A 56,613-nucleotide genomic window follows, 5' to 3' on the forward strand; every position below is an offset into this window, starting at 1 on the left:
TCGAACCCGCCGCTTGGCTCAAGGATACGCTGGAAAAACTACCCAGCTGGCCCAACAGCCGGATCGATGAGCTATTACCCCTCGCGCCTCAACCTGAGTAAAGGTGGGGCGGCTGGACGCTTACGCTTGACCCGATTCGGCACCTTGCTGTGGATGAGAATGGGTGAGAGGTCTTCATGCTTTTTGTAGAGTTCAAACAGGGCTTCAGCACGTTTTTGCGATCGTGCACGTACCATCAGTAGGTGGTTAAAGCCTTGCTCTCGATCGCCTCGCAACAACTCTACCGCCTTATCAGCAACCACTTGGTCAGCCAACTCGAGGTTGTATTCGCGCACTGGGTGAAATTCGATCGACTTGAAGTAGCCATCGATCTGCGCATCCTTCAACGGGTAGTTGTAGATAATTTTGCCTTCAAGAGGCTGGTTGTCCTCCCTGAAAGGCGTAGCAGTGAACTGCAGGCAGGGCTTTTCTTTGAACGCGGTCTTCACCCTGCCCCACGTCATGGCGGCCACATGATGCGTTTCATCGATGATCAGGTGGCTGCAGAGCTCAGCCAAGGCTTGGAGGGCCTCTGTGTCGAATCGCTGCAACGCTTGCGGGGTAGCGACAATTACATTCGCCTCGGCAAGTTGTTGTACATCTTCAGCCGACATTCCTGAGCCGATCGCTCTCACCACAGGGTTAAGTGCAGTGGCAGAAACAGCACCGATCTCCCGAAGTTTTTTCAGCCCGAGGCATTTTTCGACAAGTTGGGAGCGCAAGGCATCTGACGGGACTAGCACCAATGTCCTTGCCAACCGCCCTGCGATAAGCAAACCCAACATGGTATCAGTCTTGCCGGTACCCGTTGGCATCACGATCGTTGCGGTCGTGGCCGGAGACATCACTAAGTGGCCCAGTGAAGCGTAGAGGGCGGCAAGCTGAGGCTTACGCAAGCCTGGCGTATTGGTTTCCCGGATTGCCAAGTTGAAATTGAAGAGGTGTTGCTGCCAGCTTTGATAGACGTCTAAGTACTTCCCTGTAGCATCGGCCATTGCATTCACCAAATTGAATGTGAAAATCAGCGCTGATTAGTCAGTGGCCACATGCTATCAGTGAACATCATCTTAGGTGTACCCTGAAAAGCAGCGTTCAAACCCGCCACCCTCTCTGCCTTCATCAACCGAATATCGAGGCCAAATAGTCCAATCTGCGATGGAGGTACACCCAAAGCCATCCGAATCCGTCCTGGTCTCTGTCATAAATCGCCATTCGCGATCGCTCCCAACACCCGGTGCGAATGGGGGAAAAAATGGGGGCATAACTCGTTTTTTTTCCATCATCAGGAAGTTCATGCCGCCAAAAATACGAACTCCGCCGCTGGCACCATGTGATATCCGATGACTCTACCGGAGTCTGAGCGAATGCCCGACCCACCTCACCAGCAACAGAGAACTCCGCACTATTTATCGCCTTCGCCCGAAGCTTGCCTCGCAGACTCTCCAAATCGGCAACCCTTTAACAAGCAACTTCGCGCCTTCAGGCTCTTGCACTGATACGAGCTGCCTGGGGAAACGAGAGTCGAACGCCTCTCAAGTGGCATATCTACCGAGATCCAAGATATCCGTGGGAGTAAATGTGGGAGTATTTTTTGAGACATGAAAAAGCCCAACCTTTTCAGATTGGGCTAAGTCATTGAAATATATGGTCGGGACGGAGTGATTCGAACACTCGACCCCTAGCACCCCATGCTAGTGCGCTACCGGACTGCGCTACGCCCCGACTAGGCGTGTTACTGGGTTCGCTTCGCAATGAAGCGATCAGGAATATACCGCAAGCTTTTGAAATGTGGAAGTATTTTAAAAGCCTGAATCATTTTTTCAGAACCACCAGCACATCTTCGAGTTCGGAGATCATTTGGCGGATCAGTTGCTTGTATTGGGTGGTGTCGTCTTTGGCTTCATCACCGGACATGCGCTGGCGCGCGCCGCTGATGGTGAACCCCTGGTCGTACAGCAATGCACGGATCTGTCGGATCATCAGCACATCCTGGCGCTGATAATACCGACGGTTCCCGGTGCGTTTGACGGGGTTGAGTTGAGGAAACTCCTGCTCCCAATAGCGCAGCACATGCGGTTTTACCGCACAGAGCTCGCTGACTTCACCGATGGTGAAGTAGCGTTTGCCTGGGATGACGGGTAGCTCGTCGTTATGACTTGGTTCCAGCATAAGCCTCAACTCGGGCCTTCAACTTCTGCCCTGGACGAAAGGTGACCACACGGCGAGCCGTGATCGGGATTTCTTCTCCCGTTTTTGGATTGCGGCCAGGCCGCTGGCGTTTGTCTCGCAGGTCAAAATTGCCGAAACCGGACAATTTGACCTGTTCGTTGTCTTCCAGAGCGTGTCTGATTTCTTCAAAGAACAACTCGACCAATTCCTTGGCCTCGCGTTTGTTCAGACCCAACTCTTCGTACAGACGTTCCGCCATCTCAGCTTTCGTCAAAGCCCCCATACGTCACTTCCTTAACGTGGCGTTCAACCTTTGTTCGAGCGAGGTGAGGATATTTTGTGTCGTGGTATTCACCTCATCGTCATTAAGAGTGCGCGATGGATGCTGCCAGGTCAAGCCAACTGCAAGGCTTTTTCTATGCGGATCAATGCCTTTACCCTGATAGACGTCAAATAGCCTGAGGTCCGTCAGCCATTCGCCTGCATTTTCACGGATGACATCCAGAACGGCCGTGGCGGACACTTCACGATCGGCGATCAGCGCCAGGTCGCGACGCACTTCCGGGAAGCGCGACAGCTCGCTGAATTTCGGCATCTTGCCCAAAGCGACTTCGGCCAGGACCAGTTCAAAAACGAAGACCGGACGGTCGAGACCGAGGGTTTTCGACAGTTCCGGGTGAAGGGCACCGACGAAGCCCACCAGTCGACCTTCGCGCTCGATGCGCGCAGTCTGGCCCGGGTGCAACGCTGGGTGGCTGCCTGGCACGAACGAGAAGTCGTTCAGTGCTCCGGCAAACCCCAATACGGCTTCCACGTCCGCTTTAACGTCGAAGAAGTCCACTGCATCACGGCCTTGGGCCCAGCCTTCCGGCAAGCGGCTACCGCAAACAACACCGGCAAGCATCGGCTCTTGCTTCAAGCCATCCAGCTGGCCGACGAAACGCAGGCCGCTTTCGAACATACGCACGCGGTCTTGCTGGCGGTTCAGGTTGTGGGAAAGTGCCTTCACCAGGCCTGGCCACAACGACGAACGCATGGCGGCCATGTCGTTGGAGATCGGGTTGGCCAACAACAGCGGCTCGACGCCTGGGTTGAACAGTTCGAACTGCTTAGGATCGATGAAGCTGTAGGTCACCGCTTCCTGATAGCCACGGGCAACCAGCAGACGGCGCAGCTCAGGCAGGTGCGCGCGCGCTTCGGCCTTGGGTTGCGGCGCCAGGCGCGCTTGCGGGTAGCGAACCGGCAGACGGTTGTAGCCGTAGAGACGGGCCAGTTCTTCGATCAGGTCGACTTCGAGGCTGATATCGAAGCGATGGCTTGGCACCTCAACGCGCCACTGTCCGGCTTCACCGGCGGCAATGCCCAGGCCGAGGGCCGAAAGCAGACGCTCGATTTCCGCTGGCTCGATCACCAGGCCGAGCATTTGCTCAACGCTTTTGGCGCGCAGGGTGATCGGTGCAATCGACGGCAGGTATTGTTCGCTGACGGTTTCAGTGATCGGGCCCGCTTCGCCACCGGTGATTTCCAGCAGCAGGCCAGTGGCGCGCTCCATGGCTTCACGCGCCAGTTTCCAGTCCACGCCACGCTCGTAACGGTGCGACGCATCGGTGTGCAGGCCGTAGGAACGGGCCTTGCCGGCGATGGCGATCTGGTCGAAGAATGCGCTCTCAAGAAAGATGTCACGCGTGGTTGCGGACACACCGCTGTGTTCGCCACCCATCACACCGGCAATCGCCAGGGCGCGGGAATGGTCGGCGATCACCAGGGTGTCGGCACGCAGGCTGACTTCCTGGCCGTCGAGCAGAACCAGCTTCTCGCCTTCTTCCGCCATCCGCACACGGATGCCGCCATTGATTTCGGCGAGATCGAACGCGTGCAACGGCTGGCCGAGTTCAATCATCACATAGTTGGTGATATCGACGGCGGCGTCGATGCTGCGCACGTCAGCGCGACGCAGGCGCTCAACCATCCACAGCGGCGTTGGTTTGGACAGGTCGACGTTGCGGATCACACGCCCCAGGTAACGCGGGCACGCGTTGGGTGCCAGTACTTCGATCGAGCGCACTTCATCATGCACCGCAGCAACTGCGGCAACCACCGGCCGGGTGACGGGCGCGTCGTACAGCGCGCCTACTTCACGCGCCAGGCCCGCCAGGGACAGGCAGTCGCCGCGGTTCGGGGTCAGGTCGACCTCGATGCTGGCGTCTTCCAGTTCCAGGTAGACACGAATGTCCTGGCCCACGGGCGCGTCGGCCGGCAGCTCCATCAGGCCATCATTGCCCTCGCCCACCTGCAGTTCCGCCTGGGAGCACAGCATGCCGTTGGACTCAACGCCACGCAGCTTGGCTTTCTTGATCTTGAAGTCGCCCGGCAGTTCGGCGCCGATCATGGCGAACGGGATCTTCAGGCCCGGGCGCACGTTAGGCGCTCCGCACACGACCTGGAACGTCTGCGCGCCATTGCTGACCTGACACACACGCAATTTGTCGGCATCGGGGTGCTGCTCGGTGCTCAGCACCTCACCCACGACCACACCGCTGAATACGCCGGCGGCCGGAGTAACGCTATCGACCTCAAGACCGGCCATCGACAGACGAGCAACCAGCTCGTCGCGGCTTACCTGCGGGCTTACCCAGCCACGCAGCCATTGTTCACTGAATTTCATCCTGCTCTCCTAAAGATTCGTTACGACTAGCGAAATTGCGCGAGGAACCGCAAGTCGTTGTCGAAGAACAGACGCAAGTCGTTCACGCCGTAACGCAGCATGGCCAGACGCTCAACGCCCATGCCGAAGGCAAAGCCCGAGAACTCTTCCGGGTCGATCCCGGACATGCGCAGCACGTTGGGGTGAACCATGCCGCAGCCCATCACTTCCAGCCAGCCGGTCTGCTTGCAGACGCGGCAGCCTTTACCGCTGCACATCACGCATTCCATGTCGACTTCGGCGGAAGGCTCGGTGAACGGGAAGAACGATGGACGGAAACGCACCGCCAGCTCTTTCTCGAAGAACACCCGCAGGAACTCTTCGATGGTGCCTTTGAGGTCGGCGAAATTGATATCGCGATCGACCAGCAGGCCTTCGACCTGGTGGAACATCGGCGAGTGGGTAATATCGGAGTCGCTGCGGTACACACGGCCTGGGCAGACGATGCGGATCGGCGGCTTGTTCGCTTCCATGGTGCGGACCTGTACCGGCGAGGTATGGGTGCGCAACAACATGTTCGCGTTGAAATAGAAGGTGTCGTGCATCGACCGGGCCGGGTGATGGCCTGGGATGTTGAGCGCCTCGAAGTTGTGATAGTCGTCTTCGACCTCAGGGCCTTCGGCGATGCCGTAGCCGATATGGGTGAAGAACTGCTCGATACGTTCCAGAGTCCGGGTGATCGGATGCAGACCGCCCGAGGCCTGGCCACGGCCAGGCAAGGTTACGTCAATGGACTCGGCGGCGAGCTTGGCCGAAAGTTCGGCCTCCTCGAGCGACGCCTTGCGCGCATTGAGAACCTCTGTGACACGCTCCTTGGCGACGTTGATCAGCGCACCGACTTGCGGACGCTCTTCAGCCGGCAAATTTCCCAGGGTCTTCATCACCTGAGTCAATTCACCCTTTTTACCAAGGTAGTGAACCCGGATTTGCTCCAGGGCATTGATATCTTCAGCGCTTTGCACAGCCTCAAGAGCTTGAGCGACGAGCGCGTCCAGGTTTTCCATGTACAGACTCCAGATACAAAATAGGGGAAGAGCTTGAAGGCTCTTCCCCTATTTATGACGTTTAACACCTTGGGCCACAGGAGTAGCCCAGGGTGACTGTCGGGGGTACTTAAGCCAAGGTGGCTTTAGCTTTCTCGACAATCGCAGCAAACGCCGCTTTTTCGTTCACTGCCAGATCAGCCAGAACCTTACGGTCGATCTCGATGGACGCTTTTTTCAGGCCAGCGATGAAACGGCTGTAGGACAGACCGTTAACACGAGCACCAGCGTTGATACGAGCGATCCACAGAGCGCGGAACTGACGTTTTTTCTGACGACGGTCACGGTAGGCGTATTGGCCTGCCTTGATTACCGCTTGCTTGGCGACACGGAATACGCGTGAACGCGCGCCGTAGTAGCCTTTAGCAAGTTTCAGAATTTTTTTGTGACGTTTACGGGCAATGACGCCACGCTTTACACGAGCCATGAGTTACTTCCTCTATTCTTGATCCAAAAATTAACGAAGGCGCAGCATGCGCTCGACTTTTGCCACGTCAGACGGATGCAGCAAGCTGCTACCGCGCAGTTGACGCTTACGCTTGGTCGACATTTTGGTCAGGATGTGGCTCTTGAAAGCGTGCTTGTGCTTGATACCGTTAGCAGTTTTCAGAAACCGCTTAGCAGCACCACTTTTAGTCTTCATCTTTGGCATGTTCGGATACTCCGCATTCAGTTGATAAACATAATCAGAAGGCCTGCCGTGCCCTATTGATTACTTCTTCTTTTTCGGGGCGATGACCATGATCAGTTGGCGTCCTTCCATCTTAGGATGCTGTTCGACCGAACCGTACTCGAGCAGGTCAGCTTCAACCCGCTTGAGGAGTTCCATCCCCAGCTCCTGGTGGGCCATCTCACGGCCGCGGAATCGCAAGGATACCTTGGCCCTGTCCCCATCACTCAGGAAACGTACCAGGTTGCGCAGTTTTACCTGGTAATCCCCTTCCTCCGTCCCTGGACGAAACTTGATTTCTTTTACTTGAATCTGCTTCTGGTTCTTCTTCGCCGCAGCAATCTGCTTCTTCTTTTCGAAGATCGACTTGCCGTAGTCCATCACCCGGCAAACAGGTGGGACTGCGTCGGCGGAAATTTCCACCAGGTCCAGTTTGGACTCTTCAGCGATACGAAGCGCTTCATCAATCGAGACGATGCCAATCTGCTCGCCGTCAGCGCCAATTAACCGAACCTCGCGTGCCGAGATATTCTCGTTGATCGGGGCTTTCGGTGCAGCTCGTTTATCTTGTCTCATTTCACGCTTAATAATAATTACTCCGAATCTGGGCGACCACGCCGGGAAACCGCTTGCGCGAGGAACTCAGCGAACTGGGCGACGGGCATCGAGCCCAGGTCAGCACCTTCACGAGTACGCACAGCGACAGTCTGCATCTCGACTTCCCGATCTCCGATAACCAAAAGATAGGGAACCTTGAGCAAAGTATGCTCGCGGATTTTAAAGCCGATCTTTTCATTTCTCAAGTCGGACTTGGCACGAAATCCGCTTTCGTTGAGAGTTTTTTCAACTTCAGCAGCAAAATCGGCCTGTTTATCAGTGATATTCATGATCACTGCCTGGGTCGGAGCCAACCACGCGGGGAATGCGCCCTCGTAGTGCTCGATCAGGATACCGACGAACCGTTCGAACGAGCCGAGGATCGCCCGGTGCAGCATAACCGGGTGTTTACGGCTGTTGTCTTCGGAGACGTATTCGGCTCCCAGACGGATCGGCAGGTTAAAATCGAGCTGCAAAGTACCACATTGCCAGACACGACCAAGACAATCTTTCAGCGAAAACTCGATTTTCGGACCGTAGAAGGCGCCCTCACCCGGCTGCAGATCATACGCAAGGCCCGCGCTGTCTAGCGCAGCCGCCAGTGCGGCTTCGGCGCGATCCCACAATTCATCGGAACCGACGCGTTTTTCCGGACGAGTGGACAGCTTCATTTCGACTTCGGTAAAGCCGAAATCGCGATAAACGTCCATGGTCAGCTTGATGAACGCAGCGGATTCGGCCTGCATCTGCTCTTCGGTGCAGAAGATGTGGGCGTCGTCCTGAGTGAAGCCGCGCACGCGCATGATGCCGTGCAGCGCACCCGACGGCTCGTTACGGTGGCAGGCACCGAACTCGGCCAGGCGCATCGGCAACTCGCGGTAGCTCTTCAGGCCTTGGTTGAACACCTGCACGTGGCAAGGGCAGTTCATCGGCTTGATGGCGTAGTCGCGGTTTTCCGACTGGGTAGTGAACATGTTGTCGGCGTAGTTGGCCCAGTGCCCGGATTTCTCCCACAGGCTGCGGTCAACAACCTGAGGAGTCTTGATCTCCAGGTAGCCGTTTTCGCGCTGAACCTTGCGCATGTACTGCTCGAGCACCTGATACAGGGTCCAGCCGTTCGGGTGCCAGAACACCATGCCCGGCGCTTCTTCCTGGAGGTGGAACAGGTTCAGGCGCTTGCCGATCTTGCGGTGGTCGCGCTTCTCGGCTTCTTCGATGCGCTGGACGTAGGCGGCCAGCTGCTTCTTGTCAGCCCAGGCCGTGCCGTAGATCCGCTGCAGTTGCTCGTTCTTCGCGTCGCCGCGCCAGTAGGCACCGGACAGTTTGGTCAACTTGAACGATTTGAGGAAACGCGTGTTCGGCACGTGCGGGCCACGGCACATGTCGACGTATTCTTCGTGGTAGTACAGGCCCATGGCCTGCTCGTCCGGCATGTCTTCCACCAGACGCAGCTTGTAGTCTTCGCCACGGGCAGTGAACACGTCGATCACTTCGGCGCGCGGCGTGACTTTCTTGATCACGTCGTAATCTTTTTCGATCAGCGCGTGCATGCGCTGTTCGATTGCGGCCAGATCGTCCGGAGTAAAAGGACGCTCGTAGGCGATGTCGTAATAGAAGCCATCGTCGATGACCGGGCCGATCACCATTTTCGCCGTCGGGTACAGCTGCTTGACCGCGTGGCCAATCAGGTGTGCGCAAGAGTGGCGAATGATCTCCAGCCCCTCTTGATCCTTGGGCGTGATGATTTGCAGGCTGGCATCGGCGGTGATCAGGTCGCTGGCGTCAACCAGCTTGCCGTCGACCTTGCCGGCCACGGTGGCCTTGGCCAAGCCAGCACCAATGGATGCGGCGACCTCGGCTACGGAAACCGAATGATCGAATGAACGTTGACTGCCATCGGGAAGAGTAATAGTTGGCATGGCGCCTCCTCTCCTAGTGGTGACCCCTACCAAAGGTCACGTGGGTTGGGATGAGCCAGTACAAGATCCAATACCAGGCCGTTCAGTGATGAACGCCTGCCTTACAGCGGCAGGAGCCTTTCGGCCAACCGGTGATCGAACCAGAGTGACTGGAGTGGACGAAAAAGAAACATGGCAAGGCGGCATTTGGCGCGCCCGGAAATAGCCAAGCACACGATGCTAGCACAGATGAACGGTCATCGCGCCCACGGCGCCACAGCCAATAACAAATTCCCGCTTTTATAGCCGCAAAAGTGAACTTGAGCTGTACGTCCCCCGTCAAATCCGCCGAGAATCGCCATTCGTCCTCACGACTTTAGGAGCATTTAATGATGCGTTTTTCCTCGACCTTCGCGCTTGCAGCATCCCTTACCCTTCTCTCCCTCGGCGCACAGGCCGCCGCCCCTTCGAACTGGCCTGCGGGCGCCAGGGACGCATTCGTCAAAGACTGCAGCTCAGCCGCCAGCCAGAACGTGGACATCAAAACCGCCAAAGATCACTGCGAATGCGGCGCCGACAAGATCAATGCTGAATTGAGCACCGCGGAAATCAAGGAACTCATGACCAACCAGAACGCGAGCCAGGCGCTTAAAAACAAAGCAGTCTCGGCTATTTCGTCCTGCAAAGTCGTGAAGAAAAAGTAAGAATCGCTGCAATTCGGATGGCAGTTTTTCGGTAAAAGCCCTCTTAAAACTGCCATTTCGCACAAAATACGCAGCTTTTACGGCTTTTTTTACCAGCTGATATTTCGTGCGAAAGCCCCGTAGATCGGGGCTTTCAGCCAACCGAAGGACTAAACCCGGGGCTATTGATTAGCAAACAGTGCCTTGGGGGGGCTCCCAAGCCGAACATTTCGACTATGATAGCCCTGTGTGCCCAGTTGGCCTGAGCAGCACAGCACTACTGAAAATATATGTTTCTTGGAGATACACCATGTCTAATCGCCAAACCGGCACCGTTAAATGGTTCAACGATGAAAAAGGCTTCGGCTTCATCACTCCTCAAGGTGGCGGTGACGACCTGTTCGTACACTTCAAAGCTATCGAAAGCGACGGTTTCAAAAGCCTGAAAGAAGGCCAAACCGTTTCCTTCGTGGCTGAGAAAGGCCAAAAGGGTATGCAAGCTGCACAGGTTCGCGGCGAGTAATTCTCCGCTGAGCTAAAAAAACCCCGTCCATGTGACGGGGTTTTTTATGGGCGCTGCAAAAGCCTGTGGCTATCAGCCGCAATTGACCCGGGTGATCACCAGGTTGTCGTCGGTGTTGAGGTTAAGGCGGTCGGAGCGGTATTCCAGGGTGATCATATCGTTAGGCTTGAGAATTCGGGCGTTCTGCGCACCGGCACGGGTACGCGCTTGCTCCAGCAACTGGGGCGAGGCTTTCTGGCCGATCGTGAACTCGGCGGCCTTCGCCTCACAGCGGCTATGACCGGCATCGGTCACGGCGGCATCTTTGGCTGGCTCAGAGGTACCCGGGGTGCTGCAACCCGCCAACGCGAGTGCCGCCAACAAAGTACCGAATGATGCGAGCTTCCAAGGCATGAAGCCTCCTATGATAAAAAATGGACAGAGATCGTGCGACAGCGATCAGGCGGATTGGTTTCAAGACGTAAATCGCCTGCTGGCAAGTCTGCCTGACTCAGGGCAGGCATTCGCCCGATCAATCGTCACCAGATATGAACGAATTCAGTAAATGTCGATGTAGTCAAACGGTGGCTTAGGCCAGTTCTGTTTCAAGGCATTGAAAATCTGTGTGACCCAGACCTCATCGCTGGCGGCCACGTTTCCGACGTAACCGGAGCCCTTGGCCCAGGTTTCCAGGCGAAACAGCAACCCATCGATATCGACGCCGCCGACGGCCTTGCCGGAGGAGATGTAGGCAATACCTGCCCTGGTGACTCGCAATTGAGTGTGTTCATCGTCACTGGCACTGGCAAGCAGTTGGCGCACGGCGGCCAGTGTCAGGTTCTCGGGGTTGTTCAAGTCGATCTGCACGCGGTGTTCCCCGGTCATTAAAACAGGCTGACAGTGTCGCACACTGCTTGCCTCATTTCGAAATACCTCATGCGTAAGTAGCAGTGCCAAACGCCGTACAAAATGCTTAACTGCCGACGTAAGAACCGCGTTTCAGCGCATCACCCCGTACTTCCAGCTCGTGAGACACCCATGACCACCGTAACGCTCCAAGCCGACATCAAAGCCAAGTGGCCCCAAGGGCAGAGTTCCTACAGCCCCGGAAGCCCGGAAGAATTGGCGATCATCGGTATCGACCTGCTGGTCAAGGAGTTGGGCACCCAGGCCGCGCAAGCGTTCATTGGCCAGGTTTTCGAGAAATACCCGGCCGATCACATGGGCGCACACAACCCCGGGCGCGATTAAGCACCGGCCGGCGAGCGCCGACCGGCAATCACCTTACTTCAGGCGCGCCAGGCGCTCGGTCAACAGATCGAAAAAGCCCTGGGCGTCGCCATTCTCAACCCAGAACACATTCTTTTCCTGCTTCAGGCCGTCATACCAATCGACGATGGTCTGGCCAAAGGTCGGCCCTTCGCGGCTGTCCACCACCATATTGGCCTGACGCCCGCTGAACAACGAAGGCTTGAGCAGATACGCGATGACTGTGGCGTCATGCACCGGGCCGCCAGGAATGCCGTAGTGCTCCATATCGCCTTTGACGTATTCATTGAGAATATCGCCGACGACTTTGCTCGCGTTGTTGTTGATGTCGGCGATCTTCTTCAGGCGCGCTTCACTGGTCAGCACCTTGTGGGTCACGTCCAACGGCAGATAGGTCAGCTTGACGCCACTCTTGAGCACAATCTCGGCCGCGACCGGGTCGGCGAACAGGTTGAACTCGGCCACCGGCGTGATATTGCCGCCGTTGAAGTGCGCGCCGCCCATCACCACCACTTCCTTGATGCCCTGGGTGATCTCTGGCGCCTGGGTCAGCGCCAACGCCAGGTTGGTCTGCGGGCCAAGCATGGCGATGGTGATGCTGTGCGGCTTGGCGGTGCTCAGGGTCTTGATCAGGTAATCAACGGCATTGCCTTCGGCCAGGGCCTTTTTCGGCTCATGTACGGCGACACCGGAGATGCCTTCCTTGCCATGGATATTTTCGGCGTAGATCGGCGTGCGCAGCAGCGGTTTCGGCGCGCCCGCGTACACCGGGATGTCCTCTCGCCCTGCCCACTCACGAGCCAGGCGCGCGTTACGCGAGGTCTTGTCCAGGCGCACATTGCCGGCGACGGTGGTCAGCGCCCGAATGTTCAACTCCTCCGGGGAGGCCATGGCAAACAGCAAGGCCACTACATCGTCGGCACCTGGGTCGGTGTCGATGATCAGGTCGATTTTTTCCGCCGCTTGGGCGCTCACTGCGGTGAGTACGGACAAAAGCAAAACACTCCGGAACAGATTTCTCAGGGTTGGAAGATTACGCGGCATGAAACACTCCTTGTCGTTGGGGAACTCTAGAACGTGACGCCGGACACCAGTGCGATATTGCAATAAGGCTGGCACTCGCCCGTGCGGACAATGGCACGCGCGCTGCGGCTCAGTTGCTTGAATGCGTCATGACTGAGCAGACGCCGCTCGCCGAGCGCCGCCTGGTCGGTCAGGGCATTGAGCGCGCTGAGCGCCGGCGGTTGCTTGAGCAGGATTTCTTCGGCCAGCACGTGGCTTTCCACCTGCATTTCGCTGAGCACAATGCGCAAGGTGCTGATGAAGTCGGGAATGCCCTGGGTCAGGGCCAAGTCGATCAACTCGACGCCCGGCGGCACGGGCAGGCCCGCATCACCGATAACCAGGATGTCGCTATGCCCGAGGGAGGCGATCAGGCGTGACAGGGCGATATTGAGCAGCGGTGTCTTTTTCATGAGGGCACAAAACCTTGAACGTCGTGCAGCGTAGGAATAGAGGGTTGCGCGCCGGCGCGGGTGACTGACAGCGCGGCCGCCACCTGACCAAAACGAATCGCCTCGGCTTCGCTTTTGCCATGGGCCAGCGCTGCGGCAAAACCGCCGACGAACGTGTCGCCGGCAGCCGTGGTGTCCACCGCCTTGACGTTGGGCGCCGCCAGGTGCTCAACACGGTTGCCATCGCTGAACAGCGCGCCCTGAGCGCCGAGGGTGATGATCACTTTAGCGGCGCCGGCCTTGATCAACTGCGCCGCGGCGAGCTTGGCGCTGTCCAGGGAGTCCACCGTCACGCCGCTCAGGGCGGTGGCTTCGCTTTCGTTGGGGATCAGGTAATCGATCGAGGCATACCACTGCGCCGGCAAAGGACTGCTGGCCGGGGCCGGATTGAGGATCACCGTCTTGCCCAGTTCACGCCCGCGCTTGAGCGCATACCCGACGGTCTCCAGCGGCACTTCAAGCTGACAGACGATTACGTCGGCGGCCTGCAACACCGCATCAGCCGCCTGCAACGAAGCGGGCGTCAGCTCACCGTTACTGCCGGCAACGATCACGATCGCGTTCTGGCTGCTGTCGTCCACCACAATCAACGCCACACCGCTGGAACCGTCGACACGGCTCACAGCCTGGCAATCGATGCCTTCGACCAGCAACGCATCGCGCAATTGGACGCCGTAGGCGTCAGAGCCGACGCAGCCGATCATCGCCACCTCAGCCCCCAGCCGCGCCGATGCGACGGCCTGGTTCGCGCCCTTGCCACCGGGGACGGTGGAAAACGATTGGCCGATCAGGGTTTCACCGGCGCGCGGCAACCGGCTGGCGCGGGTGACCAGGTCCATGTTCAAGCTGCCTACTACCACTACTTTTGCTGGCATACATCAGTACTCATCAATTCGGTTCAGCGGTATTGGGCGAACACACCGGCAAGTGGCGCCGTCGACTCACGCAAGACAATACTCGGCGTCACGATGCGTTGATCGATCGGCAGTTGGGGGGTCGCAATTCGTCGCAGTAACAACTCGGCCGCCGTCTCGCCCAATTGCACGATCGACTGCCCGACCGTGGTCAGCGCCGGGTACACGTAGCGGCTCATTTGGATGTCATCGAAGCCGATCACCGACAATTCGCTCGGCACGCGGATGTTGCGCTCGGCTGCCGCACGCAACACGCCGAAACCGATCATGTCGTTACTGGCGAAAATCGCGCTCGGCGGGTTTTCCGACAGCAACTTCACTGCCGCGGCATAACCGCCGGTGCTGGTGAAGTCGCTTTCCAGGGTGCGATTGGCGGCAACGTCGATACCCGCCTCGCGCAAAGCGCGGTGATACCCCGCCAGACGCATTTGTGCCACACGGGTATGGCCAGGGCCGCCGATGCAGGCGATGTCCCGATGGCCCAGTTCAAGTAAATGCCGGGTCGCCAGGTAGGCGCCCTGCTCGTGATCTATACGCACCAGGTCGACATCAATACCGTCCAACGCCCGGTCGACAATCACCATGGGCGTGCGGACCGCGCTCAAGCCCGCGGCCAGGCCGCTGTCGTCGCCGCCCACCGAGGTCACGATCAAGCCATCGACGCGCTTCTCCAGCAACACTCGCAAATAGCTGCGTTGCTTTTCGGCGTTGTCGTCGGAGTTGCAGAGGATCACGCAATAGCCATTACGCTCGCAGTAATCCTCGATCCCCCGGGCCAGCTCGGCGAAATACGGGTTGAGGCTGTTGGGCACAAGCAGGCCGATGGTGGCGGTGGTCTTGGCCTTGAGCGAACGCGCCACGGCGCTGGGCACATAGTCCAGTTGCTTGATCGCCGCTTCCACCTTGAGGCGCACCGGCTCGCTGACCGGGCGCGTCTTGTTCACCACATGCGACACGGTGGTGTAGGAAATACCTGCAAGTGCTGCCACATCCTTAATCGTCGCCATGGTTCAGCCCCGCCGACTGGCGCGTTGACTGCGGTAGGTATCGAGGACCACGGCAATCACAATCACGGCCCCGGTGATGATGCGCTTGGTGGGTTCGGTGGCACCGATCTGCGCCAGGCCAGCCGCCAATACCGAAATAATCAACACACCGAAGAACGTACTGATCACCGAGCCGCGCCCGCCCATCAGGCTGGTGCCGCCGATCACCACGGCCGCGATCACTTGCAGTTCCAGGCCGGACCCGGCGTTCGGGTCCGCCGCCTCCAGGCGCGAGATCTGGAACAGCGCCGCAACACCCGCCAGCAGGCCCATCAGGCTGAACACCAGGATCTTGTAAGGTTTGGGATTGATCCCAGCCAGACGCACGGCTTCTTCATTGGTACCGATACCGATCAAGTAACGGCCGAATACCGTGCGAGTCAACACCAGTTGGGCGACGACGATCACCAGCAAAGCGATGATGAACGAAGGCGAAATCCCGAAGGCGATCGGATTGGACAGCCAGGCAAAGGAGTCACCGATATAAGCCGTGCGCGAGCCGGTCATCTGGTACGCCACGCCGCGTGCCATTTCCAGTACGCCAAGGGACACGATAAACGACGGAATCCGCCAGGCCACGGTGATCGAGCCGGTGATGGTGCCGGCCAGCGCGGCGCAGCCCATGCCGAGCACGGCGGCCGGCAACACGCTCCAACCCCAGCCGAGAATCGCCACGCTGACCGCCGACGCCGCCAGGGCCAGCACCGAGCCCACCGACAGGTCGATACCGCCGATGATCAGGATGAAGGTCATGCCCACCGCCAGCACCATCAGGTCCGGGATCTGGTTGGCCAGGGTGCTGAAGGTGTCGTAGGACAAGAAGTGATCGCTGAGCACCGAAAACAGCGCAATCATCGCCAGCAACGCACCCGCCAGCCCCAGGTAGGTGCCCAGGCCGTAAAAATTGCCGCCCGCTTTACCGGGGGAAGTTGTTGTTTTCATTGGGCATTCCTAAGCACTGTATCGTTGAGCAGCGCGTCACGTTTCTGATAGCCGGCGAAGGCGGCGGCAAGCAATTCATCCTGGGTCCAGCGGTCGCGCTCGAAGGTCTCGATCAACCGCCCGGCAGACAGCACGCCGATGCGGTCACAGATCAACATCAGCTCGCGCAGGTCGCTGGACACCACCACCAGCGCTTTGCCCTGGCGGGTCAACTCGCCGAGCAAGGCGTAAATGTCGAACTTGGCCCCCACGTCGATGCCACGGGTCGGCTCATCGAACAGCATCACCGAGCAGTCGCGCTCCAGCCAGCGGCCAATCACGACTTTCTGCTGATTACCGCCGGACAATTCGGACACCAACTGCGCCGGACTGGAACTGCGGATACGCATGGCATCGATCTGACGCTTGGCCAGGGCGGTTTCGTCGCGACTATTTACCACACCGCCGCCGGAAATTTCCGGCATGTTGCCCAAGGCGATATTCGCGCTGATGGATTGCGTCAGCAGCAGGCCTTCGCCCTTGCGGTCTTCGGTGATCAGGGCGATGCCGTGGCCCACTGCGTCGACCGGCGAGCGAATGCTCACCACTTGGGCCGGCGACCCCAGGGCAATGGTGCCGCTGTCGGCCAGGTCGGCACCGAAGATCAGGCGCAGCAATTCCGTGCGGCCGGCGCCGATCAGGCCGGAGATGCCATAGATCTCGCCGGCACGCACTTCAAAGGAGACGTCGCGGACCTTGTCCGCACGGGTCAGCCCTTTCACCGTCAAGGCCGGGCCGCCGATGGTACGGGGCCCCAGGTCAATGTGCTCGCCCAGCTCGCGGCCGACCATCAAGGTCACCAGTTGCTCGCTGTTGTAATTGGCCATCGGCTCGACGCAGACCAGTTTGCCGTCACGCAGTACTGCAATGCGTTGGGCGACACGGGCCAACTCTTCGAGCCGGTGTGAAATATAAATGATCGCCACGCCCCGGGCCTGCAGGCGGGTGATTTGCTCAAACAGCATCTCGACTTCACGGGCGGTCAACATAGCCGTGGGCTCGTCGAGAATCAGCACATGGCAGTCGCCGATCAGGTTGCGGGCGATCTCGACCATTTGCTGATGGCCGATACCCAGGCTGCCGACCAGGGTGTCCGGGTCAATCGCATCCAGGCCGACCTGCGCCATCGCTTCGATCGCCGCGCTACGCAGCTGCTTGCGGCTGATCCAGCCACAGTGGCTGGGCAAGTTGTCCAGGAACAGGTTTTCGGCCACGGTCAGCGTCGGCAGCAGGTTGAGTTCCTGCATGACCATCCGCACGCCCAGCTCTTCGGCCTGGGTGCGACTGCCGGGGCGGTAGTCCTGACCGTTGAATTGCATGTGCCCGGCGGTCGGTGTGACCAGCCCGCCGATAATCTTCGACAAGGTACTTTTGCCTGCGCCGTTTTCACCGGTCAGCGCCAGCACTTCCCCGCGATTGAGCGTCAAGGTGATGTCGGACAGAACCGGCTGGGCATAGGTCTTACCGATACCGCTGACCGAGAGGACAGCGTTCGGGGCGGAAGATGACATAGGAAAATCTCCAGGCGTCCGCTCAGGGTGAGCGGACGCTGTTGGGTGCAGCCGGGATTACTTCTTGAGGACGAGTTCGACCGGGGTTTCGATCACGCCGTCTTGAGCGTCGACCTTCTCACCCTTGACCAGCTTGAGCGCGTTCTGGATACCGAACACGGCCTGCTGTGCGGCGGCCTGGTCGGCGGTCGCCAGGACACGGCCGTCCTGCAGCATCGGCTTGATCGCGGCGATGTTGTCGTAGCCTACGACCAGAACCTTGCCGGCTTTGCCTGCCGCACGCACGGCCGAGACGGCGCCCAGGGCCATGTTGTCGTTACCGGCCAACAGCGCCTTGAGGTCGGGGTATTCGCTCAGCATCGCAGAGGCGACCTTCTGGCCCTGGTCGATTTCCCAGTTGCCCGATTGGGTGGAGACGATCTTCATGCCGGCCGCGTCCATCGCATCCTTGTAGCCTGCGGTGCGCTGCTGCGCGTTGGTAGTGGTCGGTACGCCTTCGATGATGCCGACCTTGTCACCCGCGGCCAGTTGCTTGGCCAGGTAATCACCCACCAGCTTGGAGCCTTTGCGGTTGTCCGGGCCGACGAAGGGAATATCGAGGTTTTTGCTTTTCAGCACGCCCGGGTCCAGGCGGTTATCGATGTTGACGACCTTGATGCCGGCATCGGAGGCTTTTTTCAGCACGGTGACCAGTGCCTTGGAGTCAGCCGGTGCGATGACGATGGCGTTCACTTTGGCGAGGATCATCTGGTTGACGATATCGATCTGCGCGCTGGTATCGGTTTCGTTCTTGATACCGTTGGTGATCATGTCGAAATCAGCGGCGTGGGACTTCTGGTAGTCCTTCGCGCCCTCTTGCATGGTGACGAAGAATTCATTGGCAAGGGATTTCATCACCAGGCCGACCTTGGGTTTGGCGGCGGTGTCGGCGGCGAATGCAGAAGAGAGAGGCAGAGCAGCAGATGCGGCGGCAAGCACAGCGACAGCAAGAAGACGTCCAGCGAATGGCAGCTTCATGGGTTCACTCCGATCTTATGATTATTGGGAGCAACGCTTGCACCGAAGAACACTTCGGCAGCCCACCCACCCGGGCGACTGATACGAGCTTTCAAGACGTTCAGGGCGTACCCGCGAAACATCTCGCAAACGTTTGCGTTAAACAAACTATGAGAACCTTGCCAGGATTTGTCAACGGAAGAAAACCGCCCTCCACCCAAGCCCTCTAGCGCCTGCGTTCCAGCCTGTCTCGCGGGGTTATTAAACATCACCGTCGCCGGATCGTTCTCTAAAACGACAGGCAGTGCCGCCGATGTCATACGCCTCCGGCGACTATCCCGTCATTATCTTCGGACAACCGAACGCAACACCCACGCTTTGTTCGGAAAGCCGGACAAGTGCATGGACAAACCTTCTTAAAGATAAATTTAATTTGTTTTAAATCAATACTTTAGATAATAAACACAGAGGCGTTCAGGCTGGTACAAATCCTGCTCCCTTCCTGCACCTCGAGGCGTTCAGAACCGCCCGAGCGCTCTAGATGAACTTGCTACCGCACTCATCAAAAACCAGAGAGAAAAATAATGAAATCTGCACTGAAGACCTTTGTTCCGGGCGCACTCGCCCTCCTGCTGCTGTTCCCCGTTGCCGCTCAGGCAAAAGAAGTCGAAACCAAAGCCAAACTCTCCAACGTGGTGATCCTCGCCACCGGCGGCACCATTGCCGGCGCCGGCGCCAGCACCGCTAACAGCGCCACCTACCAGGCAGCCAAAGTCGGCATCGAGCAATTGATCGCCGGTGTTCCCGAGCTTAGCCAGATCGCCAATGTGCGCGGCGAGCAAGTCATGCAAATTGCCTCCGAAAGCATCAATAACGAAAACCTGCTGCAATTGGGTCGCCGCGTCGCCGAACTGGCTGACAGCAAGGACGTCGACGGCATCGTGATCACCCACGGCACCGATACCCTGGAAGAAACCGCTTACTTCCTGAACCTGGTGGAAAAAACCGACAAACCCATCATTGTTGTCGGCTCGATGCGCCCAGGTACCGCCATGTCGGCAGACGGCATGCTCAACCTGTACAACGCCGTCGCCGTCGCCGGCAGCAAGGATGCCCGCGGCAAGGGCGTGCTGGTGACCATGAACGACGAGATCCAGTCGGGTCGCGACGTGAGCAAGATGGTCAACATCAAGACCGAAGCGTTCAAGAGCCCATGGGGCCCGTTGGGCATGGTGGTTGAAGGCAAATCCTACTGGTTCCGCCTGCCGGCCAAGCGTCACACCATGGACTCCGAGTTCGACATCAAGACCATCAAGAGCCTGCCCGACGTCGAAATTGCCTACGGCTACGGCAACGTAAGCGACACTGCCGCCAAAGCCCTGGCCCAGGCCGGCGCCAAAGCCATCATCTTTGCAGGCACCGGCAACGGTTCGGTGTCCTCCAAGGTCGTCCCGGCCCTGCAGGAACTGCGCAAGCAAGGCGTGCAGATCATTCGCTCGTCCCACGTGAATGCCGGCGGTTTCGTGCTGCGCAACGCCGAACAGCCTGACGACAAGTACGACTGGGTGGCTGCCCACGACCTGAACCCACAGAAAGCGCGGATTCTGGCAATGGTTGGCCTGACCAAGACCCAGGACAGCAAAGAGCTGCAACGGATGTTCTGGGAATACTGATTCCTGGTAACACCTGTGCAGGGGCGGATTCGCCCGCCCCTGCTTCCCCGCAAAACCCTCGCTACATATCTCCCCGCCCTACATCAATTCGCTTGAATCACTGTCAGACGAGCTTGTTGAATTTTAAGCAGTTGCGAAATCGCCTACAGTTAAATACTGTATGCACGTACAGCTTACTAAGGAATACTCCGTGGCAAAGTCCTCTTCCGCAGCGCCAACCCCGCCTGATGCTTACGAACGCCTGGCCCTTCGTGTGCAAAAGATCATCAATTCGACCAACGCCCAGAAAGCCAAGGCAGCCTTGATCTTCCGCCTGCCGGATGAACCGGAGGACGAATGGCAACGTCTGCTGGAGGAAATTGCGGAGAACGACAACGTCACACTCGCCTACCGGGACGACGGTGGCGTGCAGATTTTCTGGGTTGTGCCGAAGGAAGATTGATTCAATGAGTGTCCGTTTTACTGCTGTGTTTTTGTGCCTGTTTTTTGCCATCGCCGCCCACGCCCAAGCGCCCCGAACGTTCAGCGAAGCCAAGAAAATCGCCTGGAAGCTCTACGCACCACAATCCACCGAGTTCTATTGCGGCTGCAAATACACGGGCAACCGCGTAGACCTGAAAGCCTGCGGCTACATCCCACGCAAAAACGCCAGCCGCGCCGCGCGCATCGAGTGGGAACATATCGTGCCGGCCTGGCAGATCGGGCATCAGCGCCAGTGCTGGCAGAATGGCGGGCGCAAGAACTGTACGCGGTATGACGACGTGTTCAAACGCGCCGAAGCCGACCTGCACAACCTCGTGCCGAGCATCGGCGAGGTCAATGGCGACCGGAACAACTTCAGTTTTGGCTGGCTGCCGGTGCAAAGCGGGCAGTACGGTTCATGCCTGACCCAGGTCGACTTCAAGGCCAAGAAGGTCATGCCGCGTCCGTCCATTCGCGGGATGATCGCACGGACGTATTTTTACATGAGTAAACAATACGGCTTGCGCCTGTCGAAACAGGATCGCCAACTGTACGAAGCCTGGAACAAGACCTATCCGGTGCAGACCTGGGAGCGCCAACGCAATCAGACGGTAGCCTGCGTGATGGGGCGCGGCAACGAGTTCGTCGGCCCGGTGAATCTGAAAGCCTGCAACTGAAACCGAGCGGGAAAAATCGGTATTTTTCCGCCCAATCGGCCGGTTACTGCGCGACCTTGTGTTCGATGATCTGCGACTCGGTGTCGTTTTTCTTGGCACGGGCAAGTTTTTCCGTCAGCAAGGCCTGTTTGGCTTCAGCCTCGGCCCTGGTTTGGAATGGCCCCAACAGCACCACATCCTTGCCGTCTTCCTTCACGATATAAAAATTGAAACCATGCTCCAGCAACCAGGCGGTCAGGTCGGTGATCGCCTGCAGCTTGTGATCCGGCGGACCCACGCGCAGGTCCCACTCCTGAGCGGCAATCGCACCGGTTTGCGGCTGGCTTTCAGTCACGGCGGGCTTGGCCCTGGGCTCTTCGACACGCTTGCCTTCACCGCAACCGGCCAATGCCAACACCGCCATTGCCATCGCTACTTTACGCACTGCCCTGCTCCTTTAAGGATAAAGAGGCAACTTTATCATCCACTGTCTATTCTGGCCGTCATAAACGTTGGGTTAAACAATGCGAATCATGTATCGCAGACCTGTATGATGACGCCATGGGAATTAATGTCGCCTCTATGCGTCCTAAAAGAGGCAGTCACAGGGAAGCGCTTAGCAGTAAGCTACACACATCCGACACCTGCCCTGTCTGAAACATGTGTCCTTAAAAGTAATCAAGGAGAAGTCCATGCTGATACTCACCCGTAAAGTTGGTGAAAGCATAAACATCGGTGATGACATTACGATCACCATCCTGGGCGTCAGCGGCCAGCAAGTACGAATCGGCATCAATGCACCGAAGGATGTTGCCGTGCATCGCGAGGAAATCTACCAGCGCATCCAGGCCGGCCTGACGGCGCCGGACAAAAACCAGACGCCTTGAAGCGCCTTCAGTAGCCAGCCTTTTCGTTCACGGTCACGGCTGGCGAAAACCCTATTGGCCTGCTCGCGTTCTTTTCGCGTTCAGCGTATCCGGTCCCTTCATCGTCGCTAAAAAGATGAAACTGTCATTACGCCCGGAACTTGTTACATGATTTGCAGCCGAACCTCGTGAGAACCTCTTCCGCCATACGAGTGCACTCAGGAGCACATCGATGAGGCCTAGCACGAAGCGACCTTTTGCCGCCCGTTCCTGGATGATCGCCCTGTTCATCGGGCTCGTCTTTGCAGGATTGGAATGCGGCTTGAGGTTCGAAATCAAAGATATCTACGTCACCGATGTGCCGTCATGGCTGGACTTGACGCTGTTGCTCGGCGGCTACCTGTTTGTGTTCTGCCTCAAGCCGATCCAGAAAACCGTCCAGCGCAAAATGTGCCAGCGCGCAGCTCCCGGCGAACACCGGAGAACTACCCACTGACGGCTGATGCCTGGCTATCAGATCGCCGGTATTTACAGCCCTGCAGCAGCACCTATGCTTGGCCTTGCACGGTCGGCTGAAAGGCGTTGAAGCAGATGGACACCCTGAGCAAATCCCAAATCGAATCTGCACTGGCATCGCGCTTGCCCAGCTATAAGGTCGTCTGCACATTACATGCTGACGGCACCCTCTCAGCCATTCTCAGCGGCCCGAACACCGACCACTTCGCAATCACCGGCATCGTGCGCGCACACTATCGCGGCGAAGAAGCGATTGCCCGACTTGCCAATGAGATACTCAGAGAGATGGTGCTGTCGCGCCAGGGCGTGAAAAATTATCCTTTGCACACGCCCGGCGCCCCAGGCACGTGTGAAGAAGGCCACGGCCGATAGAACGCGCGCCCTTTCCCTCTCACTCCATTCGGCGCTCGACGCGCAGCAGGCCTTCAGCGTCGCGCCGCACCTGAAACTGCTCATACCCGTCGATCCAGGCATGCGCAGTCACCATGGGTGTCAGGTGCGTCGAGGTCACGACCATCACATCCGCGCCCGCCGCCTCCCCCGCTCGGATCCCCACCGTCGCATCTTCGAATACCAGGCAGTCCTGGGCCGCGACACCCAGACGTTGCGCACCCAGCCTATAGCAGGCGGGATCCGGCTTGCCGTTGGCGACATCCTCGGCCGTCACCCACACCGCCGGCGGACTGATGCCCGCCGCCTGTAGGCGCCGTAGCGCCAACTCCCTGGGGGCGGACGTCACCAACGCCCATTGATCGCTGGGCACATCATTCAAGAACGCAACGGCACCGGGAATCGCCACGACACCCTCGACATCATTCAGCTCGGCCTCGGTGATCCATTGCGCCTCAGCCTCAGGATCGACCCCAGGCAACGCCTGACGCCTGATCGTATCGATCGCCCGCGCGCCATGAATGGTGGTCAGGAACGCCGCCACATCCAGGCCATGACGTTCAGCCCAGATACTCCACACCCGTTCGGCAGCCGCAATGGAGTTGAGCAAGGTGCCATCCATATCGAACAGGAAGGCGCGATAACGCTGGGCAAATACGGCTGAACCGGGGATGGACACGGTGTGGCTTCCTCGCAGGCGACGACAAAAATAGACTCGAGGCAATCTACGGATCACCTCGACGCTTGTAAACGCCAACAGCGCTCACGCGACGCATCCCCGGCGCTACAGCGGCAGAGCCCAGGGCGGGGCGACGTGTTTCGAGTGGTTTTTTCCAAGGCGGGAGAATTGTTGCTGCAGACCGACAAACCGTGGGGGGGGTGATCGCCTTGTGTCGGCCCGGCGTGAAGATTCTCATTCAGCCACTACACTCAACAAAGCAACCGCACGTTCTGTGCATCGTTCAGGGCAAGATTGCCGACAAAGAGGCTAGCCACTATGTACGCCGGACAAACGCATATGGAAACGTTCAATGGCGAAATTCTCGGCCAGATGTTCGTCCAGATCATCTGTCTGCTAGCGGTGGCTCAGCTTTTCTTCTGATCGCCCGCTTCACCGTCCGCCGCGAACGGGGCGTGGCAAAACGACGCCCAAATTTCAGACAACAAAAAAGGGCTCACCTTTCGGTGAGCCCTTCCAGACCGCCCAGCAGAGCGGATTTTGTTTGGTAGGCGCGATTGGACTCGAACCAACGACCCCCACCATGTCAAGGTGGTGCTCTAACCAACTGAGCTACGTGCCTGCTGTGAGGCGGCATTCTACGGAATTCCGGAGGGCTGTCAACATCTTTTTTGCAGCTAACCCTATGAATATGCGAATTTTTTATTTTCGGCCCGTACACCCGTATTTTTCGGGCGGCTGGCACGCGATTTTCAACTCAGGTAGGATCGGGGCACTCGTAAAAAATATAAAACAGAGGTTCCAGGATGGCGAACACCCCCTACCCCCAGTCGTATTACGCCGCGTCGGCGAATGCGGCTCCGCCTCGCCCAGTGCTGCAAGGTGAAGTCGAAACCGATGTGTGCGTGATCGGTGCTGGCTACACCGGGCTCTCCAGCGCGCTGTTTCTGCTGGAGAACGGTTTTCGCGTGACAGTCCTGGAGGCGGCCAAGGTAGGGTTTGGCGCGTCTGGCCGCAACGGCGGGCAGATCGTCAACAGCTACAGCCGCGATATCGATGTGATCGAGCGCAGCGTCGGGCCGAAGCAGGCGCAGTTGCTGGGACAGATGGCGTTCGAGGGCGGCAGGATCATTCGTGAGCGGATCGCCAAGTACCAGATTCAGTGCGATCTGAAGGACGGTGGAGTATTCGCCGCGCTGAACAGCAAGCACATGGGTCACCTGGAGTCGCAGAAGCGCTTGTGGGAGCGTTATGGCCATACGCAGCTGGAGTTGCTGGACGAGCGGCGCATCCGCGAGGTGGTGGCCTGTGACAATTACGTCGGCGGCCTGCTGGACATGAGCGGCGGACATATCCACCCGCTCAACCTGGCGCTGGGCGAAGCAGCAGCCGTAGAGTCCCTCGGCGGCACGATTTATGAGCAGTCAGCCGCATTGCGCATCGAGCGCGGCGCCACCCCAGTAGTACACACCGCCGAGGGCAAGGTCAGGGCGAAGTTCATCATCGTCGCCGGCAATGCCTACCTGGGGAACCTTGTGCCGGAATTGGCGGCCAAATCGATGCCGTGCGGCACGCAGGTGATCACCACCGCACCGCTGGGGGACGAACTGGCCAAAACGCTATTGCCACAGGACTACTGCGTCGAAGATTGCAATTACCTGCTCGACTACTACCGCCTGACCAGTGACAAACGCCTGATCTTCGGCGGTGGCGTGGTCTATGGCGCGCGAGACCCGGCCAATATCGAAGCAATCATCCGCCCGAAGATGCTCAAGGCCTTCCCGCAACTCAAGGATGTGAAGATTGACTACGCCTGGACCGGCAATTTCCTGCTGACCCTGTCGCGCTTGCCGCAAGTCGGTCGCCTGGGCGACAACATCTATTACTCCCAAGGCTGCAGCGGCCACGGCGTGACGTACACGCACCTGGCGGGCAAGGTACTGGCAGAGGCCCTTCGAGGCCAGGCAGAGCGTTTTGACGCGTTTGCCGACCTGCCGCACTACCCGTTCCCCGGCGGGCAACTGCTGCGCACGCCGTTTGCCGCGATGGGCGCCTGGTATTACGGGCTACGGGATAAGCTGGGGTTCTGATGGGAAGGCTTGCCTGGGATGCTGGCACGGCGCACTCAGCCGACGCCATCACAGGCAAGCTTGCGTCCACAGAGGCTGAGGTAGCTTGCCGACACGCGCTGATCAATGCTGAATCGCAGACACAAAAAACCCCGGTCTTTCGACCAGGGTCTTTGCTATCGGGTCAAAGGCAGCCAACGGCTTTCTTTGTGCTGCAAGGCGTTCAGTGGGCCTTGAAGCAGATATGGCGCAGCGGACGGGACTCGAACCCGCGACCCCCGGCGTGACAGGCCGGTATTCTAACCGACTGAACTACCGCTGCGTATCGCTTGACCGGCCGAGCGTAAACCCTCGACCGTCTTTAAACATCTGGCTGATCAGCCTTGGCTGTTCAACCTCAAGCCCGACGAATCGAACCTGGAAAATATGGCGCAGCGGACGGGACTCGAACCCGCGACCCCCGGCGTGACAGGCCGGTATTCTAACCGACTGAACTACCGCTGCGCGTCGGTGCAACCTTTAACGTTGCGTCTTACCCTAGGGCAAAACTCTCAAGAAGTGGTGGGTGATGACGGGATCGAACCGCCGACCCTCTGCTTGTAAGGCAGATGCTCTCCCAGCTGAGCTAATCACCCTTTGCTTCGTTGAGGCCGCGAAATTTACGCAGATAGCGGACCTAAGTCAATAGCCTGCTTGAAGTTTTTCTGAAAAAGACAAAATAGTTTCAAGACGGCTATCCACCCTACTCGCTGTAAATCATCTTCTTGCTCATGCCGCCGTCCACCACAAACTCCTGGCCGGTGACGAACCCGGCCTGGCGCGACAGCAGCCATGCCACCAGCGCCGCCACGTCCTCCACCGTGCCAACCCTGCCCGTCGGATGCTGGGCGTGGTCGGCGTCGGTCAGCGGCTCTGCGCGACGGGCTGCCGGATCACGCGCATCGATCCAGCCAGGGCTGACGGCGTTGACCCGCACTTCCGGGCCAAGGCTCATCGCCAAGGCGTGTGTCAGGGCCAGCACGCCGCCCTTGCTCGCCGCGTAGGCTTCGGTGTCCGGCTCCGACTGCCGAGCCCGGGTCGAGGCCAGGTTGACGATCGCACCGCCATGGGCGCGCAGGTACGGCGCACAGTGCTTGGCCAACAGCATCGGGCCGCTGAGGTTCACCGCCAGCACGCGATTCCAGGAGGCCAGGTCAAGGCTTTCAAGGGTGATATTGCGCGGGTCGGCCACCGCCGCATTGCACACCAACGCATCCAGGCGCCCGAACTGCCCAAGCACTTCAGCGACGCCCTGGGCGACTTGCTTCTCGTCGGCCACGTCCATGGTGATAAACCAGGCGTTCTCGCCGAGCACCTTGGACACCTTGGAGCCGCGCTCGCGGTCCAGGTCAGCCAGCACCACCTGCCAGCCTTCGCTGATCAGCCACGCCGCGATCCCCAGGCCAATGCCCCGGGCGGCGCCCGTCACCAGCGCGACGCGGCCGTTACCGCCCGCAGCCGCCTCCATGGACCACTCGATCACAAGGCCGCCAGCCCACGGGCCAGATCAGCCTGCAAGTCAGCGACGTCTTCAAGCCCCACCGCAACACGGATCAGGCTGTCGCGAATACCCGCCGCTTCCCGCTCCTGCGGCGCCAGGCGGCCGTGGGACGTTGTGCTCGGATGGGTAATGGTGGTCTTGCTGTCACCCAGGTTGGCGGTGATCGAGATCAGGCGTGTCGCGTCGATAAAGCGCCAGGCGCCCTCTTTGCCGCCTTTCACTTCAAAACTCACCACCGCACCGAAGCCGCGCTGCTGGCGCTGGGCCAATGCGTGCTGCGGATGGCTCTTGAGGCCGGCGTAGTGAACCTTCTCGATACCGTCCTGCTGCTCCAGCCACTCGGCCAGGGCCTGGGCATTGGCACAATGGGCTTTCATCCGCAGGCTGAGAGTCTCCAGGCCCTTGAGGAAGATCCATGCATTGAACGGGCTCAGGGTCGGGCCGGCCGTGCGCAGGAAACCCACCACTTCTTTCATCTGCTCGCTACGCCCCGCCACCACACCGCCCATGCAACGGCCTTGGCCGTCGATGAACTTGGTCGCCGAATGCACGACAACATCCGCACCCAGCTTCAACGGCTGTTGCAACGCCGGCGTGCAGAAGCAGTTGTCGACCACCAGCATGGCGCCTTTGGCATGCGCGACTTGCGACAGCGCGGCGATGTCTACCAACTCGGCCAGCGGGTTGGACGGCGACTCGACGAACAGCAGCTTGGTATTGGCTTTGATTGCCGCATCCCAGCCGGAAAGATCCGCCAAAGGCACGTAGTCCACTTCGATACCGAAGCGCTTGAAATACTTCTCAAACAGGCTGATGGTCGAACCGAACACGCTGCGTGACACCAGCACATGGTCGCCGGCGCTGCACAAGCTCATGACCACCGCCAGGATCGCCGCCATGCCGGTCGCCGTGGCGACCGCCTGCTCAGCGCCTTCCAGTGCGGCGATACGCTCTTCGAACGCGCGCACGGTCGGGTTGGTGTAACGGGAATAGACGTTGCCCGGCACTTCACCGGCAAAACGCGCAGCGGCGTCGGCAGCGGTGCGGAACACATAGCTGGAGGTGAAGAACATCGGATCACCGTGCTCGCCTTCCGGCGTGCGGTGCTGACCGGCGCGCACAGCCAGGGTATCGAAAGCTACGCCATCGAGGTCGCTGTCCAACCGACCGGCATCCCATTCCTGACTCATGCTGCGACTCCTTACTCAATGCTTTGTTTAAGATACAAAACCGGCCCCTCAGGGCCGGTGTTTACTCAATTGTTGTACAGATCGATGATCGCACTGACCGCCTGGGTCTTGATCTTCGACGAGTCGTTACGCGCCTGCTCGATCTTGTTCAGGTAAGCCTCATCGACATCACCGGTCACGTATTTGCCGTCGAACACCGCGCAGTCGAACTGCTCGATCTTGATCTTGCCACCGCCGACCGCTTCGATCAGGTCGGAAAGGTCCTGATAGATCAGCCAATCGGCACCGATCAGGTCGGCTACGTCCTGGGTCGTGCGGTTGTGGGCGATCAGCTCGTGGGCACTCGGCATGTCGATGCCGTACACGTTCGGGTAACGCACGGCAGGCGCGGCGGAGCAGAAGTACACGTTCTTCGCGCCAGCTTCGCGGGCCATCTGGATGATCTGCTTGCAGGTGGTGCCACGCACGATGGAGTCATCCACCAGCATCACATTCTTGCCGCGGAATTCCAGTTCGATGGCGTTGAGCTTCTGACGTACCGACTTCTTGCGCGCCGCCTGGCCAGGCATGATGAACGTGCGGCCGATGTAGCGGTTCTTGACGAAGCCTTCACGGAACTTGACGCCCAAGTGGTTGGCCAGCTCCAGCGCAGCGGTACGGCTGGTGTCCGGGATCGGGATCACCACGTCGATATCGTGCTGAGGGCGCTCGCGCAGGATCTTGTCGGCCAGCTTCTCGCCCATGCGCAGGCGCGCCTTGTACACCGAAACGCCGTCGATGATCGAATCCGGACGCGCCAGGTAGACGTGTTCGAAGATGCACGGGGTGAGTTTCGGCGCAACAGCGCACTGGCGGGTGTGCAACTTGCCATCTTCGGTGATGTACACCGCTTCGCCCGGCGCCAGGTCGCGGATCAGGGTGAAGCCCAGCACGTCCAGGGACACGCTTTCGGAGGCGATCATGTACTCGACGCCTTCATCGGTGTGACGCTGACCGAACACGATCGGACGGATGCCGTGCGGGTCACGGAAACCGACGATGCCATAACCGGTGACCATCGCCACTACCGCGTAACCACCGACGCAACGGTTATGCACGTCGGTGACGGCGGCGAACACATCTTCTTCGGTCGGCTGCAGCTTGCCGCGCTGGGCCAGCTCGTGCGCGAACACGTTGAGCAGCACTTCCGAGTCAGAGTTGGTGTTGACGTGGCGCAGGTCAGATTCGTAAATCTCCTTGGCCAGCTGTTCAACGTTGGTCAGGTTACCGTTATGCGCCAGGGTGATGCCGTAAGGCGAGTTGACGTAAAACGGTTGAGCTTCGGCCGAGGTCGAGCTACCGGCAGTCGGGTAACGCACATGGCCAATGCCCATGTGCCCGACGAGGCGCTGCATGTGACGCTGATGGAACACGTCACGTACCAGACCATTGTCCTTGCGCAGGAATAACCGGCCGTCGTGGCTGGTCACAATACCGGCAGCGTCCTGGCCGCGGTGCTGGAGGACGGTTAGCGCGTCATACAGCGCCTGATTGACGTTCGACTTACCGACGATACCGACGATGCCACACATGCGACGCAACCCCTACTTAATGAATCTTGACTGAACACTGCTTACTGAGGCGTTTTGGCCGGTAAGAGGTGCTCCTTGAACGGAAGATCAGCGGGTATGCTGATCCCGCTGGCCAGCCACTGACTGCTCCACCCCAAAATGAGGTTCTTGGACCAATCTGCAACCAATAGAAATTTTGGCACGAGTACCGACTCCTGCCACCACGAATCCTGCTGTACTGGCCCCAGGCTCAACAGCCCGACCGCCACGACCACCAGCAACGCGCCACGCGCAGCGCCGAAGGCCATGCCGAGAAATCGATCGGTCCCGGAGAGGCCGGTGACACGTATCAACTCGCCAATAAGATAATTGACCATTGCTCCCACCAGCAGCGTGGCGATGAACATGATGGCGCAGCCCGCGATGACGCGAGCCGAAGGTGTCTCGATGTACCCGCTCAAGTAGACCGACAGCGAACCGCCGAACATCCAGGCGACGACTCCTGCAATGATCCAGGTCAGCAACGACAGTGCTTCTTTTACGAAGCCGCGGCTTAGACTGATCAAAGCGGAGATGGCGACGATTGCGACGATCGCCCAATCAACCCAGGTAAATGGCACGGTGCAGCCTACAGACGGATAAGGCGGCGCATTTTAGCAGAGCGCCGGGCTATCGGTAAGCTGTGATTGCGGGTGCTTTGCAAAACAATAGTTTGTGACGAGTTAAGCGCATTTCAAGGCCCGCACAAAACCAAAGTGGGAGGGGGCTGGCTTCCGATGGCGGTGGGTCAGTCAGCACAACCGATACTGATCGACCGCCATCGGGGGCAAGCCCCCTCCCACATTTGACTGCATTCCAAGCTGAAAGCGGCGTGAACTCAGCCGCGTTCAGGCTGGAAACGCACCACAAAACCGTTGAGATTCTGCTGACGCCCCAACAAATCGCGCAGGCGGTCCGCCTCGGCACGCTCGATCAACGGCCCGATAAACACGCGGTTCTTGCCATCGGCGCTGCGGATGTAAGCGTTGTAGCCCTGACTGCGCAGTTTTTTCTGCAAGGCCTCGGCGCTTTCGCGATTGGCCAGGCTGGCCAACTGGATCGACCAACTGATCGGCAGGCCATTCGGGTCGATACGGCTCTGACCCACGTCCGGTTTGCCCGGCGCGGCAGGCTGCGGCACGACCGGCTTGGGGGCAGGCGCTGGCGCGGCGGGCTTGGCAGCGACGGCAGGCGCCGGCTTGACCACAGGCACACTCGGCTGCACCGGCATCGAAGGGGCCGGCTGCGCGGCCAATTCCTCATCGGCCGGCACCGGCTCTTCTTCAGGCAATGCCTGCGGCTCAGGCACCACCACCGGTTCAACCTGCACCTGAGGCACGACCGGCGCCTGGGGCGCTGCCGGGGCCTCAACGACCACCTGGCGCTGTTCGTCCTGACGGGAAAACAGCATCGGCAGGAAAATCACCGCCAAGGCCACCAGCACCAGGGCACCGACCATCCGCTGCTTGTATGCGCTATCCAGTAATGCCATGTGCAGCTTCCTCCGTGGAGCGCCGGGCCAACCATTCGAGCGCCTCGGCAACACAATAAAATGACCCGAACAACAGAATCTCATCCTCGGGCGTGGCAACCGCACACTGCGCTTCAAGGGCCGCAGTGACACTTGCATACGACGCCACGCGCGCACCAAGGTTCTGCAGGGCCGCCTCAAGCTCCGCGGCCGGACGGCTGCGCGGCGTGTCCAGGGGCGCCACGGCCCAGGCCTGGACATTCCCCAGCAACGGCGTCACTACGCCCTCCAGATCCTTGTCGGCCAGCAAGCCGAACACCGCCAGGCGGCGACCGACCGGCGCTATACGCGACAGGCGTTGCGCGAGGTATTCGGCGGCGTGGGGGTTGTGCCCCACATCCAGCAGCAGGTTCAGGCGCTTGCCCTGCCAATCGAAGGCACGGCGATCGAGACGCCCGACGATCCGCGTCGCCAGCAATGTACGAGCAATCTGCGCAGGATTCCACGGCAGATCCAATAGCAGATAGGCTTGCAGGGCGAGCGCGGCGTTTTCCATCGGCAGGTTCAGCAGCGGCAGGTCATGCAACGCCACGAGCTGGCCGCGCGCATCACGCCCGCGCCACTGCCAATGCTCAGCACCGACCTCAAGATTGAACTCACGCCCGCGCAGGAAGAATGGGCAATCCAGCTCCCGCACCCGGTCGAGCAACGTCTGCGGCGGGTCCAGATCACCGCACAGCGCAGGCTTGCCCTGGCGGAAGATGCCGGCCTTTTCATAGGCCACGGATTCACGGGTATCGCCCAGGTAGTCGACATGGTCGACACCGATGCTGGTGACCAGCGCCAGGTCGGCATCCACCACGTTGACCGTATCCAGGCGCCCGCCCAGGCCCACTTCAAGCACGACCACGTCCAGGCGCGCCCGTTCGAACAGCCAGAACGCCGCCAGAGTGCCCATCTCGAAGTACGTCAGGGAAATCTCACCGCGCCCGGCATCGAGCGCGGCGAAGGCTTCGCAGAGCTGCTCGTCAGTGGCTTCCACACCATTGAGTTGCACCCGCTCGTTGTAGCGCAGCAGGTGCGGCGAGCTGTACACGCCGACCTTCAGGCCTTGGGCCTGCAGCAGCGCTGCGACAAAGGCACAGGTCGAGCCCTTGCCGTTGGTCCCCGTTACCGTGATCACTCGCGGCGCCGGGCGGCCCAACCCGAGGCGGGCCGCTACCTGTTGCGAGCGCTCCAGGCCCATGTCGATGGCGGACGGATGCAACTGCTCAAGGTAGGCGAGCCATTCGCCCAGGGTACGTTGGGTCATAGGTTTGCAGGCACCGGCGGCACGACGATCGGCTCAACCTTCGGCGCGATGTAGACCGGCGTCGGCAGGCCCATCATTTGCGCGAGCAGGCTACCCAGGCGTGGACGCAACTCGCCACGGGCGATGATCATGTCGATCGCACCGTGCTCCAGCAGGAATTCGCTGCGCTGGAAGCCTTCCGGCAGTTTTTCGCGAACGGTCTGCTCGATCACACGCGGGCCGGCAAAGCCGATCAGGGCCTTGGGCTCGCCGACGATCACGTCGCCCAGCATCGCCAGGCTGGCGGAAACACCGCCGTACACCGGATCGGTCAGCACGGAGATGAACGGAATGCCCTCTTCCCGCAGACGCGCCAGCACCGCGGAGGTCTTGGCCATTTGCATCAGGGAGATCAGGGCTTCCTGCATGCGCGCACCACCGGAGGCTGCGAAGCAGATCATCGGGCAGCGGTTTTCCAGGGCGTAGTTGGCGGCGCGCACGAAACGCTCGCCGACGATGGCACCCATGGAACCGCCCATGAAGGAGAACTCAAACGCCGACACCACGACCGGCATACCCAGCAGCTTGCCGCTGACCGAAATCAGCGCGTCTTTCTCACCGGTCTGCTTCTGTGCAGCGGTCAGGCGGTCCTTGTACTTCTTGCCGTCACGGAACTTGAGGCGGTCAACCGGCTCCAGGTCCGCGCCCAGCTCGTTACGGCCGTCGGCGTCGAGGAAAATGTCGATGCGCGCGCGAGCGCCGATACGCATGTGGTGGTTGCACTTAGGGCAAACGTCCAGGGTCTTTTCCAGCTCCGGGCGGTACAACACCGCGTCGCAGGATGGGCATTTGTGCCACAGACCTTCAGGAACCGAGCTTTTTTTCACCTCGGAACGCATGATCGAAGGGATCAGTTTGTCTACTAACCAGTTGCTCATGCTTTCTTTCTCCAGTACCGGTGGCTTGAACACAGCCCCGCGTATGCCCTTGAGCTAAATTCATATGTGGCGATGACACATGCAGGACGGGGTCAGACGTTCGACCAGCCATTTCCCGCATGTTTCCTCAGCCTTCCAGACAACCTGCCCGTGCAGGGTTGCCACTTCATTTCCGGGCCTCCCGCAGGTGGCACCGGGCTGTTTTACACAGTGGTAGTTATGGACGGCGGCAGACTGCCAGCCGTCACATCACGCCATCGCTGTTGCGCACAGCCTGCATGAATGCGCGAATCTTGCCGTGGTCCTTGATGCCCTTGCCCTGCTCTACCCCACCGCTGACATCCACGGCATACGGCCGGACCTGTTCGATCGCCGCCGCGACATTGGCGGGGGTAAGCCCGCCGGCCAGGATGATCGGTTTGCTCAACCCCTCGGGGATCAGCGACCAATCGAAGGCTTCGCCGGTGCCGCCGGGTACGCCTTCGACGTAGGTGTCCAGCAGTATCCCGCGCGCGCCGGTGTAGGCCGCGCAAGCGCCGGCGATATCATCCCCGGCTTTGACTCTCAACGCCTTGATATACGGACGCTGGTAGCTTTCGCATTCGTCAGGGCTTTCATCGCCGTGAAACTGCAACATGTCCAGTTGCACGGCATCCAGGGTTTCGTTGAGTTCGCAGCGGCTGGCATTGACGAACAAGCCCACGGTGGTCACGAACGGCGGCAGTGCGGCGATGATCGCCCGCGCCTGCAGCACATTCACCGCCCGCGGGCTCTTGGCATAAAACACGAAACCGATGGCATCCGCCCCCGCTTCGACTGCCGCCAGCGCGTCTTCTATGCGGGTAATCCCACAAATCTTGCTGCGAACGGCTGACATGTCGTGGAAACCTCAGGGGTTGAACCGAGAAAGTCCCGGATGGTAACAAAAGCTTTTCCGGGCGTCAGCCGCCAAGTTCGCTGAAACCTGTGAGGAAGTGTGGCCCGATGAAGCGCTGCGGCAGCTCGAACTCGTCGCGGTACTCCACTTCCACCAGATACAGGCCAAACGGATGCGCCGTGACGCCGCCGGTCCGCCGAATACGGCTTTCCAGTACTTCCCTGGCCCACTCCACCGGGCGCTCGCCGGTGCCGATGGTCATCAACACACCGGCAATGTTGCGCACCATATGGTGCAGGAACGCTCCGGCGCGGATATCCAGCACGATCATCTTGCCGTGACGCGTCACCCGCAAGTGATGGACTTCCTTGATCGGTGACTTGGCCTGGCACTGGCCGGCACGGAACGCGCTGAAATCATGGACGCCAACCAGATGCTGCGCGGCTTCGGCCATGCGCTCGGCATCCAGCGGGCGGTGGTTCCAGGTGATTTCTTCGTTGAGGTGCGCCGGGCGGATCTGATCGTTGTAGATCACATAGCGGTAACGCCGGGCGATCGCCTTGAAGCGCGCATGAAAGTGCGCCGGCATGACCTTGGCCCAACTGACACTGACGTCATGGGGCAAATTGATATTAGCGCCCATCACCCACGCTTTCATCGAGCGCTCGGCCTGGGTGTCGAAGTGAACCACCTGGCCGCAGGCGTGGACGCCCGCGTCGGTACGCCCGGCGCACATCAGCGATACCGGCGAGTCGGCGACTCTGGACAGGGCCTTTTCCAGGGTTTCCTGCACCGTCAGCACGCCGGACGCCTGGCGCTGCCAGCCGCAATAGCGCGAACCTTTGTATTCCACGCCCAGGGCGATGCGGTAAAAGCCTGCAGCCGCCATTTCGGCAGCCGGGTTATCTATATTTGCCAAGAACTGAGAGCCTGATGAGTTGCGCAAAGGCGGGCATTATAAGGCGCTGCGCCCCAGACGCCATGTGTTTGGTACCGGCAATGCAAAACGGCGGCCCGAAGGCCGCCGTCTGGGTCATCCCGTGGCGATTACACCAGTCGGCCAAGCATTTCCTTGGCTTCGCCGCGCTGGGTTTCATCGCCCTCGGTCAGCACTTCGGAAAGAATATCCCGCGCGCCGTCCGTATCGCCCATGTCGATATAGGCCTGGGCCAAATCCAGCTTGGTTGCGACCTCATCGGTGCCGGAGAGGAAGTCGACCTCCGGTTCGTCACCGCCCAGCGCCGCATCTTCGGCGGTGAAGGACGGCTCGATCGGCGGGTTTTCCAGGCTCTGGGACAGACGATCGAGCTCGGCGTTGACGTCATCCAGCTCCGAGGCGAACGCATCGGGTTTGGCCGCCGGGGCGTCCGGCTCGTCAGCCAGGGACAGGTCGAAGTCTTCCGGCAGGTCGAGGTCGTCCAGGGCGGCCGGGGTCAGGGTCGGCGGTTCGACCGGCGACACGTCCTTCATCTGATCTTCAAGCCCCGAAAGGAAGTCGTCATCGGACTGGGACGCCGGCGGGTCCAGTTGCAGGTCGAGGTCAAAGTCCGACAGATCTTCCGGGCTCGGCTTGGCATCGGTCTGTTGCTGCAGCAGCGCTTCGAAGGTCTGCTGATCGGTCTTGTCCAACGCCGCTGGCGAAGCCGCCTCCAGCTCGTCCAGACTCAGATCGAAATCAGTATCGAACGGCTCCGCTTCTGCCGTCGCTTGCGGCGCGGCGGCCGGCTTGTCTTCCAGCAGATCCTTGACGTATTGAGCGTCCATCGCGGCGGCGGCCACGGCGGCACTCACTCCCGCCGCCAACACGGCCATGGCCGGGAAGCGCGACTTGAGCTGCTCGACCTGGGCATGGTTTTCACCATTGGCCACCAACTGACGCTCCTGGACGACAAAACCGTCCTTGTCGTTCTGCAGGCCGTAGACTTCCATCAGCTTCAAGCGCAGGTCGCTGCGCTTGGGTTCGTACTTGATGGCTTGTTCCAGCACATCGGCCGCCTGGTTCAAGTGACCGCGGTCGATATGGGATTGGGCCTGGACCAGCGCATCATTGGTGTTTTCCGGCGCTACGGCGCCAGCCAGTGGCGCAAGCACCGAGGCCGCGCTTGGTGCCGCTGCCGGCGCGACCACAGGTGCCGGCGCAGGCGCAGGCGCGGCGGTCAACGTCACGTTCGGTGCCGGTACTTCCAGGCCAGCGAAGCTGTCCGGTGGCAGATCAAGGTCGATGTTCGAAGCGAATTCCGGCTCTTCGGACAGGGCCCGCGCCATGCGCAGGTGCTTTTCTTCTGCGCGACGGGCATTGCGATGACGCGCCCACAGCAACAGGAGCAACAACGCCACCACGCCGGCCGCGCCGCCGATGACGCCAAGCACAATCGGGTTGGTCAGCAGTTCGTTGAATTTGTCTTCGCTGGTCGCAGGCACGGCGTCGGGCTTGATCGGCTCGGCCACCGGGGTCGCGGTGGCGGCCGGCTCAGCGGGCGCGACTGCAGCGGCCGGCGGCTCACCTGCCAACTGCGCGGGCATGACCGCAGTCGCCGGGGTTGCCGGGGCGCCTTTTTCAGCCTGCAACCTGGCCAGTTGATCGTTTTTCAGTTGGATCAGCTTTTGCAGCTTGTCCAATTGGCTCTGCAGGTCTGCGGCGCGACTTTTCAGTTCTTCGTTGTCACGGCGTGTGGTGTCGAGCTGTTCCCGGGCCATCGCCAGCTTGTCGCTCAGGGCCTGGCCATCACCCGCCTTGCCCTTCGCGCCCTTCTTGGCGGAGTCGGCCGAAACCAGACTCAAGTTGTCCTTGGCGTTGGTGCTCGCCGGCGCATTACCAGCCTGGGTGCGCTTGGTGGCGTCCAGTTGTTGCTTACCGGCCGTCTGGTGGGGCGCGGCACGGCGGCCCTGGCGCCAGGCGACGTTCTGCGCGGTCACTTCGGCAATGGCCTTGGGCTGCGGTAACGCCGTGCTTTGTACGGTATCCGGCAGGCGCAGCACATGGCCGGTTTTCAGACGGTTGATGTTGCCGCCGATAAAAGCGTCAGGGTTGAGTGCCTGGATCGCCAGCATGGTCTGCTGCACAGAAGCGCCATTACGGTGCTTCTCGGCGATTTCCCACAGCGTGTCACGGGCCGTGGTGGTGTGCTGGGCCGGCACGCTCAACGCGGGCGCGCTCAAACGCGGCGTGGCTGCGCTGTTGGTCGGCGTCGACTGGTCGAACTTGGCCGGGTCGAGCAGCACGCTGTAGTCACGCATCAAGCGGCCATTGGGCCATTGCACTTGCAGCAGGAACCGCACGTAGGCATCAGGCAACGGCTTGCTGGACGTGACACGCACCACACTGCGCCCGGCCGGGTTGATCACCGGGGTGAACGTCAGGTCATTGAGGAACGCCTGGCGATCGACGCCGGCATCGACAAACGCCTGGGACGACGCCAGGCTCGGGGTGATCTCGGAGGCCGTGAGGCCGCCGACGTCGAGCAATTCGATTTCCACCGACAACGGCTGGTTCAACTTCGACTTGAGGGTCATCTCCCCCAGCTGCAGCGCCTGCGCCATACCGGAGGACAGCGCCGAGGCGGCCGCTATTGCTAACACCAGTTTGCGAACTTGAACCATAGCCTCATCCTTTGTTTGAACACTCCCCGGCCTGCGAGAAGGTTGGTAACCGTTGCCATAAGGCACGGCGAGCCGATAGGTCACCGACACGCAACTGTTCCTGCTTGGGGCCAAGCATAGCGCCTGGTTAGAATCAATCTACAAATTGCCGCCAAGTATCTTTTACACAAGGCCTTTTATCAACAACTGCGCCAGCTGCACCGCATTCAGCGCGGCGCCTTTACGCACGTTATCTGACGTCAACCACAGATTTAGTTCCGCCGGATCGTCCACCCCCGCACGCACTCGTCCGACGTAGACTACATCCTGGCCGACGGCATCACCCACGGCTGTCGGGTAATCCCCCTCCTCCACCCGCTCGATACCCGCTGCGGCGTCGAGCGCACGGTTGACGGCGGCAAGGTCGACCGGCGAACCCAATTGCAATGACACAGTCAAGCTATCGCCAAAAAACACCGGGGCTTGAACGCAAGTCGCAGAAATCTTTAGTAAAGGAGTTTCCAGCACAGCGCGCAGTTCGTGTACGAGACGTTTCTCCAGCGCTGTATGACCTTGGGCATCCGGCGTGCCGACTTGTGCCAACAGGTTGAATGCCATCTGCCGATCAAAGAACTTGGGCTCCAGCGGGCGCACATTCAGCAACTCGGCGGTTTGGCGCGCCAGCTCGCTGACCGCTTCACGGCCCTGGGCAGACACCGCCAGATTGGCGGTAACGCTGACACGCTGGATATCCAGAATCCCACGCAGCGGCGCCAGCACCACCGCGAGGTTGGTCGCGGACGGGCTCGGGCTGCCGAGCTGGAACGGCTTTTTCAAGCCATCCAGCACATGGGCATTGGCTTCCGGCACCACCTGAGGCGCTTGCGCGGCCGGCAATGCGCCCGACAAATCGATCACCGAACAGCCGGCCGCCGTGGCGCGTGGGGCGAAGCTCAGGGTCACCGCCGGGCCGGCGGCGAAAAACGCCAGTTGCGCCTTGCTGAAGTCAAACTCATCGACTTCCCGCACGCGCACGTTCTTGCCACGGAACGGCACCGACGCGCCCGCGGAGTTGCTGCCCGCCAGCAGGTACAAGGTGCCCACCGGGAAAGCCAGCTCTTCGAGGATCTGCACCAGGGTTTCACCGACGGTGCCGGTGGCGCCGATCACGGCGATATCAAAGGTCTGGGTCATGGGAGCTGCCTCGGGCATTGCGGGGGGGAGCGGCACTTTACCGGGTGGTGGGGGGTGAGGCAATTGGGCTGGGCCTTGCGGTGCGACGATTCGACTTGCTCCCGATGCCTTCCTGAAAGCCAACAAAAAACCCGCGCCTGTCACCAGTCGCGGGTTTTTCTTAGTGCCTCAAGCGATCAACGCTCCAGCAGAATCCGCAGCATGCGCCGCAGCGGTTCGGCCGCGCCCCACAGCAACTGGTCGCCGACGGTGAACGCGCCCAGGTACTGGGTGCCCATGTTCAGCTTGCGCAGACGCCCCACCGGAACATTCAGGGTGCCGGTGACCTTGGTCGGGCTCAGCTCCTGCATGCTGATTTCGCGGCTGTTCGGCACCAGCTTGACCCAAGGGTTGTGCTGGCTGATCAGCCCTTCGATATCGGCGATCGGCACGTCTTTGTTCAGCTTGATGGTCAGCGCCTGGCTGTGGCAGCGCATGGCGCCGATACGCACGCAGATGCCGTCCACCGGGATCGGGCTCTTGAAGCGACCGAGGATCTTGTTGGTCTCGGCCTGGGCCTTCCACTCTTCACGGCTCTGCCCGTTCGGCAGCTCCTTGTCGATCCACGGGATCAGGCTACCGGCCAACGGCACGCCGAAGTTCTCGGTCGGGTAGGCGTCGCTGCGCATGGCCTCGGCCACACGGCGGTCGATGTCGAGGATCGCGCTGGCCGGGTCGGCCAGTTGATCGGCGACCGCCGCGTGGGTCGCGCCCATCTGCTTGATCAGTTCGCGCATGTTCTGCGCGCCGGCGCCGGACGCCGCCTGATAAGTCATGGCGCTCATCCACTCGACCAGGCCGGCTTCGAACAAGCCGCCCAGGCCCATCAGCATCAGGCTGACGGTGCAGTTGCCGCCGATATAGTTCTTGGTGCCAGCGTCGAGTTGCTGGTCGATGACCTTGCGGTTGACCGGGTCGAGCACGATCACCGCATCGTCCTGCATGCGCAGGCTGGACGCAGCATCGATCCAGTAACCCTGCCAGCCGGCTTCGCGCAGCTTGGGGAACACTTCGCTGGTGTAGTCGCCGCCCTGGCAGGTCAGAATCACATCGAGGGTTTTCAGCTCTTCAATGCTGTAGGCGTCCTTGAGCGGCGCAATATCCTTGCCCACGGACGGCCCTTGGCCACCCACGTTCGAAGTGGTGAAAAACACCGGCTCAATAAGATCGAAATCCTGCTCTTCCAGCATCCGCTGCATGAGCACGGAACCGACCATACCGCGCCAACCGATCAGACCTACACGTTTCATCGCAACTACACCTTGTTAAAAAGTGGGCCGACTTGCAGCAACAACTGCAAGCGGGCCCGAGAGATTACAGATTCCGCAACGCGGCGACTACTGCGTCGCCCATTTCTTGCGTACCGACTTTGGTGCAACCCTGCGACCAGATGTCTCCGGTGCGCAAGCCCTGGTCCAACACCAGGCTCACGGCCTTCTCGATGGCATCCGCCGCGTCGCCCAGGTTGAAGCTGTAACGCAGCATCATCGACACCGACAAAATGGTCGCCAGCGGGTTGGCGATGCCAAGGCCTGCGATGTCTGGCGCCGAACCGTGGCACGGCTCGTACATGCCCTTGTTGTTAGTGTCCAGGGACGCCGAAGGCAGCATGCCGATGGAACCGGTGAGCATCGACGCCTGGTCGGACAGGATGTCGCCGAACAGGTTGTCGGTGACGATCACGTCGAACTGCTTCGGCGCGCGCACCAGTTGCATGGCGGCGTTGTCGACGTACATGTGGCTGAGTTCGACGTCCGGGTAGTCCTTGGCGACTTCTTCGACGATTTCGCGCCACAGCTGGCTGGAGGCCAGGACGTTGGCCTTATCGACCGAGCAGATCTTCTTGCTACGCACGCGGGCCATGTCGAAACCGACCCGGGCGATACGGCGGATTTCGCTCTCGCTGTACGGCAGGGTGTCGTAGGCCTGGCGCTCGCCATTCGGCAGTTCGCGCACACCGCGCGGCGAGCCGAAGTAGATACCGCCGGTCAGCTCGCGCACGATCAGGATATCCAGGCCCGCCACCACTTCCGGCTTGAGGCTCGACGCGTCGGCCAGTTGCGGGTAGAGGATTGCCGGGCGCAGGTTGCCGAACAGGCCCAGTTGCGCGCGGATCTTCAGCAGGCCGCGCTCAGGGCGGATGTCACGCTCGATCTTGTCCCATTTCGGGCCACCCACGGCGCCGAGCAACACGGCGTCGGCCGCACGGGCGCGGTCCAGGGTCTCGTCGGCCAGGGGCACGCCGTGCTTGTCGATGGCAGCGCCGCCGATCACGTCGTGGCTCAACTCGAAGCCCAGGTTGTACTTGGTGTTGGCCAGTTCCAGGACTTTGACCGCTTCGGCCATGATTTCCGGACCAATACCGTCGCCTGGGAGAATCAGAATCTGCTTGCTCATGCGTTCCTCATTTCATCATGCGACCCGCCCTGGGGCAGGTCGGGAAAAATACTCAGCGTTCGGCCCAAACCACCAGCACGTCGGTGCTGAAGGTGCCGTCGGCTTGAATTTCGTAATAATCGCGGACTTCCTGGCCCATTGCCTGTTGCAGCTCAAGAATCGCCGCACGCAAAGGCGCTGGTGTACGCATGCGCTCGACCCACGAGGTGTATTCCAGGCGCAGGCGCTGGCGGCTGCTGTTGCGCACATGCAGACCGGCTTCGCTGAGCTGGCGCATCCATTCGGCGGCGGAGTAATCGCGCACGTGGCTGGTGTCGCGCAGCACTTCGACGGTTTGCAGGTAAGTGTCCAACAGCGGGCTGCCCGGTGACAAGACATCGACAAACGCCGCCACGCCACCCGGCTTGAGCACCCGGCGCACTTCGCGCAGGGCCAGGCCGAGGTCGCTCCAATGGTGCGCCGAATAGCGGCTGAACACGAAGTCGAATTCGCCATCGGCGAACGGCAAGCGCTCAGCAGCGCCGTGGACCGTGCGGATATTGCCCAGGCCACGGTCTGCGGCAGCGGCGGCGACCACGTCGAGCATCTGCTGCGACAGGTCGTAGGCCACCACTTCTTTTACCAGCGGCGCCACATGGAAACTGACATGACCGGCGCCGCAGCCCAAATCCAGCAGTCGCGCAGCGCCGTGCCCGGCCAGTTCGGCCTGGAGCAGCGCAAATTCAGTACCTTGGGCGTGTACGGCACTGCTCAGGTAGGCCGAGGCCTGTTCACCGAATTGTTTTTGCACGACTTGGGTGTGGGCGGCTTTGGTCATGGTGAGTTTCCTGGGTTTTGTGTGGTTAACACTGACCCCATCGGGGGCAAGCCCCCTCCCACATGTTGATGTGTGAACACGTTCAAATGTGGGAGGGAGCTTGCTCCCGATGGCGGCGGTCCTGCCTACATCACATCAAGCATCGCGAAACAACCAAGGCTGGCTGGCCCGGTGCTTGGTTTCAAACGCGGCAATCGCATCGCCGTCCTGCAAGGTCAGGCCGATGTCGTCCAGGCCGTTGAGCAGGCAGTGCTTGCGGAAGGCATCCACTTCAAAGTGGTACACCTTGCCGTCCGGACGGGTCACGGTCTGCGCGGCGAGGTCGACGGTCAGTTCGTAGCCGGGGTTGGCTTCCACTTGCTTGAACAGTTCATCCACTTCGGCATCGCTCAAGATGATCGGCAGCAAGCCGTTCTTGAAGCTGTTGTTGAAGAAGATGTCGGCGTAGCTCGGCGCGATGATGCTGCGAAAGCCATATTCTTCCAGGGCCCACGGCGCGTGTTCGCGGCTGGAGCCGCAGCCGAAGTTTTCCCGCGCCAGCAGCACGCTGGCGCCCTGGTAACGTTCGGCGTTGAGCACGAAGTCCTTGTTCAGCGGGCGCTTGGAGTTGTCCTGGTAGGCGTAGCCCACGTCCAGGTAGCGCCACTCGTCGAACAGGTTGGGGCCGAAACCGGTGCGCTTGATCGACTTCAAGAACTGCTTGGGGATGATCTGGTCAGTGTCCACGTTGGCACGGTCCAACGGCGCGACAAGACCAGTGTGTTGGGTAAAAGCTCTCATCGGGTATTCCTCAGATCAATTCGCGAACGTCGATGAAACGACCGTTGACGGCAGCGGCGGCGGCCATGGCCGGGCTCACCAGGTGAGTACGCCCACCGGCGCCCTGACGCCCTTCGAAGTTACGGTTGGAGGTCGACGCGCAATGCTCGCCGGACTCCAAGCGGTCCGGGTTCATCGCCAGGCACATGGAGCAGCCCGGTTCACGCCATTCAAAACCGGCTTCGAGGAAGATCTTGTCCAGGCCTTCCGCTTCGGCCTGGGCCTTCACCAGGCCCGAACCCGGCACCACGATGGCCTGCTTGATGGTCGAGGCGACTTTGCGGCCCTTGGCGATCACTGCCGCGGCGCGCAGGTCTTCGATCCGCGAGTTGGTGCAGGAACCAATGAACACGCGATCCAACTGAATGTCGGTGATCGCCTGGTTGGCTTTCAAGCCCATGTACTTCAAGGCGCGCTCGATGGAACCGCGCTTGACCAGGTCGGCTTCCTTGGCCGGGTCCGGCACGTTCTGGTCGACGGCCAAGACCATTTCCGGCGAGGTGCCCCAACTGACTTGCGGCTTGATCTGGCTGGCGTCCAGTTCCACCACGGTGTCGAACACGGCATCGGCGTCGGAGACCAGGTCTTTCCAGGCCTCAACGGCGGCATCCCAGTCGGCGCCTTTGGGGGCGAACGGACGGCCTTTGACGTACTCGACGGTTTTTTCGTCCGCCGCCACCATGCCCACGCGGGCACCGGCTTCGATGGACATGTTGCAGATGGTCATGCGGCCTTCGATGGACAGGTCGCGAATGGCGCTGCCGGCGAATTCGATGGCATGGCCGTTACCGCCGGCGGTGCCGATCTTGCCGATCACGGCGAGCACGATGTCCTTGGCGGTCACACCGAAAGGCAATTGGCCTTCGACGCGCACCAGCATGTTCTTCATTTTCTTGGCGACCAGGCACTGGGTGGCGAACACATGTTCCACCTCCGAGGTGCCGATGCCATGGGCCAGGGCGCCGAACGCGCCGTGGGTGGAGGTGTGGGAGTCACCGCAGACCACGGTCATGCCGGGCAAGGTCGCGCCCTGCTCCGGGCCGATCACGTGGACGATGCCTTGGCGCACGTCATTCATCTTGAATTCGGTGATGCCGTATTCGTCGCAGTAGTCGTCGAGGGTCTGCACCTGCAAACGCGACACGGTGTCGACAATGGCGTCGATCCCGCCCTTGCGCTCCGGGGTGGTCGGCACGTTGTGATCCGGGGTGGCGATGATCGAGTCGACGCGCCAAGGCTTGCGCCCGGCCAGCCGCAGGCCTTCGAACGCTTGGGGCGAGGTCACTTCATGGATGATGTGACGGTCGATATAGATCAGCGACGAGCCATCGTCGCGCCGTTTCACTTCATGGGAATCCCAAAGCTTGTCGTAAAGCGTTTTGCCGGCCATCAGTCGGTCCTCATCAGCGGTCTTTCTATGCCCCGGGTCTTGAGACATTCAATAACCCTTTGGCTTGTGAGGCTGATGGTATGGCGCTACATTAAATAACTCAAATTCATATTTTTTATGCTTTGGATTACCAACTGGAATACCACAATGGACCTGGCCAACCTCAATGCTTTTATTGCCATCGCTGAGACCGGCAGCTTCTCCGGCGCCGGTGAGCGCCTGCACCTGACCCAACCGGCCATCAGCAAACGCATTGCCGGCCTCGAGCAGCAACTGAAAGTGCGCCTGTTCGATCGCCTGGGCCGTGAAGTCGGCTTGACCGAAGCCGGGCGCGCCCTGCTGCCGCGCGCCTATCAGATTCTCAACGTCCTGGACGACACCCGGCGCGCCCTCACCAACCTCACCGGTGAAGTCAGCGGGCGCCTCACATTGGCCACCAGCCACCACATCGGCCTGCATCGCCTGCCGCCGATCCTGCGCACCTTTACCCGGCAATACCCCAACGTGGCGCTGGATATTCAGTTTCTTGACTCGGAAGTGGCCTACGAAGAGATCCTGCATGGCCGCGCCGAAGTGGCAGTGATCACCCTGGCGCCCGAGCCGCACAACCTGGTGCGCGCCACCCCGGTGTGGGACGACCCGTTGGATTTCGTGGTGGCGCCGGAGCACAGCCTGACCCGCAACGGCTCGGTCACCCTGGCGGACATCGCCGGGCACCCGGCGGTTTTCCCCGGCGGCAACACCTTTACCCATCACATTGTCAGCCGCCTGTTCGAGGCCCAGGGCCTCACGCCGAACATCGCGATGAGCACGAACTATCTGGAAACCATCAAAATGATGGTGTCCATCGGCTTGGCGTGGAGCGTATTACCGCGCACCATGCTCGACGATCAGGTGACAAGTATCGCTTTGCCGGGCATACAACTCAGTCGCCAGCTAGGCTATATCGTGCATACCGAAAGGACACTGTCGAACGCTGCGCGGGCTTTTATGAGCCTCTTGGATGCACAGGTCGAGCTGCCAGGGACACCGGCATGAAGCTGTGCGGCCTCAAGGCCTGAATAAAACCGCGCCGAACGCCCATCGAGCCAAGGCTTTTTGATAATGCGCAATCCCGTCGACCCTATGCCACCCCTGCCCCGCATTTACGCCCTGGACCCTGAAGAGGCGGAACAAAGCTGGGACAGCGCCCCGCAACTGCTGGCAGCGCTCAACGCTGCACGGCTGGGTGCATGGTGCTGGGAAATCGATACCGGGCGTATCAGTTGGTCGCGGGGCACCCAGGCGCTGTTCGGCTTCGACCCGCGCCAACCGTTGCCCAAGGATCTGGAGTACCTGGACCTGCTCGCGCCGCAAGACCGCGCCCGGGTGATACGCGCGTTTCACGCGGTGCTGGCCGGCGAGCCGTTCGAGCAGGCCATGCACCACCACATCCAGTGGCCGGATGGCAGCCAGCACTGGCTGGAAATCAACGGCAGCCTGGCGCCGGACAAAACCGGCCGGCGCCGCATGATCGGCGTGATCCGCGAGACCACCCGCCAGCGCGAACGGGAACACGCCCTCAGCCACTCCGAAAAGCGCTTCGCCACGCTGTTTCACTTGTGCCCGAACATGGTCCTGCTCACCCGCCAGTCCGACGGCTTGATCAGCGAAGCCAACCAGTACTTCCAGATCCTCTTCGGCTGGCCGGTCGCCGACGCCATCGGTCGCACCACCCTGGACCTCGGCCTGTGGCTCCACCCTGAACAGCGTGCGCAGTTGGTCAGGGCCACCCAGCGCAAGGGCGAACCCATCACCATGGAAGTGCAATTCTGTGCCAGCAACGGGCAGATCCACGATGGCACGCTCTGCGCGCAGAAGGTCGAGCTGGACGGCGAGGCCTACCTGATCAGCACCTTTCTCGACACCACCGAGCGCAAAAACGCCGAGCAAGCCTTGAAAGACAGCCAGGAGCGCCTGGACCTGGCCCTGGACTCCGCGCAATTGGGCACCTGGGACTGGCACATTCCCACCGGCATGCTCTACGGCTCGGCCCGCGCCGCCCAACTGCACGGCCTGCCGGCGGAAGCGTTCCATGAATCGTTCGAGGCGTTTTTCGAGGGCATGCCCAAGGAAGAGCGCGAGAATATGCGCAACGCCTATCGCACCCTGCGCGAAGGCCCGGCCGGCAACTATCAGCTGACTTACCGTGTACAACTGGAAGACGGCAGCCCGCGCTACCTGGAAAGCCGCGCACGCCTGTACCGCGACGAAAAAGGCGCGCCACTGCGCATGGCCGGCACCCTGCTGGACATCACCGACCAGGTCGAGCGCGAACAACGCCTGAGCGCCTCCGAAGAAAAATTCGCCAGCCTGTTCCAGGCCAGCCCCGACCCGATCTGCGTCACCCGCCTGGACAACGGCGAGTTCATCGAGATCAACCCCGCGTTCACCCAGACCTTTGGCTGGACGGCCGCCGAAGTGATCAACATGAGCGCCGAACAGATCGGCTTGTGGGACGAGTCGAGCCAGCGCCTGCAACGCATCGAACAGGTGATTCGCGACCAGGCGCTGAACAACGTGGCGATCATCGCGCACCACAAAAGCGGCCAGGCCCTGACCTGCGTGATTTCCAGCCGGATGATCAAGGTCGGCGACCAGCCGTGCATCGTCACCACCCTGCGCGACATTACCCAGCAGCAACGCTCCGAGGCCGCGCTGAAGGCCAGCGAAGAAAAATTCGCCAAGGCCTTCCATTCCAGCCCCGACGCGATCTCCATCACCGAACACGACACCGGCCGCTATGTGGAGGTGAACGACGGGTTCTGCCGCTTGACCGGTTTTCGTGCCGAAGATGTCATCGGCCTGACGCTGTACCAGGTCGGCATCTGGGCCGATGAAAACCAGCGCGCGGTGCTGCTGGCCGAACTGCAACTCAAAGGCCGTATCCGCCATTTGGAAATGCTCTGGCACAACAAGCGCGGCGATGTGCTGGCGGTGGAGGTTTCAGTCGAGCCGATCACCCTCAACGAAACCCCTTGCCTGTTGCTGACCGCGCGGGATGTGAGCCTGTTGAAAAACGCCCAGGCGCAGATCCGCCACCTGGCCTACCACGACCCGCTGACCAACCTGCCCAACCGCGCACTGCTGATGGACCGCCTGAGCCAGCAGATCGCCCTGCTCAAGCGCCATAACCTGCGCGGTGCATTGCTGTTTCTCGACCTCGACCACTTCAAGCACATCAATGATTCCCTCGGTCACCCGGTGGGCGACACCGTGCTGAAAATCGTCACCGCGCGCCTCGAAGCCAGCGTGCGTATGGAAGATACCGTGGCGCGCCTGGGCGGCGATGAGTTCGTGGTGCTGCTCAGCGGCCTGGATGGCACGCGCACCGAAGTCAGCGCCCAGGTTCAGGAACTGGCCGACACCCTGCGTGAATTGCTCTCCGAACCGATGTTCCTCGACGGCCAACGCCTGCAAGTCACGCCGAGCATCGGTGTGGCGCTGATCCCCGATCATGGCTCGACCCCGGCCGACCTGCTCAAACGTGCCGACATCGCGCTGTACCGCGCCAAGGATTCGGGGCGCAACGCCACGCAGATGTTCCACAACAGCATGCAGAAAACCGCCAGCGAACGCCTGCGCATGGAAACCGACCTGCGCCTGGCCCTGTCACGCGGCGAATTCAGCGTGCATTACCAACCCCAGGTGGACGCGCGCGGCAATAAGATCGTCGGCGCCGAGGCCCTGGTGCGCTGGCAGCATCCGCAACTGGGCGCGCAAGCGCCGTCCGAATTCATCAAGGTGCTGGAAGACAGCGGCCTGATCCTCGAAGTCGGCACCTGGATACTCGATGAAGCGTGCGCCGCCTTCGAGCAGTTGATCAAAGAAGGCAAGGTGGACCCGCTGAATTTCAGCCTGTGCGTGAACATCAGCCCCCGGCAGTTCCGCCAGAACGACTTTGTCGAACGGGTCGAGCACAGCCTCAAGCGGCATTCACTGCCTTACTGCCTGCTGAAACTGGAAATCACTGAAGGCATCGTGATCCAGAACCTGGATGACACCATCAGCAAAATGCGTCGCCTGAAAAAGCTCGGTGTGAGTTTTGCGATGGACGACTTCGGCACCGGTTACTCATCGCTCACCTACCTCAAGCGCTTGCCGGTGGATGCGCTGAAGATCGACCAGTCATTCGTGCGCGATGCCACCCACGACCCCAACGACGCCGAAATCATCCGCGCCATTGTGGCCATGGCGCGCAGCTTGAACCTGGAAGTGATCGCCGAAGGCGTCGAAACCCCGGAGCAACTGGCGTTCCTGCAAAAGCTGGGCTGCCACTTGTTCCAGGGCTATTTGCACAGCCGGCCCTTACCGATAGAAGGGTTCAGGCTCTTGCTGGATTGAGGCTCAGACCAGCTTCAGGGCCCGGAACCCCGAACTCATCCAGCGCGATGAGGCCAGGTCCTGCTTTTTTCCATAGAAATCCAGCGCCCCATCGATCACCGCCACCGAATGCCAGTTGTCTGCCAGGGTGCCGATCGCCCCGTTGGCCAACTCTGCGACCGTGCTTTCACGCACGTAGCCAAACAACCCCAGGCGGCGCAGCGCTTCGCCAGGGTACTCGCCATCGTTGAGGGTTTGCAGAGCCGTCGTGTAACTCTGGCGGGCACGAAAATCGTTGTTCTCGATCTGCGCGCGCTTGGCACTGACTGCGTACAAAAAGTGCGCGGCATTCAGCAACTGTCGATTATTGCCATGAAAGTTCGACTCGGCGGCAGCCTGGCGCACTTCCTCGTGGGTCAGTTGCAACCGGAAGGCATCTCGCATGACCACGTCAAACCCCGTCGGCGTGATTTGAACCTGCTTATAGATCGCCCTCGGGTCTTGCCCGAACCGGATCATCGCCGCCTTGATCGCCGAGACCGTGACGCAATTGCCTTCGACCCCCTGGTAAAACCCGCTCCAGATGTCCGCGGGCCGGACGCTCGCGACCACAGGGGCGGCGCCGCGATTGCTCGGCGGCGGCAGTTGATCATCGAACAAGACATACCCATAGCCCCGATCAGCCGTTCGTGGTGTCCCGCCATCATGCCTGACCCCCTCGCGCACCAGCGCCGACCCGCGGTTATGGGTCTCCAGCACCCCTACCGCGCCCTTGCCCGCCATATCGCTCACCGGGACGAACTGCGACAGGCCGAACACCCCCATGCCTTGCAGACAACGCTGGGTGGTCTCGCCCTCGAGCGTCTTTGCCAAGGCGGCTTCGAACGTGGCATAGCCCCCGGTCAGTTGCTTGCGTTTGACAAAGGCGGCAAACATGAAATTGGCATCCTTTACCACGCCGCTGTCCGCCCCCGTGAAGCGGGAAGCCTGCGACGCCTGCTGCAACTCCTGGCGGGACAGGTGCAGCTTGAACTCATCCTTCATCGTGACGTCGTACCCATCGCCCGAGGGTAGCAACTCGTTAAACATCGCGGCTGGGCGCTGACCGAACGTCATCATCATCAACTTGATCACCGCCGCGTGGCTGCTGCAATCAAAACTCTCGCCGAAGCGCCGCTCGCTCGTGTGGAATGCCGAAGCGATATCAGCCGGCCTTTCACCTGCGGGTTTCACCGGAAATACGGGAGAAGCCCCGCGCTGCTGGGCCGTTTCGATCATCGAACGGCTAGCTGTGGAGATATACATGCACTGGGTTCCTGACGCTTGTAAAAAATAAGCGGCCGAACGGGCAGCCAGGTTTGCGCTGACTGCCCCGTTCGCAGCCCTTCAATTCAACGGATTCACCAATAGGGCTATGGCACCAGAGCTATGGCATCGCCGTGCGTGGGCGCTTTTCCCTGTCGCCCCCATAGCTCTTCGCGACCGTTGATGACCGCCACCGAATGCCGGGCCCGATTGCACATGCCCAACTGCCCCTTGGCGAGTTCACGCACGGGGACCCTCTTCATGTGCTTGCTCAGCCCCAGCCGCTTCAACCCCTCCCCCGGCCCTCGCTCATCCTCGCCATCATTCAGGCTGCGGATCGCCGCACCGAAACTGCGTGCCGCCCTGCCATCGTTGTTTTCGTCCTGGGCACGCTTGGCGCTGATCGCGAAAAGAAATTGCGCGTCTTTGAGCATCTCTTTGTCAGCCCCGACAAATTTTGCCCCACGCGCACCTTCGGCGAGCTCCCGGTCCGTCAGGTTGACAGTTACGTCATCGCGCATGACCACGTGATAACCACGCTCGGTTTTTTTCACCTCCTTGAAAATATCCGTAGGGCTTTGGCCAAACTGGTACATCGCCGCCTTGATGGCCGATACCGTCACGCAGTTGCCATCCGGCCCTTGGCGAAAGCCGCTCCAGATATTGTCGGGCTTCGCGCCGTTGCGCTTCTTCGAAAGGCCCGCGATCATCGCCGCAGGCTCGGGTTTTGGCGGCGCAGGCGCAGGCACCACAGGCGTAGTGACCTCCGGCCGCGATGGGGATATTCCCGGCAGCGGCTTCTCTTTGTTATCAGAGACCAAGTTAATCAGCTGAGTCAAAAACGAAGTAAACAGCGTCATTAACTTATCGAGCGGCTCTGAATTATTCGCCACGCCATGAGTGTTTTCCCGCACGTGCTCCAGTACCCCCTGGCTCGCCGGAGACGGCACACTCAAGAAACCGCTTAATTGCGCAAACTGTTCATTTTTTGCTTTCATGGAATCGACAGGAAGTACCTGACGAACATCCACAACACGCGCAATATTATTAATTGAACAACATGACATACGGGCCTCCACTTGCAGGCACTTCCCGGAACATCAGCCCCAAAGAAGTGCACATCCAGTTCAATACGTATAAAGGAAGTTGCTGACGTCAGGCTCTGAATGCAGGCCGGCGGCTGGTCCGCCAGTCGCGCATATCAGATTGAGGTTCAGCCGGGCCGGGACTGGTTATATCCGGGGTAGGCGTATCTGGTTGTGGTTGTGGCTGTGGTTGTGGCTGTGGTTGTGGCGTGATCGCCGGTACTTCCGGGGTGGCCGGTCGCGGCTTGACCTCAAGCGCATGCACACCCGGCTTGGGTGCCGGCATGACCTCCGGCGTAGGTGTGTGCTTGTGCGTAGGCGTGGGCGTAGGCGTGGGCGTGTGCGTAGGCATGGGCGTAGGCATGGGCGTAGGCATGGGCGTAGGCGTGTGCGTGTGCGTAGGCATGGGCATAGGCGTAGGCATGGGCGTAGGCGCAGGCGTGTGCGTGTGCGTAGGCATGGGCATGGGCATGGGCGTAGGCGTGTGCGTAGGCGTAGGCATGGGCGTAGGCGTGTGCGTAGGCGTGTGCACAGGCACTACTTCAACCTTGCGAGCGGCTTCCGGCATCGGCATGACGCGAGGTAAAACCGCTGCCGCATTCGGTTTCGTTTCGCCGCTCAGCGCCTTCGTATCGGGGCAATGACAATGACCGACGTTAACGTTCACTTGCACCTGATTGTCGGCATCCTTGATCACGGAGGCAGCGGATTGATGCATGTGGGGTGACATCGGAAGAGCCGGCTGGCCTCGCCGATCAGCCGTCAATGCGAGGTGTCCAGGCTTCTCCGGCAGCTTGCTCGCGTCCACTGGAATGGCGGGCGTTTTATCCGCCCCAGGCAACATGCCGGACACCATGTTCCGCCCCGAAAACATCTCACGCACGGTTTTGACAACCTGCTCCAGCATGTCAAGCAAGCGTGCAAGCCCGCCTGTCTCGATTGTCATGTTGCTGTTCGAAACCTTGAAAGGGTCATGAGGCATGCCAGGGTGAGCCACAGTCGTATTGGCCCCCAATGTGCCGGTTTGCGTGAAGGTTTTCGACATGGATGGCGACAACCGCTCCATGGATGTTGTATCGCCGTTGAACAAAGGTGAATGATTAATCGATAGCGACATCAGTAAGTTCCTTATTGGCACGGCCCGGCTCGGTTAATCAGCGGGGCAGGCGAGAGTTTTTTATCGACTGGAAACAACCCTTGCTGCTTCACAGTCGATACTTTCGTGGAATACGAGGCTATCGAGTTCCAGAAATCGCGACTCATATAAGGAAACCAAATCAAATTTTCGGACTTTTCCCCCTGTTAATTTTTAAAAGACCGCAAACCAAGTAGCCTTAGCCAGATCCGACTGGACACACACGCTAATAAACCACCCTCGGGGCAACTTACCGACACAACCCCAAAACCTGCACGGCATCCGGCTGTGTTATTTCGCCCCGACTTCCTCGCGCAAAAACGCAAAATGCCCCGCATCTTTCGATACGGGGCATTTTCTTCAAACAAACGAGCGGCGCATTCAAGCGCGACGGGTCACCCCTCAGACGCGGCAGGATGGGCCATCCCCAACAACCGGCTCACCTGCTCCAAATCCGTCTCCCGACGCATGGCGGTGAACAGCTCGACGGCCTCCGGGTAATTGCGCGTCAGCATCGCCAACCACTGCTTCAGCCGGCCGGGCGCCTGGCGTTCGGTCAGTTGGGCCACCGACTGGGTCCAGAAATCCTGGAGCATCGGCTGCATCTGCGCCCAGGTCATTGCTACGACGTCTTCGCCGGCGCGTGCCGCCGCGATCTGCCGCGCAAGATCCGGACGCGCAACCAGCCCGCGACCCAGCATGATGTCTTCGGCGCCGCTGACTTCGCGGCAACGCTTCCAGTCTTCGACGCTCCAGATATCGCCATTGGCGAACACTGGCACCTTGACCACATCCTGCACGCGTGGAATCCACTCCCAGTGAGCCGGCGGTTTGTAGCCATCGGTCTTGGTCCGCGCATGCACGACGATATGCGCCGCGCCGCCCTCGGCCAGCGCCGTCGCGCATACCAGCGCGCCATCCGGGCTGTCGAAGCCCAGGCGCATCTTGGCGGTCACCGGGATATGCGCCGGCACTGCGCGACGCACATGCTCGACGATGCGGTTGAGCAGCTCCGGCTCCTTGAGCAGCACCGCGCCGCCACGGGACTTGTTGACGGTCTTGGCCGGGCAGCCGAAATTCAGGTCGATCACCTCGGAGCCCAACTCGCAGGCCAGGGCCGCGTTCTCTGCCAGGCACACCGGGTCGGAACCGAGCAACTGCACACGCAGCGGCACGCCAGCGGCGGTGTGGGCACCGTGCAGCAGTTCGGGGGCGAGCTTGTGGAAATAGGCCGGGGTAAGCAGGCGGTCGTTGACACGGATGAACTCGGTCACGCACCAGTCAATACCGCCCACGCGGGTCAACACGTCCCGCAGGATGTTGTCGACCAACCCCTCCATGGGCGCCAAAGCAATTTGCATGGAAAACACTCAACAAAAATCGTGGCGCAGTTTACTGGGTTTCCCGCCGCGACCGTTAACCCCCTGTCAGGGCGGCGCCGTAGCCGTCGAGAAACTCCGCCGGCATGCGCTTGGGCTTGCCGCTGGACAGTTCGATGCAGACAAAGGTGGTTTGTGCGCGCAGCAGGGTCGCGCCGTCGCGAGGGCGTACCAGCTGGAAACGCCGGGTCATTTTCAGGCGCTGGTCCCAGTCGACGATCCAGGTCGCCAGTTGCAGCTCGTCGCCTTCATAGGCGGCCGCCAGGTAGTCGATCTCATGGCGCACCACGGCCATGGCGCGGTCCAGTCGCCGGTACTCGGTGAGGTCCAGCCCCAGGCGCTGGGAATGGCGCCAGGCGCAACGCTCCAGCCAGGACACGTACACCGCGTTATTGGCGTGCCCCAGGCCGTCGATGTCCTCGGCGACGACCTGCAGATCGATGATAAACGGCGTTGCCAAATCCCAGCCCATGCCTTGCTCCTGTCGATTGATGTCGGCAGGGCAGTGTATCAGGCAGTTTGGCGCGCCTGTAAACAGCTGCCCGCCAGCAGCGCCAGCACCGCCTCGACCACCCGCGGATCGGCCAGCACGCGCTGGTGCCCGCCCTGCTCCAGGCGCAACAGGCGACTGTCGAACCAGGCGTCGTGGATAACCTGGGAAGCGCTGACCGGCACGAAGGTATCGTCTTCGGCATGCACGATCAGGCCGGGGAGGTCCATCTGGTAATGGGCCACGTCCAAGTGCTTGAGCGGCATGCCCAGGGTCAGCTCGACTTCCTGGATAAACGCTGAGCGCGCCCGCGACGGCAAACCGACCATCCCGGCAAACCCGCCGAGCACATCAAGGAAGCGCGACGGCGCGGCAATGCTCACCAGCGCTTCGGTACGCAGCCCCAATTGCACCGCCAGCATCGCACTGGCGCCGCCCATGGAGTGGCCGACCACCGCATGCAACGGCGGCAGCTCGGCCGCCGCTTCAAGCATCGCGCGGGCAAACAGCAGTACGTGGGCTTCACGCCCCGGCGAACGGCCATGGGCCGGGCCATCGAGGGCGAATACCGAATAGCCGTTCTGCACCAGCGCAGTGATCAGGCTGGCGAACTGGGTGGGCCGGCCTTCCCAACCGTGCATCAGCAGCACCGCCGGGCCCTGGCCCCAGCGCAACGCCGACAGGCCGAAACGCAAGGTGACGCGCTCTGCGTGCGCCAGCAGCGGCAACTCCCAATCCCGCGGCGGCAGATCCCGCGGGGTCATGAAGACCCGCCGCATGCTGTTGGCCACCGTGTGCGGCGCCAGGCGCCCCAAGGTGCCGTTGACGCCACGAATCCAGGTCAATGCGCCCATTTTTATAACCCCTCTTAACGTATGGCCGACTTGGCGGCACGCAACACACGATCGGACAATTCACCCGGCCCCAGGGCACGCGCCAATGCCAGCCCACCGACCATCAAGGCCATGTCCGCCAGGGCCTTGTCAGTGTCTTCCGGGCTGGCGGCCAGTTGTGCGGCCATCAGTTCCACATGTTCGTTGAGGACATCGCGAAAGGCGTCCGGCAGGCGGCCCATCTCGCCCACGGTTGCCGGAATCGGGCAAGCCTTGGCCGTGGAGTCGCGGTGCTTGCGCGACAGGTAGAACGCCGCAACCAGGGCACGACGCTCTTCGCCGGTGAGTTGGGCATCCATGTCGTCGATCGATGCACGGCGCTGGGCCAGCAATTGGCTGAAGGCTTCCAGCATCAGCGCATCCTTGCTTTCAAAGTGCGCGTAGAAGCCGCCGACAGTCAGCCCCGCCGCCCCCATGACCTCGCCAACGCTCGGCTCGGCCGGGCCACGCTGGACCAACGCGGCACTGGCGGCTTGCAGGATACGTTCGCGGGTTTGCGCTTTTTTATCGCTCATCGTGTGCCTCCGACTCTCATGGGTTAAATATTATAACCATAATAATATTTCGCAAGCGAGCGGCACGACCATTGGTCAGAAGCCCGGAGGGGCAAGGGAAGGGAGAATTGGCCAAACGCCAGACAAACAAAAGGGCCATTCAATAATTGAATGACCCTTAAAAATCCCGCAGAGCGGGTAATCGTGGCGTCCCCTAGGGGACTCGAACCCCTGTTACCGCCGTGAAAGGGCGGTGTCCTAGGCCACTAGACGAAGGGGACACAAACCTTCTATACAACTGATCAGGCTGAGACTGATCGATCCAAGGGCGGCGTGGCCAAAACCTTGAACCTGTAAATTGGTGGAGCTAAACGGGATCGAACCGTTGACCTCTTGCATGCCATGCAAGCGCTCTCCCAGCTGAGCTATAGCCCCGGATTTTTCGCCTCGCGGCGCAGCAGACCTTGCGAACTGCTTGTTGAAACTGGCGTC

The 56,613-nt window shown here is 60.5% G+C and carries 56 protein-coding genes and 8 tRNA genes (1 of these 64 only partly in view); 14 read left to right on the forward strand and 50 right to left on the reverse strand.

Annotated elements, in window-relative coordinates:
• On the forward strand, positions 1-101 hold a 101-nt coding region (locus TU80_RS32055; protein ID WP_156422915.1), incomplete at its 5' end, for a transposase domain-containing protein.
• Here TU80_RS32055 and TU80_RS25330 read toward each other — a convergent pair.
• The 10 genes from TU80_RS25330 to thrS form a co-directional block, all read right to left on the reverse strand.
• Positions 75-1,034 carry a DEAD/DEAH box helicase gene (locus TU80_RS25330; RefSeq protein WP_057005671.1) on the reverse strand — a complete coding sequence of 320 codons (960 nt, stop codon included), beginning with the start codon at positions 1,032-1,034 and terminating at the stop codon, positions 75-77. The two genes, TU80_RS32055 and TU80_RS25330, sit on opposite strands and share 27 nt — an antisense overlap.
• 650 nt (positions 1,035-1,684) lie before the next feature.
• Positions 1,685-1,761: transfer RNA gene (locus TU80_RS25335), tRNA-Pro, on the reverse strand.
• A gap of 90 nt (positions 1,762-1,851) precedes the next feature.
• Positions 1,852-2,208 (reverse strand): MerR family transcriptional regulator, encoded by a 357-nt coding sequence (locus tag TU80_RS25340; protein ID WP_003174972.1) that lies wholly within the window; start codon positions 2,206-2,208, stop codon positions 1,852-1,854.
• The gene (gene ihfA, locus TU80_RS25345) at positions 2,189-2,491 is read right to left on the reverse strand and encodes an integration host factor subunit alpha (protein WP_002553164.1); all 303 of its coding nucleotides are present in this window, start codon (positions 2,489-2,491) and stop codon (positions 2,189-2,191) included. The genes TU80_RS25340 and ihfA overlap by 20 nt, the downstream gene beginning before the upstream one ends.
• A 3-nt stretch (positions 2,492-2,494) precedes the next feature.
• Entirely contained in the window at positions 2,495-4,873 is a 2,379-nt protein-coding gene (gene pheT, locus TU80_RS25350) for a phenylalanine--tRNA ligase subunit beta (protein WP_017847665.1), read from the reverse strand.
• A gap of 26 nt (positions 4,874-4,899) precedes the next feature.
• Positions 4,900-5,916 (reverse strand): phenylalanine--tRNA ligase subunit alpha, encoded by a 1,017-nt coding sequence (gene pheS, locus TU80_RS25355; protein ID WP_017847666.1) that lies wholly within the window; start codon positions 5,914-5,916, stop codon positions 4,900-4,902.
• Between the two features lie 109 nt (positions 5,917-6,025).
• On the reverse strand, positions 6,026-6,382 hold the full coding sequence (gene rplT, locus TU80_RS25360; protein WP_002553161.1) for a 50S ribosomal protein L20: 357 nt from the start codon (positions 6,380-6,382) through the stop codon (positions 6,026-6,028).
• A 30-nt stretch (positions 6,383-6,412) separates the two neighbouring features.
• A complete protein-coding gene (gene rpmI / locus TU80_RS25365; RefSeq protein WP_002553160.1) occupies positions 6,413-6,607 on the reverse strand; it encodes a 50S ribosomal protein L35 in 195 nt (64 codons plus the stop codon).
• 60 nt (positions 6,608-6,667) lie between these two features.
• Entirely contained in the window at positions 6,668-7,219 is a 552-nt protein-coding gene (gene infC, locus TU80_RS25370) for a translation initiation factor IF-3 (RefSeq protein ID WP_169850653.1), read from the reverse strand.
• Positions 7,219-9,141 carry a threonine--tRNA ligase gene (thrS, locus tag TU80_RS25375; protein ID WP_017847667.1) on the reverse strand — a complete coding sequence of 641 codons (1,923 nt, stop codon included), beginning with the start codon at positions 9,139-9,141 and terminating at the stop codon, positions 7,219-7,221. The genes infC and thrS overlap by 1 nt, the downstream gene beginning before the upstream one ends.
• A 368-nt stretch (positions 9,142-9,509) precedes the next feature.
• Here thrS and TU80_RS25380 point away from each other — a divergent pair, with 368 nt between their 5' ends.
• The gene (locus TU80_RS25380) at positions 9,510-9,824 is read left to right on the forward strand and encodes a hypothetical protein (RefSeq protein WP_082107723.1); all 315 of its coding nucleotides are present in this window, start codon (positions 9,510-9,512) and stop codon (positions 9,822-9,824) included.
• Between the two features lie 289 nt (positions 9,825-10,113).
• Positions 10,114-10,326 (forward strand): cold-shock protein, encoded by a 213-nt coding sequence (locus TU80_RS25385; RefSeq protein ID WP_003234260.1) that lies wholly within the window; start codon positions 10,114-10,116, stop codon positions 10,324-10,326.
• Between the two features lie 72 nt (positions 10,327-10,398).
• Here TU80_RS25385 and TU80_RS25390 read toward each other — a convergent pair whose 3' ends face one another.
• Positions 10,399-10,719: an I78 family peptidase inhibitor gene (locus tag TU80_RS25390; protein WP_017847669.1), complete on the reverse strand. Its 321-nt coding sequence runs from the start codon at positions 10,717-10,719 to the stop codon at positions 10,399-10,401.
• 144 nt (positions 10,720-10,863) lie between these two features.
• The gene (locus TU80_RS25395) at positions 10,864-11,172 is read right to left on the reverse strand and encodes a hypothetical protein (protein ID WP_026140116.1); all 309 of its coding nucleotides are present in this window, start codon (positions 11,170-11,172) and stop codon (positions 10,864-10,866) included.
• A 171-nt stretch (positions 11,173-11,343) separates the two neighbouring features.
• Between TU80_RS25395 and TU80_RS25400 the strand changes: the two genes are divergently transcribed.
• Positions 11,344-11,556, forward strand: coding sequence for a hypothetical protein (locus TU80_RS25400; protein ID WP_017847671.1), 213 nt, complete (start codon positions 11,344-11,346; stop codon positions 11,554-11,556).
• 33 nt (positions 11,557-11,589) lie between these two features.
• Here TU80_RS25400 and TU80_RS25405 read toward each other — a convergent pair whose 3' ends face one another.
• From TU80_RS25405 to TU80_RS25435, 7 genes are read right to left on the reverse strand one after another with little or no spacing between them, the layout of a single operon-like run.
• Positions 11,590-12,618: a nucleoside hydrolase gene (locus tag TU80_RS25405; RefSeq protein ID WP_057005672.1), complete on the reverse strand. Its 1,029-nt coding sequence runs from the start codon at positions 12,616-12,618 to the stop codon at positions 11,590-11,592.
• Positions 12,619-12,644: 26 nt separating this feature from the next.
• On the reverse strand, positions 12,645-13,049 hold the full coding sequence (gene rbsD / locus TU80_RS25410; RefSeq protein ID WP_057005673.1) for a D-ribose pyranase: 405 nt from the start codon (positions 13,047-13,049) through the stop codon (positions 12,645-12,647).
• Entirely contained in the window at positions 13,046-13,963 is a 918-nt protein-coding gene (gene rbsK, locus TU80_RS25415; RefSeq protein ID WP_057005674.1) for a ribokinase, read from the reverse strand. The genes rbsD and rbsK overlap by 4 nt, the downstream gene beginning before the upstream one ends.
• A gap of 23 nt (positions 13,964-13,986) precedes the next feature.
• Positions 13,987-15,009: a LacI family DNA-binding transcriptional regulator gene (locus tag TU80_RS25420; protein ID WP_057005675.1), complete on the reverse strand. Its 1,023-nt coding sequence runs from the start codon at positions 15,007-15,009 to the stop codon at positions 13,987-13,989.
• A 3-nt stretch (positions 15,010-15,012) separates the two neighbouring features.
• The gene (locus TU80_RS25425; protein ID WP_046382649.1) at positions 15,013-15,990 is read right to left on the reverse strand and encodes an ABC transporter permease; all 978 of its coding nucleotides are present in this window, start codon (positions 15,988-15,990) and stop codon (positions 15,013-15,015) included.
• Positions 15,987-17,540 (reverse strand): sugar ABC transporter ATP-binding protein, encoded by a 1,554-nt coding sequence (locus TU80_RS25430; protein ID WP_057005676.1) that lies wholly within the window; start codon positions 17,538-17,540, stop codon positions 15,987-15,989. Before TU80_RS25430 ends, TU80_RS25425 begins: the two co-directional genes overlap by 4 nt.
• A gap of 57 nt (positions 17,541-17,597) precedes the next feature.
• Positions 17,598-18,557, reverse strand: coding sequence for a sugar ABC transporter substrate-binding protein (locus TU80_RS25435; RefSeq protein ID WP_026140120.1), 960 nt, complete (start codon positions 18,555-18,557; stop codon positions 17,598-17,600).
• Positions 18,558-19,120: 563 nt separating this feature from the next.
• Between TU80_RS25435 and TU80_RS25440 the strand changes: the two genes are divergently transcribed.
• From TU80_RS25440 to TU80_RS25450, 3 genes are all read left to right on the forward strand, one after another.
• Positions 19,121-20,209: an asparaginase gene (locus TU80_RS25440; RefSeq protein ID WP_017847679.1), complete on the forward strand. Its 1,089-nt coding sequence runs from the start codon at positions 19,121-19,123 to the stop codon at positions 20,207-20,209.
• Positions 20,210-20,399: 190 nt separating this feature from the next.
• A complete protein-coding gene (locus TU80_RS25445) occupies positions 20,400-20,651 on the forward strand; it encodes a DUF1654 domain-containing protein (protein ID WP_017847680.1) in 252 nt (83 codons plus the stop codon).
• A gap of 4 nt (positions 20,652-20,655) precedes the next feature.
• On the forward strand, positions 20,656-21,348 hold the full coding sequence (locus TU80_RS25450; RefSeq protein WP_057005677.1) for an endonuclease: 693 nt from the start codon (positions 20,656-20,658) through the stop codon (positions 21,346-21,348).
• 43 nt (positions 21,349-21,391) lie between these two features.
• Here the strand turns inward: TU80_RS25450 and TU80_RS25455 are convergent, their stop codons facing one another.
• Positions 21,392-21,772: a hypothetical protein gene (locus tag TU80_RS25455; RefSeq protein ID WP_026140121.1), complete on the reverse strand. Its 381-nt coding sequence runs from the start codon at positions 21,770-21,772 to the stop codon at positions 21,392-21,394.
• Between the two features lie 247 nt (positions 21,773-22,019).
• Between TU80_RS25455 and csrA the strand changes: the two genes are divergently transcribed.
• From csrA to TU80_RS25470, 3 genes are all read left to right on the forward strand, one after another.
• Positions 22,020-22,214, forward strand: coding sequence for a carbon storage regulator CsrA (gene csrA / locus TU80_RS25460; RefSeq protein WP_003192511.1), 195 nt, complete (start codon positions 22,020-22,022; stop codon positions 22,212-22,214).
• Between the two features lie 211 nt (positions 22,215-22,425).
• Positions 22,426-22,689, forward strand: coding sequence for a hypothetical protein (locus tag TU80_RS25465; RefSeq protein WP_046382646.1), 264 nt, complete (start codon positions 22,426-22,428; stop codon positions 22,687-22,689).
• Between the two features lie 95 nt (positions 22,690-22,784).
• Positions 22,785-23,081 carry a hypothetical protein gene (locus TU80_RS25470; RefSeq protein ID WP_017847684.1) on the forward strand — a complete coding sequence of 99 codons (297 nt, stop codon included), beginning with the start codon at positions 22,785-22,787 and terminating at the stop codon, positions 23,079-23,081.
• 19 nt (positions 23,082-23,100) lie between these two features.
• On the opposite strand, the gene TU80_RS25475 is transcribed toward TU80_RS25470, so the two are convergent.
• Both TU80_RS25475 and TU80_RS25480 read right to left on the reverse strand, forming a co-directional pair.
• Positions 23,101-23,778: an HAD family hydrolase gene (locus tag TU80_RS25475; RefSeq protein ID WP_057005678.1), complete on the reverse strand. Its 678-nt coding sequence runs from the start codon at positions 23,776-23,778 to the stop codon at positions 23,101-23,103.
• Positions 23,779-24,323: 545 nt separating this feature from the next.
• A tRNA-Val gene (locus TU80_RS25480) sits at positions 24,324-24,400 on the reverse strand.
• A 184-nt stretch (positions 24,401-24,584) separates the two neighbouring features.
• Here TU80_RS25480 and TU80_RS25485 point away from each other — a divergent pair.
• Positions 24,585-25,868 (forward strand): NAD(P)/FAD-dependent oxidoreductase, encoded by a 1,284-nt coding sequence (locus TU80_RS25485; protein ID WP_057005679.1) that lies wholly within the window; start codon positions 24,585-24,587, stop codon positions 25,866-25,868.
• Between the two features lie 224 nt (positions 25,869-26,092).
• Here the strand turns inward: TU80_RS25485 and TU80_RS25490 are convergent.
• The 19 genes from TU80_RS25490 to leuC all read right to left on the reverse strand — a co-directional run bounded on the left by TU80_RS25490 (position 26,093) and on the right by leuC (position 44,978).
• Positions 26,093-26,169 (reverse strand) — tRNA-Asp (locus TU80_RS25490).
• 105 nt (positions 26,170-26,274) lie between these two features.
• Positions 26,275-26,351, reverse strand: a tRNA-Asp gene (locus TU80_RS25495).
• A 55-nt stretch (positions 26,352-26,406) separates the two neighbouring features.
• A tRNA-Val gene (locus TU80_RS25500) sits at positions 26,407-26,482 on the reverse strand.
• A 107-nt stretch (positions 26,483-26,589) separates the two neighbouring features.
• Complete coding sequence (locus TU80_RS25505; protein WP_017847688.1) at positions 26,590-27,354, reverse strand: SDR family oxidoreductase; 765 nt, start codon at positions 27,352-27,354, stop codon at positions 26,590-26,592.
• A gap of 11 nt (positions 27,355-27,365) precedes the next feature.
• Positions 27,366-28,577: an O-succinylhomoserine sulfhydrylase gene (locus tag TU80_RS25510; protein ID WP_057005680.1), complete on the reverse strand. Its 1,212-nt coding sequence runs from the start codon at positions 28,575-28,577 to the stop codon at positions 27,366-27,368.
• A 65-nt stretch (positions 28,578-28,642) separates the two neighbouring features.
• Positions 28,643-30,148, reverse strand: a complete 1,506-nt coding sequence (purF, locus tag TU80_RS25515; RefSeq protein ID WP_017847690.1) for an amidophosphoribosyltransferase — start codon at positions 30,146-30,148, stop codon at positions 28,643-28,645.
• Between the two features lie 41 nt (positions 30,149-30,189).
• Complete coding sequence (locus TU80_RS25520) at positions 30,190-30,747, reverse strand: CvpA family protein (RefSeq protein WP_057005681.1); 558 nt, start codon at positions 30,745-30,747, stop codon at positions 30,190-30,192.
• A 257-nt stretch (positions 30,748-31,004) separates the two neighbouring features.
• Positions 31,005-31,658 (reverse strand): SPOR domain-containing protein, encoded by a 654-nt coding sequence (locus tag TU80_RS25525; RefSeq protein ID WP_046382642.1) that lies wholly within the window; start codon positions 31,656-31,658, stop codon positions 31,005-31,007.
• The gene (gene folC / locus TU80_RS25530) at positions 31,642-32,949 is read right to left on the reverse strand and encodes a bifunctional tetrahydrofolate synthase/dihydrofolate synthase (RefSeq protein ID WP_057005682.1); all 1,308 of its coding nucleotides are present in this window, start codon (positions 32,947-32,949) and stop codon (positions 31,642-31,644) included. Before folC ends, TU80_RS25525 begins: the two co-directional genes overlap by 17 nt.
• The gene (gene accD / locus TU80_RS25535) at positions 32,946-33,866 is read right to left on the reverse strand and encodes an acetyl-CoA carboxylase, carboxyltransferase subunit beta (protein ID WP_046382640.1); all 921 of its coding nucleotides are present in this window, start codon (positions 33,864-33,866) and stop codon (positions 32,946-32,948) included. Before accD ends, folC begins: the two co-directional genes overlap by 4 nt.
• 244 nt (positions 33,867-34,110) lie before the next feature.
• Complete coding sequence (locus TU80_RS25540) at positions 34,111-34,743, reverse strand: phosphoribosylanthranilate isomerase (protein ID WP_057005683.1); 633 nt, start codon at positions 34,741-34,743, stop codon at positions 34,111-34,113.
• A 64-nt stretch (positions 34,744-34,807) separates the two neighbouring features.
• Positions 34,808-35,632, reverse strand: a complete 825-nt coding sequence (truA, locus tag TU80_RS25545; RefSeq protein WP_046382638.1) for a tRNA pseudouridine(38-40) synthase TruA — start codon at positions 35,630-35,632, stop codon at positions 34,808-34,810.
• A gap of 158 nt (positions 35,633-35,790) precedes the next feature.
• Complete coding sequence (locus TU80_RS25550; protein WP_057005684.1) at positions 35,791-38,343, reverse strand: FimV/HubP family polar landmark protein; 2,553 nt, start codon at positions 38,341-38,343, stop codon at positions 35,791-35,793.
• A 162-nt stretch (positions 38,344-38,505) separates the two neighbouring features.
• Positions 38,506-39,516: an aspartate-semialdehyde dehydrogenase gene (locus tag TU80_RS25555; protein ID WP_057005685.1), complete on the reverse strand. Its 1,011-nt coding sequence runs from the start codon at positions 39,514-39,516 to the stop codon at positions 38,506-38,508.
• 176 nt (positions 39,517-39,692) lie between these two features.
• Positions 39,693-40,805 carry an aspartate-semialdehyde dehydrogenase gene (gene asd, locus TU80_RS25560; protein WP_017847701.1) on the reverse strand — a complete coding sequence of 371 codons (1,113 nt, stop codon included), beginning with the start codon at positions 40,803-40,805 and terminating at the stop codon, positions 39,693-39,695.
• A gap of 64 nt (positions 40,806-40,869) precedes the next feature.
• Entirely contained in the window at positions 40,870-41,952 is a 1,083-nt protein-coding gene (leuB, locus tag TU80_RS25565; RefSeq protein WP_017847702.1) for a 3-isopropylmalate dehydrogenase, read from the reverse strand.
• A 52-nt stretch (positions 41,953-42,004) separates the two neighbouring features.
• The gene (locus TU80_RS25570) at positions 42,005-42,769 is read right to left on the reverse strand and encodes a class I SAM-dependent methyltransferase (protein ID WP_046382636.1); all 765 of its coding nucleotides are present in this window, start codon (positions 42,767-42,769) and stop codon (positions 42,005-42,007) included.
• A gap of 135 nt (positions 42,770-42,904) precedes the next feature.
• The gene (gene leuD / locus TU80_RS25575; protein WP_046382635.1) at positions 42,905-43,549 is read right to left on the reverse strand and encodes a 3-isopropylmalate dehydratase small subunit; all 645 of its coding nucleotides are present in this window, start codon (positions 43,547-43,549) and stop codon (positions 42,905-42,907) included.
• Positions 43,550-43,559: 10 nt separating this feature from the next.
• Positions 43,560-44,978, reverse strand: coding sequence for a 3-isopropylmalate dehydratase large subunit (gene leuC / locus TU80_RS25580; RefSeq protein WP_046382634.1), 1,419 nt, complete (start codon positions 44,976-44,978; stop codon positions 43,560-43,562).
• A gap of 147 nt (positions 44,979-45,125) precedes the next feature.
• Here leuC and TU80_RS25585 point away from each other — a divergent pair, with 147 nt between their 5' ends.
• Together TU80_RS25585 and TU80_RS25590 are read left to right on the forward strand one after the other, a co-directional pair.
• A complete protein-coding gene (locus tag TU80_RS25585) occupies positions 45,126-46,016 on the forward strand; it encodes a LysR family transcriptional regulator (RefSeq protein ID WP_017847706.1) in 891 nt (296 codons plus the stop codon).
• Between the two features lie 66 nt (positions 46,017-46,082).
• Positions 46,083-49,361 carry an EAL domain-containing protein gene (locus TU80_RS25590; protein WP_046382633.1) on the forward strand — a complete coding sequence of 1,093 codons (3,279 nt, stop codon included), beginning with the start codon at positions 46,083-46,085 and terminating at the stop codon, positions 49,359-49,361.
• A gap of 3 nt (positions 49,362-49,364) precedes the next feature.
• On the opposite strand, the gene TU80_RS25595 is transcribed toward TU80_RS25590, so the two are convergent.
• Together TU80_RS25595 and TU80_RS25600 are read right to left on the reverse strand one after the other, a co-directional pair.
• A complete protein-coding gene (locus TU80_RS25595) occupies positions 49,365-50,645 on the reverse strand; it encodes a hypothetical protein (RefSeq protein WP_057005686.1) in 1,281 nt (426 codons plus the stop codon).
• 107 nt (positions 50,646-50,752) lie between these two features.
• A complete protein-coding gene (locus TU80_RS25600) occupies positions 50,753-51,643 on the reverse strand; it encodes a hypothetical protein (protein ID WP_057005687.1) in 891 nt (296 codons plus the stop codon).
• Positions 51,644-51,939: 296 nt separating this feature from the next.
• Here TU80_RS25600 and TU80_RS32060 point away from each other — a divergent pair, with 296 nt between their 5' ends.
• Entirely contained in the window at positions 51,940-52,374 is a 435-nt protein-coding gene (locus TU80_RS32060; RefSeq protein ID WP_156422916.1) for a hypothetical protein, read from the forward strand.
• Positions 52,375-53,260: 886 nt separating this feature from the next.
• Here TU80_RS32060 and TU80_RS25605 read toward each other — a convergent pair.
• The 7 genes from TU80_RS25605 to TU80_RS25635 all read right to left on the reverse strand — a co-directional run.
• Positions 53,261-54,226 (reverse strand): tRNA dihydrouridine synthase, encoded by a 966-nt coding sequence (locus TU80_RS25605; RefSeq protein ID WP_017847710.1) that lies wholly within the window; start codon positions 54,224-54,226, stop codon positions 53,261-53,263.
• Positions 54,227-54,281: 55 nt separating this feature from the next.
• Entirely contained in the window at positions 54,282-54,716 is a 435-nt protein-coding gene (locus TU80_RS25610; protein ID WP_017847711.1) for an acyl-CoA thioesterase, read from the reverse strand.
• A 38-nt stretch (positions 54,717-54,754) separates the two neighbouring features.
• Positions 54,755-55,588: an alpha/beta hydrolase gene (locus TU80_RS25615; RefSeq protein WP_057005688.1), complete on the reverse strand. Its 834-nt coding sequence runs from the start codon at positions 55,586-55,588 to the stop codon at positions 54,755-54,757.
• Positions 55,589-55,602: 14 nt separating this feature from the next.
• Positions 55,603-56,142 carry a TetR/AcrR family transcriptional regulator gene (locus tag TU80_RS25620; RefSeq protein ID WP_046382629.1) on the reverse strand — a complete coding sequence of 180 codons (540 nt, stop codon included), beginning with the start codon at positions 56,140-56,142 and terminating at the stop codon, positions 55,603-55,605.
• Positions 56,143-56,326: 184 nt separating this feature from the next.
• A tRNA-Glu gene (locus tag TU80_RS25625) sits at positions 56,327-56,402 on the reverse strand.
• A 78-nt stretch (positions 56,403-56,480) separates the two neighbouring features.
• Positions 56,481-56,556: transfer RNA gene (locus TU80_RS25630), tRNA-Ala, on the reverse strand.
• Positions 56,557-56,606: 50 nt separating this feature from the next.
• Positions 56,607-56,613, reverse strand: a tRNA-Glu gene (locus TU80_RS25635) (it continues 69 nt past the right edge of the window).

Source organism: Pseudomonas veronii (assembly GCF_001439695.1).
GTDB classification, from domain to species: domain Bacteria; phylum Pseudomonadota; class Gammaproteobacteria; order Pseudomonadales; family Pseudomonadaceae; genus Aquipseudomonas; species Aquipseudomonas veronii.

Coding starts and splice junctions, on each gene's coding strand:
- TU80_RS25330 (WP_057005671.1), bottom strand. CDS start 1,034: ATGGCCGATGCTACAGGGAAGTACTTAGACGTCTATCAAAGCTGGCAG.
- TU80_RS25340 (WP_003174972.1), bottom strand. CDS start 2,208: ATGCTGGAACCAAGTCATAACGACGAGCTACCCGTCATCCCAGGCAAA.
- ihfA (WP_002553164.1), bottom strand. CDS start 2,491: ATGGGGGCTTTGACGAAAGCTGAGATGGCGGAACGTCTGTACGAAGAG.
- pheT (WP_017847665.1), bottom strand. CDS start 4,873: ATGAAATTCAGTGAACAATGGCTGCGTGGCTGGGTAAGCCCGCAGGTA.
- pheS (WP_017847666.1), bottom strand. CDS start 5,916: ATGGAAAACCTGGACGCGCTCGTCGCTCAAGCTCTTGAGGCTGTGCAA.
- rplT (WP_002553161.1), bottom strand. CDS start 6,382: ATGGCTCGTGTAAAGCGTGGCGTCATTGCCCGTAAACGTCACAAAAAA.
- rpmI (WP_002553160.1), bottom strand. CDS start 6,607: ATGCCAAAGATGAAGACTAAAAGTGGTGCTGCTAAGCGGTTTCTGAAA.
- thrS (WP_017847667.1), bottom strand. CDS start 9,141: ATGCCAACTATTACTCTTCCCGATGGCAGTCAACGTTCATTCGATCAT.
- TU80_RS25380 (WP_082107723.1), top strand. CDS start 9,510: ATGATGCGTTTTTCCTCGACCTTCGCGCTTGCAGCATCCCTTACCCTT.
- TU80_RS25385 (WP_003234260.1), top strand. CDS start 10,114: ATGTCTAATCGCCAAACCGGCACCGTTAAATGGTTCAACGATGAAAAA.
- TU80_RS25390 (WP_017847669.1), bottom strand. CDS start 10,719: ATGCCTTGGAAGCTCGCATCATTCGGTACTTTGTTGGCGGCACTCGCG.
- TU80_RS25400 (WP_017847671.1), top strand. CDS start 11,344: ATGACCACCGTAACGCTCCAAGCCGACATCAAAGCCAAGTGGCCCCAA.
- TU80_RS25405 (WP_057005672.1), bottom strand. CDS start 12,618: ATGCCGCGTAATCTTCCAACCCTGAGAAATCTGTTCCGGAGTGTTTTG.
- rbsD (WP_057005673.1), bottom strand. CDS start 13,049: ATGAAAAAGACACCGCTGCTCAATATCGCCCTGTCACGCCTGATCGCC.
- rbsK (WP_057005674.1), bottom strand. CDS start 13,963: ATGCCAGCAAAAGTAGTGGTAGTAGGCAGCTTGAACATGGACCTGGTC.
- TU80_RS25420 (WP_057005675.1), bottom strand. CDS start 15,009: ATGGCGACGATTAAGGATGTGGCAGCACTTGCAGGTATTTCCTACACC.
- TU80_RS25425 (WP_046382649.1), bottom strand. CDS start 15,990: ATGAAAACAACAACTTCCCCCGGTAAAGCGGGCGGCAATTTTTACGGC.
- TU80_RS25430 (WP_057005676.1), bottom strand. CDS start 17,540: ATGTCATCTTCCGCCCCGAACGCTGTCCTCTCGGTCAGCGGTATCGGT.
- TU80_RS25435 (WP_026140120.1), bottom strand. CDS start 18,557: ATGAAGCTGCCATTCGCTGGACGTCTTCTTGCTGTCGCTGTGCTTGCC.
- TU80_RS25440 (WP_017847679.1), top strand. CDS start 19,121: ATGAAATCTGCACTGAAGACCTTTGTTCCGGGCGCACTCGCCCTCCTG.
- TU80_RS25450 (WP_057005677.1), top strand. CDS start 20,656: ATGAGTGTCCGTTTTACTGCTGTGTTTTTGTGCCTGTTTTTTGCCATC.
- csrA (WP_003192511.1), top strand. CDS start 22,020: ATGCTGATACTCACCCGTAAAGTTGGTGAAAGCATAAACATCGGTGAT.
- TU80_RS25465 (WP_046382646.1), top strand. CDS start 22,426: ATGAGGCCTAGCACGAAGCGACCTTTTGCCGCCCGTTCCTGGATGATC.
- TU80_RS25470 (WP_017847684.1), top strand. CDS start 22,785: ATGGACACCCTGAGCAAATCCCAAATCGAATCTGCACTGGCATCGCGC.
- TU80_RS25485 (WP_057005679.1), top strand. CDS start 24,585: ATGGCGAACACCCCCTACCCCCAGTCGTATTACGCCGCGTCGGCGAAT.
- TU80_RS25505 (WP_017847688.1), bottom strand. CDS start 27,354: ATGGAGGCGGCTGCGGGCGGTAACGGCCGCGTCGCGCTGGTGACGGGC.
- TU80_RS25510 (WP_057005680.1), bottom strand. CDS start 28,577: ATGAGTCAGGAATGGGATGCCGGTCGGTTGGACAGCGACCTCGATGGC.
- purF (WP_017847690.1), bottom strand. CDS start 30,148: ATGTGTGGCATCGTCGGTATCGTCGGTAAGTCGAACGTCAATCAGGCG.
- TU80_RS25525 (WP_046382642.1), bottom strand. CDS start 31,658: ATGGCATTACTGGATAGCGCATACAAGCAGCGGATGGTCGGTGCCCTG.
- folC (WP_057005682.1), bottom strand. CDS start 32,949: ATGACCCAACGTACCCTGGGCGAATGGCTCGCCTACCTTGAGCAGTTG.
- accD (WP_046382640.1), bottom strand. CDS start 33,866: ATGAGCAACTGGTTAGTAGACAAACTGATCCCTTCGATCATGCGTTCC.
- TU80_RS25540 (WP_057005683.1), bottom strand. CDS start 34,743: ATGTCAGCCGTTCGCAGCAAGATTTGTGGGATTACCCGCATAGAAGAC.
- truA (WP_046382638.1), bottom strand. CDS start 35,632: ATGGCGGCTGCAGGCTTTTACCGCATCGCCCTGGGCGTGGAATACAAA.
- TU80_RS25550 (WP_057005684.1), bottom strand. CDS start 38,343: ATGGTTCAAGTTCGCAAACTGGTGTTAGCAATAGCGGCCGCCTCGGCG.
- TU80_RS25555 (WP_057005685.1), bottom strand. CDS start 39,516: ATGACCCAGACCTTTGATATCGCCGTGATCGGCGCCACCGGCACCGTC.
- asd (WP_017847701.1), bottom strand. CDS start 40,805: ATGAAACGTGTAGGTCTGATCGGTTGGCGCGGTATGGTCGGTTCCGTG.
- leuB (WP_017847702.1), bottom strand. CDS start 41,952: ATGAGCAAGCAGATTCTGATTCTCCCAGGCGACGGTATTGGTCCGGAA.
- TU80_RS25570 (WP_046382636.1), bottom strand. CDS start 42,769: ATGACCAAAGCCGCCCACACCCAAGTCGTGCAAAAACAATTCGGTGAA.
- leuD (WP_046382635.1), bottom strand. CDS start 43,549: ATGAGAGCTTTTACCCAACACACTGGTCTTGTCGCGCCGTTGGACCGT.
- leuC (WP_046382634.1), bottom strand. CDS start 44,978: ATGGCCGGCAAAACGCTTTACGACAAGCTTTGGGATTCCCATGAAGTG.
- TU80_RS25585 (WP_017847706.1), top strand. CDS start 45,126: ATGGACCTGGCCAACCTCAATGCTTTTATTGCCATCGCTGAGACCGGC.
- TU80_RS25590 (WP_046382633.1), top strand. CDS start 46,083: ATGCGCAATCCCGTCGACCCTATGCCACCCCTGCCCCGCATTTACGCC.
- TU80_RS25595 (WP_057005686.1), bottom strand. CDS start 50,645: ATGTATATCTCCACAGCTAGCCGTTCGATGATCGAAACGGCCCAGCAG.
- TU80_RS25600 (WP_057005687.1), bottom strand. CDS start 51,643: ATGAAAGCAAAAAATGAACAGTTTGCGCAATTAAGCGGTTTCTTGAGT.
- TU80_RS25605 (WP_017847710.1), bottom strand. CDS start 54,226: ATGCAAATTGCTTTGGCGCCCATGGAGGGGTTGGTCGACAACATCCTG.
- TU80_RS25610 (WP_017847711.1), bottom strand. CDS start 54,716: ATGGGCTGGGATTTGGCAACGCCGTTTATCATCGATCTGCAGGTCGTC.
- TU80_RS25615 (WP_057005688.1), bottom strand. CDS start 55,588: ATGGGCGCATTGACCTGGATTCGTGGCGTCAACGGCACCTTGGGGCGC.
- TU80_RS25620 (WP_046382629.1), bottom strand. CDS start 56,142: ATGAGCGATAAAAAAGCGCAAACCCGCGAACGTATCCTGCAAGCCGCC.